At 42.6% G+C, this 57,671-nt stretch carries 50 protein-coding genes (2 of these 50 running past the window's edge); 18 read left to right on the plus strand and 32 right to left on the minus strand.

Annotated features, from left to right (window positions below):
• On the minus strand, positions 1 to 605 hold the 5' portion of the coding sequence (gene hldE, locus GTW09_RS08895) for a bifunctional D-glycero-beta-D-manno-heptose-7-phosphate kinase/D-glycero-beta-D-manno-heptose 1-phosphate adenylyltransferase HldE (RefSeq protein ID WP_163111591.1). The gene continues 826 nt to the left of window position 1, outside the view; only the first 605 of its 1,431 coding nucleotides appear in the window; the start codon lies at positions 603 to 605; its stop codon lies beyond the left edge, outside the window.
• Between the two features lie 33 nt (positions 606 to 638).
• On the opposite strand from hldE, the gene GTW09_RS08900 reads away from it, so the two are divergent.
• Entirely contained in the window at positions 639 to 1,112 is a 474-nt protein-coding gene (locus tag GTW09_RS08900; RefSeq protein WP_338024939.1) for a GIY-YIG nuclease family protein, read from the plus strand.
• Here GTW09_RS08900 and GTW09_RS08905 read toward each other — a convergent pair.
• Positions 1,087 to 1,992, minus strand: a complete 906-nt coding sequence (locus GTW09_RS08905) for a DUF350 domain-containing protein (RefSeq protein WP_163111592.1) — start codon at positions 1,990 to 1,992, stop codon at positions 1,087 to 1,089. The two genes, GTW09_RS08900 and GTW09_RS08905, sit on opposite strands and share 26 nt — an antisense overlap.
• Before the next feature lie 187 nt (positions 1,993 to 2,179).
• On the opposite strand from GTW09_RS08905, the gene glnE reads away from it, so the two are divergent.
• Positions 2,180 to 5,101 carry a bifunctional [glutamate--ammonia ligase]-adenylyl-L-tyrosine phosphorylase/[glutamate--ammonia-ligase] adenylyltransferase gene (glnE, locus tag GTW09_RS08910; protein WP_420809546.1) on the plus strand — a complete coding sequence of 974 codons (2,922 nt, stop codon included), beginning with the start codon at positions 2,180 to 2,182 and terminating at the stop codon, positions 5,099 to 5,101.
• A gap of 86 nt (positions 5,102 to 5,187) precedes the next feature.
• On the opposite strand, the gene GTW09_RS08915 is transcribed toward glnE, so the two are convergent.
• The 8 genes from GTW09_RS08915 to GTW09_RS08950 form a co-directional block, all read right to left on the minus strand.
• A complete protein-coding gene (locus tag GTW09_RS08915; RefSeq protein WP_163111594.1) occupies positions 5,188 to 5,994 on the minus strand; it encodes a PEP-CTERM sorting domain-containing protein in 807 nt (268 codons plus the stop codon).
• A gap of 237 nt (positions 5,995 to 6,231) precedes the next feature.
• The gene (locus tag GTW09_RS08920; RefSeq protein ID WP_163111595.1) at positions 6,232 to 6,846 is read right to left on the minus strand and encodes a TcpQ domain-containing protein; all 615 of its coding nucleotides are present in this window, start codon (positions 6,844 to 6,846) and stop codon (positions 6,232 to 6,234) included.
• Between the two features lie 56 nt (positions 6,847 to 6,902).
• On the minus strand, positions 6,903 to 7,832 hold the full coding sequence (lpxL, locus tag GTW09_RS08925; protein WP_163111596.1) for an LpxL/LpxP family Kdo(2)-lipid IV(A) lauroyl/palmitoleoyl acyltransferase: 930 nt from the start codon (positions 7,830 to 7,832) through the stop codon (positions 6,903 to 6,905).
• Between the two features lie 270 nt (positions 7,833 to 8,102).
• On the minus strand, positions 8,103 to 8,360 hold the full coding sequence (locus tag GTW09_RS08930) for a DUF3081 domain-containing protein (protein WP_100972718.1): 258 nt from the start codon (positions 8,358 to 8,360) through the stop codon (positions 8,103 to 8,105).
• Between the two features lie 81 nt (positions 8,361 to 8,441).
• Positions 8,442 to 8,993: an outer membrane beta-barrel protein gene (locus GTW09_RS08935; protein ID WP_163111597.1), complete on the minus strand. Its 552-nt coding sequence runs from the start codon at positions 8,991 to 8,993 to the stop codon at positions 8,442 to 8,444.
• 7 nt (positions 8,994 to 9,000) lie between these two features.
• Positions 9,001 to 10,182, minus strand: a complete 1,182-nt coding sequence (locus GTW09_RS08940) for a hypothetical protein (protein ID WP_163111598.1) — start codon at positions 10,180 to 10,182, stop codon at positions 9,001 to 9,003.
• A complete protein-coding gene (locus GTW09_RS08945) occupies positions 10,179 to 10,970 on the minus strand; it encodes an outer membrane lipoprotein-sorting protein (protein WP_163111599.1) in 792 nt (263 codons plus the stop codon). The genes GTW09_RS08940 and GTW09_RS08945 overlap by 4 nt, the downstream gene beginning before the upstream one ends.
• A gap of 3 nt (positions 10,971 to 10,973) precedes the next feature.
• Positions 10,974 to 13,295, minus strand: a complete 2,322-nt coding sequence (locus GTW09_RS08950) for an efflux RND transporter permease subunit (protein WP_163111600.1) — start codon at positions 13,293 to 13,295, stop codon at positions 10,974 to 10,976.
• A gap of 259 nt (positions 13,296 to 13,554) precedes the next feature.
• On the opposite strand from GTW09_RS08950, the gene GTW09_RS08955 reads away from it, so the two are divergent.
• Entirely contained in the window at positions 13,555 to 15,804 is a 2,250-nt protein-coding gene (locus tag GTW09_RS08955; RefSeq protein ID WP_163111601.1) for an acyl-CoA dehydrogenase, read from the plus strand.
• Positions 15,805 to 16,003: 199 nt separating this feature from the next.
• The gene (locus GTW09_RS08960) at positions 16,004 to 16,741 is read left to right on the plus strand and encodes a hypothetical protein (RefSeq protein ID WP_163111602.1); all 738 of its coding nucleotides are present in this window, start codon (positions 16,004 to 16,006) and stop codon (positions 16,739 to 16,741) included.
• 437 nt (positions 16,742 to 17,178) lie between these two features.
• Here the strand turns inward: GTW09_RS08960 and GTW09_RS08965 are convergent, their stop codons facing one another.
• Positions 17,179 to 19,689, minus strand: a complete 2,511-nt coding sequence (locus tag GTW09_RS08965; RefSeq protein WP_071980243.1) for a TonB-dependent receptor domain-containing protein — start codon at positions 19,687 to 19,689, stop codon at positions 17,179 to 17,181.
• Positions 19,690 to 20,233: 544 nt separating this feature from the next.
• Between GTW09_RS08965 and GTW09_RS08970 the strand changes: the two genes are divergently transcribed.
• Entirely contained in the window at positions 20,234 to 22,249 is a 2,016-nt protein-coding gene (locus GTW09_RS08970) for a putative bifunctional diguanylate cyclase/phosphodiesterase (protein WP_239059329.1), read from the plus strand.
• A 5-nt stretch (positions 22,250 to 22,254) separates the two neighbouring features.
• Entirely contained in the window at positions 22,255 to 22,836 is a 582-nt protein-coding gene (locus GTW09_RS08975; protein ID WP_163111603.1) for a thymidine kinase, read from the plus strand.
• 15 nt (positions 22,837 to 22,851) lie between these two features.
• On the opposite strand, the gene GTW09_RS08980 is transcribed toward GTW09_RS08975, so the two are convergent.
• The 9 genes from GTW09_RS08980 to GTW09_RS09020 form a co-directional block, all read right to left on the minus strand.
• Positions 22,852 to 23,886, minus strand: a complete 1,035-nt coding sequence (locus tag GTW09_RS08980) for a LacI family DNA-binding transcriptional regulator (RefSeq protein ID WP_071980245.1) — start codon at positions 23,884 to 23,886, stop codon at positions 22,852 to 22,854.
• Between the two features lie 193 nt (positions 23,887 to 24,079).
• Positions 24,080 to 24,709, minus strand: coding sequence for a uracil phosphoribosyltransferase (gene upp, locus GTW09_RS08985; protein ID WP_071980246.1), 630 nt, complete (start codon positions 24,707 to 24,709; stop codon positions 24,080 to 24,082).
• A gap of 147 nt (positions 24,710 to 24,856) precedes the next feature.
• Complete coding sequence (locus GTW09_RS08990; RefSeq protein ID WP_163111604.1) at positions 24,857 to 25,078, minus strand: helix-turn-helix domain-containing protein; 222 nt, start codon at positions 25,076 to 25,078, stop codon at positions 24,857 to 24,859.
• Positions 25,079 to 25,528: 450 nt separating this feature from the next.
• Entirely contained in the window at positions 25,529 to 26,017 is a 489-nt protein-coding gene (locus tag GTW09_RS08995; RefSeq protein WP_163111605.1) for a WbuC family cupin fold metalloprotein, read from the minus strand.
• Positions 26,018 to 26,097: 80 nt separating this feature from the next.
• Entirely contained in the window at positions 26,098 to 26,637 is a 540-nt protein-coding gene (locus tag GTW09_RS09000; RefSeq protein ID WP_163111606.1) for a DUF2780 domain-containing protein, read from the minus strand.
• 117 nt (positions 26,638 to 26,754) lie between these two features.
• A complete protein-coding gene (locus GTW09_RS09005) occupies positions 26,755 to 27,642 on the minus strand; it encodes a hypothetical protein (protein WP_163111607.1) in 888 nt (295 codons plus the stop codon).
• Between the two features lie 9 nt (positions 27,643 to 27,651).
• Complete coding sequence (locus GTW09_RS09010; protein WP_163111608.1) at positions 27,652 to 29,925, minus strand: galactose oxidase early set domain-containing protein; 2,274 nt, start codon at positions 29,923 to 29,925, stop codon at positions 27,652 to 27,654.
• Between the two features lie 149 nt (positions 29,926 to 30,074).
• Entirely contained in the window at positions 30,075 to 31,076 is a 1,002-nt protein-coding gene (gene ylqF / locus GTW09_RS09015; protein ID WP_163111609.1) for a ribosome biogenesis GTPase YlqF, read from the minus strand.
• Between the two features lie 81 nt (positions 31,077 to 31,157).
• On the minus strand, positions 31,158 to 32,003 hold the full coding sequence (locus GTW09_RS09020; RefSeq protein WP_163111610.1) for a TrmH family RNA methyltransferase: 846 nt from the start codon (positions 32,001 to 32,003) through the stop codon (positions 31,158 to 31,160).
• A gap of 181 nt (positions 32,004 to 32,184) precedes the next feature.
• Between GTW09_RS09020 and GTW09_RS09025 the strand changes: the two genes are divergently transcribed.
• The 3 genes from GTW09_RS09025 (at position 32,185) to GTW09_RS09035 (ending at position 33,632) form a co-directional block, all read left to right on the plus strand.
• Positions 32,185 to 32,583 (plus strand): hypothetical protein, encoded by a 399-nt coding sequence (locus GTW09_RS09025; protein ID WP_203565691.1) that lies wholly within the window; start codon positions 32,185 to 32,187, stop codon positions 32,581 to 32,583.
• Positions 32,584 to 32,689: 106 nt separating this feature from the next.
• Positions 32,690 to 32,884: a hypothetical protein gene (locus GTW09_RS09030; protein ID WP_163111611.1), complete on the plus strand. Its 195-nt coding sequence runs from the start codon at positions 32,690 to 32,692 to the stop codon at positions 32,882 to 32,884.
• A 91-nt stretch (positions 32,885 to 32,975) separates the two neighbouring features.
• A complete protein-coding gene (locus GTW09_RS09035; protein ID WP_163111612.1) occupies positions 32,976 to 33,632 on the plus strand; it encodes a crotonase/enoyl-CoA hydratase family protein in 657 nt (218 codons plus the stop codon).
• 60 nt (positions 33,633 to 33,692) lie between these two features.
• On the opposite strand, the gene GTW09_RS09040 is transcribed toward GTW09_RS09035, so the two are convergent.
• From GTW09_RS09040 to GTW09_RS09050, 3 genes are read right to left on the minus strand one after another with little or no spacing between them, the layout of a single operon-like run.
• A complete protein-coding gene (locus GTW09_RS09040; protein ID WP_163111613.1) occupies positions 33,693 to 36,788 on the minus strand; it encodes a ligand-binding sensor domain-containing diguanylate cyclase in 3,096 nt (1,031 codons plus the stop codon).
• Positions 36,789 to 36,791: 3 nt separating this feature from the next.
• The gene (gene rlmF, locus GTW09_RS09045) at positions 36,792 to 37,754 is read right to left on the minus strand and encodes a 23S rRNA (adenine(1618)-N(6))-methyltransferase RlmF (protein WP_163111614.1); all 963 of its coding nucleotides are present in this window, start codon (positions 37,752 to 37,754) and stop codon (positions 36,792 to 36,794) included.
• A gap of 51 nt (positions 37,755 to 37,805) precedes the next feature.
• Complete coding sequence (locus GTW09_RS09050; RefSeq protein WP_163111615.1) at positions 37,806 to 38,546, minus strand: substrate-binding periplasmic protein; 741 nt, start codon at positions 38,544 to 38,546, stop codon at positions 37,806 to 37,808.
• 187 nt (positions 38,547 to 38,733) lie between these two features.
• Between GTW09_RS09050 and GTW09_RS09055 the strand changes: the two genes are divergently transcribed.
• Positions 38,734 to 40,071 (plus strand): M24 family metallopeptidase, encoded by a 1,338-nt coding sequence (locus tag GTW09_RS09055; protein WP_163111616.1) that lies wholly within the window; start codon positions 38,734 to 38,736, stop codon positions 40,069 to 40,071.
• 118 nt (positions 40,072 to 40,189) lie between these two features.
• On the opposite strand, the gene GTW09_RS09060 is transcribed toward GTW09_RS09055, so the two are convergent.
• The 3 genes from GTW09_RS09060 to GTW09_RS09070 form a co-directional block, all read right to left on the minus strand.
• Positions 40,190 to 40,657, minus strand: a complete 468-nt coding sequence (locus tag GTW09_RS09060; RefSeq protein WP_071980257.1) for a DUF3718 domain-containing protein — start codon at positions 40,655 to 40,657, stop codon at positions 40,190 to 40,192.
• Between the two features lie 252 nt (positions 40,658 to 40,909).
• Entirely contained in the window at positions 40,910 to 42,022 is a 1,113-nt protein-coding gene (locus GTW09_RS09065) for a hypothetical protein (RefSeq protein WP_163111617.1), read from the minus strand.
• Positions 42,023 to 42,197: 175 nt separating this feature from the next.
• Positions 42,198 to 43,004: a PaaX family transcriptional regulator C-terminal domain-containing protein gene (locus tag GTW09_RS09070; protein WP_163111618.1), complete on the minus strand. Its 807-nt coding sequence runs from the start codon at positions 43,002 to 43,004 to the stop codon at positions 42,198 to 42,200.
• A 273-nt stretch (positions 43,005 to 43,277) separates the two neighbouring features.
• On the opposite strand from GTW09_RS09070, the gene GTW09_RS09075 reads away from it, so the two are divergent.
• Positions 43,278 to 44,942 carry an acyl-CoA dehydrogenase family protein gene (locus GTW09_RS09075; protein ID WP_163111652.1) on the plus strand — a complete coding sequence of 555 codons (1,665 nt, stop codon included), beginning with the start codon at positions 43,278 to 43,280 and terminating at the stop codon, positions 44,940 to 44,942.
• A 4-nt stretch (positions 44,943 to 44,946) separates the two neighbouring features.
• Here GTW09_RS09075 and GTW09_RS09080 read toward each other — a convergent pair whose 3' ends face one another.
• Positions 44,947 to 45,798, minus strand: a complete 852-nt coding sequence (locus tag GTW09_RS09080) for a hypothetical protein (protein ID WP_163111619.1) — start codon at positions 45,796 to 45,798, stop codon at positions 44,947 to 44,949.
• A 217-nt stretch (positions 45,799 to 46,015) separates the two neighbouring features.
• Between GTW09_RS09080 and GTW09_RS09085 the strand changes: the two genes are divergently transcribed.
• The 4 genes from GTW09_RS09085 to GTW09_RS09100 all read left to right on the plus strand — a co-directional run bounded on the left by GTW09_RS09085 (position 46,016) and on the right by GTW09_RS09100 (position 50,421).
• A complete protein-coding gene (locus GTW09_RS09085; RefSeq protein WP_163111620.1) occupies positions 46,016 to 46,576 on the plus strand; it encodes a DUF4136 domain-containing protein in 561 nt (186 codons plus the stop codon).
• 91 nt (positions 46,577 to 46,667) lie between these two features.
• Positions 46,668 to 48,653 (plus strand): class I adenylate cyclase, encoded by a 1,986-nt coding sequence (locus tag GTW09_RS09090; protein ID WP_163111621.1) that lies wholly within the window; start codon positions 46,668 to 46,670, stop codon positions 48,651 to 48,653.
• 228 nt (positions 48,654 to 48,881) lie between these two features.
• Positions 48,882 to 49,262, plus strand: a complete 381-nt coding sequence (locus GTW09_RS09095; protein ID WP_163111622.1) for a BlaI/MecI/CopY family transcriptional regulator — start codon at positions 48,882 to 48,884, stop codon at positions 49,260 to 49,262.
• On the plus strand, positions 49,255 to 50,421 hold the full coding sequence (locus GTW09_RS09100; RefSeq protein WP_163111623.1) for a M56 family metallopeptidase: 1,167 nt from the start codon (positions 49,255 to 49,257) through the stop codon (positions 50,419 to 50,421). The genes GTW09_RS09095 and GTW09_RS09100 overlap by 8 nt, the downstream gene beginning before the upstream one ends.
• 145 nt (positions 50,422 to 50,566) lie before the next feature.
• On the opposite strand, the gene gloA is transcribed toward GTW09_RS09100, so the two are convergent.
• From gloA to GTW09_RS09115, 3 genes are all read right to left on the minus strand, one after another.
• Positions 50,567 to 51,115, minus strand: coding sequence for a lactoylglutathione lyase (gene gloA, locus GTW09_RS09105; protein WP_071980264.1), 549 nt, complete (start codon positions 51,113 to 51,115; stop codon positions 50,567 to 50,569).
• Between the two features lie 126 nt (positions 51,116 to 51,241).
• Entirely contained in the window at positions 51,242 to 51,850 is a 609-nt protein-coding gene (locus tag GTW09_RS09110) for a YehS family protein (RefSeq protein WP_071980265.1), read from the minus strand.
• 181 nt (positions 51,851 to 52,031) lie between these two features.
• Positions 52,032 to 52,931 carry a dienelactone hydrolase family protein gene (locus tag GTW09_RS09115; RefSeq protein ID WP_163111624.1) on the minus strand — a complete coding sequence of 300 codons (900 nt, stop codon included), beginning with the start codon at positions 52,929 to 52,931 and terminating at the stop codon, positions 52,032 to 52,034.
• 408 nt (positions 52,932 to 53,339) lie between these two features.
• Here GTW09_RS09115 and GTW09_RS09120 point away from each other — a divergent pair, with 408 nt between their 5' ends.
• Positions 53,340 to 54,968 (plus strand): methyl-accepting chemotaxis protein, encoded by a 1,629-nt coding sequence (locus GTW09_RS09120; protein ID WP_163111625.1) that lies wholly within the window; start codon positions 53,340 to 53,342, stop codon positions 54,966 to 54,968.
• A gap of 129 nt (positions 54,969 to 55,097) precedes the next feature.
• On the opposite strand, the gene GTW09_RS09125 is transcribed toward GTW09_RS09120, so the two are convergent.
• Positions 55,098 to 55,823 carry an SDR family oxidoreductase gene (locus GTW09_RS09125; RefSeq protein WP_163111626.1) on the minus strand — a complete coding sequence of 242 codons (726 nt, stop codon included), beginning with the start codon at positions 55,821 to 55,823 and terminating at the stop codon, positions 55,098 to 55,100.
• A 358-nt stretch (positions 55,824 to 56,181) separates the two neighbouring features.
• Between GTW09_RS09125 and GTW09_RS09130 the strand changes: the two genes are divergently transcribed.
• Positions 56,182 to 56,799 (plus strand): LysE family translocator, encoded by a 618-nt coding sequence (locus GTW09_RS09130; RefSeq protein ID WP_163111627.1) that lies wholly within the window; start codon positions 56,182 to 56,184, stop codon positions 56,797 to 56,799.
• An 89-nt stretch (positions 56,800 to 56,888) separates the two neighbouring features.
• Complete coding sequence (locus GTW09_RS09135) at positions 56,889 to 57,428, plus strand: PepSY-associated TM helix domain-containing protein (protein WP_071980270.1); 540 nt, start codon at positions 56,889 to 56,891, stop codon at positions 57,426 to 57,428.
• On the opposite strand, the gene GTW09_RS09140 is transcribed toward GTW09_RS09135, so the two are convergent.
• Positions 57,411 to 57,671, minus strand: partial view of a TonB-dependent receptor plug domain-containing protein gene (locus tag GTW09_RS09140; RefSeq protein WP_163111628.1) — the 3' end only. 1,755 nt of this gene lie beyond the right edge of the window; only the last 261 of its 2,016 coding nucleotides appear in the window; its start codon lies beyond the right edge, outside the window — the gene reads right to left on this strand; the stop codon is at positions 57,411 to 57,413. The two genes, GTW09_RS09135 and GTW09_RS09140, sit on opposite strands and share 18 nt — an antisense overlap.

Below are 57,671 nucleotides of genomic sequence, written 5' to 3' on the forward strand. Positions count from 1 at the left end.
CCAACGATCCCCTGCAGTTCATCCATATTCGGTGTAATTAATGTTGCGCCTGAATATTTAGCAAAGTCGCTCCCTTTAGGGTCAACAACTACACGCTTTCCTTTAGCCAATGCTTTTTTAATCAGTGCTTGAGGATTACTTAAACACCCTTTTGCGTAATCGCTTAAAATAACGATATCGCAAACATCTAGAGCATCATCAAAAGCTTGTTCTAAATCAGATTTATCAGTATCCGAAAAACTTTTTTCAAAATCTAAACGCAGCAACTGTTGGTTTCTGCTCATCACTCGCAATTTAGTAATGGTGTCGAAGCCATCAACCGGGAAAAACTCACAGTCGATATCGTGAGTATGAAGTCGGTCTTTAAGTATATTGGCATTTTCGTCGTTACCACACATGCCTAATAGCGTCACTTTTGCACCCAGGGTAGCCACGTTTACCGCTACGTTCGCTGCGCCTCCGGGGCGATCCTCAGTTTTGTTAACGTTAACTACAGGTACGGGCGCTTCGGGAGATATTCGCCCTGTACCACCACTGTAGTATCTGTCTAACATAAGGTCGCCGACAATAAGCACACTAGCTTTACTAAAATCTGGTAATATCATGGCAAAACAACCCTTTCGATTTTGAAAAAAATTGTGGAAAAAGAAACAACAAGTATAACAGGCAAGTTCACCAATACCCACCAGCGAAGTAAAACCGTTGATTCAAGTCGGTCTGATAAGCCATGCAAAACTAACGTGAAAACCCACGAAGAGCCTGATGTAAATGAGGTGAATAAAGAAAGTAGATGGTACCTGTACTTAATAGAAAATAAGCTAGGGCAACTTTACACAGGTATTACTACAGATCCCGCTCGCAGAATTGCGCAGCATCGAGGTGAAAAACCTGGCGGCGCAAAGGCATTAAAGGGCAAAAGCCCGCTAGCCTTTAGGGCAATTTTTGAATTAAACAGTAAATCCGATGCCGCCAAATTGGAGTGCCGTATTAAAAAGCTAAGTAGAGTACAAAAGGATAAAATTATTCAAACAGGCTTGTTACCCCTTACTAGCACTGAAGAGCCAAGCCCCTCTTCTACTCTTCGCGCTATCCGCCAAGTACAGCATTTATAATCATTGCGTTACCAATACTTAGCGTAAAACCAAGCGCTGCCACACCAATGTTGTGCTGCTGGTCTACTTCCTGACGAAAGTTCATGCCATAGAGTATAATTTTTTTGTTTACCAACACTAAAAGATGAAGCGCAATTGTTAAGCCTACACTCACTATTAACCAGCCGGTGACATTACTTACATAGCCCGAAGGCTCGTAAACTAGTAAGTTTTTTGCCGCAGAGACTATCATGGCAGTGCCTAACAAATTACCTGCGTGCTCTACCGCTAAAGCGATTTGCCCACCTTCTAAAGCCCCCTGGAACGAATCATTTTGATTATCTCTGGCATACCTGTATTCAAGAATGCGGGTCATCACGAGTAACATGGTCAGCACCACCGCGAAGCCGGTGACAATGGCGATGATTGCATTCATATCGCTGCCATCTACCCACAGCATGATATTGCGAAGTACGATGGCACTTGCTACCAAACTTGCAGCGTCGACGAGGGCAACACTTACACTGCGTTCTGCAATCATTTCAGGGGTATCGACTTTATTAAGCACTAGTTTGTCGTGGGCAAAACGGCCAAATTTCACCAGCGCTATACCTATCAATCCGAAGGTAACCATGCCAATGGCGGCTTCTTGGTAACCCATACCGACATGCCGGCCCACTACTGAACTTAGTACAATACACAGTGACAGCATGCCCCCGGCAATACTGATGCCGAATGCAAAGTTATCTTTTACTCCTAGTTCATCAGTTACCGAGAAGCGGCGGAATGCGCCGGTTAACCATTTCATGATCATAAGTAAGGCAAGAGCAATGCCTACATCCATAGCAAGATAAATCAATAGCTCTCGAGTTAAGGGTACTAGTTTTACTAACGCTTCCACGCTATCTTTGCTCCTTGCACTTTATTTTTCTGCGTATTGCTGACTGGCAATCAAACCGTGTATGTTTGTAATTAAACATGGCGTTGCATGATTCAAATCCACGGTCTCAACGCGCGATAAAGTGAGTATTTATAAATTTTGACCTAAGGTTGATGCGAGTATTATGCCAAGAGACGAAGAAAATAGCATGACAAACGTTGAAAGAGCTGAAAAACACTGGCATCAATTGTTGTCACATAGTGGCACTTCTTCAATAGAAAACAGCAACGAAAATAAAGATTTAACTGCATTATTAGAAGGCAATAAGGACAATCTTCTCACCGCCCTCGCCCGCTCCGAGTTTCTTGCAGAGTTTCTTACACAACCGTCTCTGTCTTCTAAGATTCTTGAAAATGTAACTACTGCCCCACCAAGCAATGATGCAGAAGATTACTACACTCAGCGTATCTTAGAATGGTTGGATAATGTTAAAACAGAAGATGAGCTATTAGTTGCGCTGCGCCAATGTAGAAATGAAGAAATGGCGCGAATTACTTATGCCGATGTGCTGAACCTACAAACTATCTCGGTATCTTTGGCCCAAGTTTCTGCGCTAGCTGATTGCCTTATAACCGCTGCCTACAAGTGGTTATACCAAGATGCATGCAAACGCTATGGTAGCCCCATGGGAGAAAATGGCCCTCTGCAAATGTACATACTGGGTATGGGCAAGTTAGGAGGCAGGGAGCTAAACTTTTCCTCCGACATTGATTTGATATTTGCTTACCCAGAAAAAGGTGACACTCAAGGCGGTCGAAAGAGCATTGAAAACCAGCAGTTCTTTACCAAGCTCGCCCAAAAGCTTATTCAAGCACTCAATAAGGTAACCACTCACGGGCAAGTTTATCGCGTTGATATGCGTTTACGCCCCTTCGGAGACTCTGGCCCGCTAGTCATGCACTTTGCCGCCATGGAAGATTACTACCAAGACCAGGGGCGACACTGGGAACGGTTTGCCATGGTTAAAGCACGCATTATTAATGATGATGGTTCTAACGATACGCAAACGCTTAAAGACATACTCAAGCCTTTTACTTTTCGCCGTTATTTAGACTTCACCACGCTTGATGCGCTGCGCAACATGAAAAAATTAATAGCAACAGAAATCAGGCGCAGAAAGCTAAGCAACAATATTAAGCTGGGGGCCGGTGGAATTAGGGAGGTTGAGTTTTTTGCACAAAGCTTTCAACTCATACACGGCGGAAGAGAGCCTAAGCTACAAAGTAAGTCATTACTTACTACTCTAAATGCCCTCAGCGAGCTAGGTATTGTTGAAAGTAGCGTTACAGAGCAACTTAGTGAGAACTATTTATTTTTGCGCAAAATAGAACATACGCTGCAACAAAGCCGAGATAAACAAACTCAAACACTGCCCGATAGCGAATGGGAGCAACAAGCGCTCATTAACGTATTAGGTTTTAACCATTACGACGACTTTTTAGCCAAGCTAAACATAGCAATGGAACAAATTCACGGCCACTTTAACGAGCTTGTAGAAGAGTCTCATGAAACGCACAGTGAAGAAGATGAATTATTTAGTGCTTGCCTAGACGCATGGCAATTAGAGCTTCAAAGCGATGAATTTGTAGATGCATTTAGCGACCATCTTTCTCGTACAGAGGCAATGGGCATTTTCGATACCCTTGCTGAATTTAAAGATACTCAGCGAAATTATCGAATGGGTCAACGTGGAGAGGATACTCTGAGTAAGCTTCTCCCCGAGATATTGTATGTATTGGTTATTCAGCACCCAAACAACTCTGTTCAGGTGTTAAGTCGTTTATTAGGTGTTATAGAGGCTATAACTGGCCGTACAACTTACCTCGACTTGCTGCTAGAAAATCCAGATGTACTTAAACAGCTGGTTAAATTATGCGAGCGAAGCGGTTGGGTAGCACAAGAGATTAAGCGCTTTCCCCTTTTGCTTGATGAACTCCTCACGCCGTTATATCTGGGGCAACAAAATACCGATATAGTTACCAGCAAGCGAGAGTATGAGCAAGACCTCAGACAAACCATGCTGCGCATTGAACAAGACGATGTTGAGTTGCTCATGGACGCGTGGCGTCAGTTTAAACTTTGTCAGCAGTTAAGAATAGCGGCAAGCGATATTAGTGACTCTCTGCCTATTGCCAATGTGAGTGACAAACTTACCGTGCTGGCAGAAGTGATACTTGAAAACATTCTCAGTGCTGCATGGATGCAAATGAGCGAACGCTACGGCACGCCCTCTCACTTAGAGGGAACCGATAAAGGGTTTGGCGTAATTGGTTACGGTAAGCTAGGCGGTTATGAGTTAGGTTATGGCTCAGATTTAGATTTAGTGTTTTTGCACAACGCGCCAAGTGGCATTACTACTAACGGCAAAAAGCAAATTGAGGCCCAGCAGTTTTACATCAAGCTAGCCCAGCGCATTATGCACTTGCTTAACACAAAAACACTATTTGGTCAGTTGTACGAAACCGATTTAAGGCTCCGTCCTTCAGGCAATGCCGGCCTGCTATGCTGTCATGTAACAGGTTTTGAAAAGTATCAAAATGAAGAGGCCTGGACATGGGAGCATCAGGCGCTTGTGCGAGCAAGAGCCATTTGTGGAGACCGTTCCCTACTCAATCAGTTTAATGATGTGCGCAAGCGCATATTAACAAATCCAAGAGATAAAGCCGCTCTGGCAGACGATGTATGTAAAATGCGCACAAAGATGCGTGATCACTTACTGTCTAAAACTCAGCAAAAGGTAGATTTAAAACAATGTGTTGGTGGCATTACCGATATTGAGTTTATGACACAGTACTGGGTGCTAGCCTATTCTCACGACACGAAAGGCCTAACCCAATATACCGATAACCTTCGAATATTGGAAAGTGCAGTAGAAAACAGCATTATCGAACCAAGCACCGCAAAGGGGTTACAAAAAGCGTATTTGAAACTAAGAGAACAGTATCATCACCTAACGTTGGCTGATTCCAAATTTGCAGACCAAACAGAAGAATTGGATGAAATTCGAGAGCAGGTTAAAACACACTGGGAATTACTGTTTGGTAACGTTATGTCATTGCCAAGTGACTAATGCGCTGTCAAGCACTTCTTTATCACCGATAATGACCTCCTTAAGAAGGTCATTATGCTGTAATAATTTTTAATAATTAAGGTGTATCAACACTTTCGCTTTCTAGCCAACATAAGGCTTATTGCTGCAAAACCCAGCAATATAATGCTACCGGGGGCTGGAACATCGTTTACAACGTCAAGCGAAGTAGCATCGACAGCAATACCGCCATCAACATCGATGTTTGTAAACCAGCCATATCGGTTTCCGCCAGCTACAGTGCCGATAAGATCGGCTGGGTTACTGCGAGTTTCGGTAAAGAGCAGATTACCCATTGCATCTTTCAAATTTAAATCTACAGCTAAGACACCGGTGTCATCTCTAAATAAGTGTTCAAATATATACCAGCCAGAGTTAGTGACCTCGTAATTGTTTTGATTTTCAAGATCTTCTCTTGGCTCAGAATTTGAGTTATTGCTTCCACCTACCAGCAAACTTCCAGATGAAGTATCTTGCGTAACGTGAAATATAAAGTCACGTAGATGTGAGCCATCAGATCTACTTGATGCTACTGAGTAATCAAAGCCCGAGCCCGCAGACCAATTTGTGTCAAGATAAATTGCCGACTGAGCGAAGTAGGAGCCTGAAAATGTATCGCTGTAACTCCCGAATCTTGTAAAAGGTCCTGCATTCGTTTGAGAGAACTGGGCGTAAAAATTTCCTTTAAAAGCACTTATGCCACCTGTTCCCGAAACTTGGCGGTTGACATTACCATACCCAGAATTGTAAAACCATCCTGACGTATCTGTTTCAAACCCTTGTTGAAATATAGGTGTGGCCAATGCGCTTGGCAGCGCTGATATCACAGCGAAAGTGAATACTGCTAAGAGTTGTTTAAGTTTTATTCTTTTCATGTCGTCATCCTCAAGTAACTTTATATAGGCTATACACAATAGCCTTATACTTAAGTATAAGCATGAATCAAGCCTTATTTTATAAAACCATTAAAATCAGTAAGCTAAAAGAAATTTACATTATTTAAACTTAAATTTAAACTTATCTGTAAAATAACCTGACAACGAGAGCGTTAAAAACAACGATAGCAATAACAATTGCTCTTTCCGCAATAAATTCATAACTGGCATTAGCGATTAATCCACCAGCTCGCACTGATTTTTGAGGAAGTCGGTTTCTTCTGCCGTTACTACTAAAGAGCGTTGTTCGGCGCATAGATAGGCTTTAACTTCACCTTCAAAGCTACTGTCTATCGCGCTTGCTATCTTGGCTAGCGAACCCGCTATGGTGTTATCTAACTGAAACTGATGCTTGATAACAAAGTCTTGTTCCAAGTTCCAAATTAACTGCATGCCTTCATCTTGGGCATACTGAGAAATAGCCTCTCGAAGTGTATTGCCTTCGCTAAAAGAACGATATTTTTTTTCACCTGTCCAATCGGAATCTGCAGGTCTCGCCTTATTCGTCATTTTTTCAAGTGTGTTATCAAGATTTGGATCTACGCCTGCTATATCGAGAACAAAATCACTTTGCTCATCTTTCAGAGGATCTGTCGCTGACATTCTGAATTCGCTGTAAAACTCACTGAGCCCTTTGGAAACAGAGCGCTCTTCTTTGCGACTTTCAGGGACAGGCGAAGCCTCTTTAGTTTGCAAAAAGTAGATAAGAGCACCAGCAGCCACCACCAGCACCACCGCTAATGTAATTTGTTTAGCCCAAAACGATGTGCTTGAGTAACCTGTTTGCGCCATTAAACTTTATTCCTAATAAAAACTTTTAAACTTCAAAAAAAATTCCGCACATTTTGCTAATCATAAAGCGAGGGAGATGAATTCGATGGGCGAGTTTTAAACCGCTTGTGCATCCACAAATAACTTTCCGGCTGTTCTTTCACTGCGTTATCGATATGCTCATTAAGCAAGGTTAAAGCGTCATGGTCTTCCATCTCACCTAGGCCAAGCAACGGCGGAAAAATCTTAATTTTGTAGCCTTTTTTCGTGTACTGCGAAGTAATCAACATAGGGACACTTTCAGAGCGCCGAATAAACATTAACGTTGCCGTGGTAGTTGCTGTGTCTTTTACCCCACCAAAAGGAACAAAAATAGACTGTTTAGGGCCATAATCCTGGTCCGGCAAATATAAGCATAGTTCTTTGTCTTCCATCGCAGCTAACAGTGCTTTTGCATTGCGCTTATCAATCATATATTTGTTTGACTGATTGCGTCCATGATACTGAAGATAGTCTATAAGAGGGTTGTTATGTTTTCGGTAAAAAGCGACGCTAGGATAGGAATAGCCGATACCTCGACAAGCAAACTCAACGTTCATGTTATGAAGCGCCATACCAAACACACCTTTTCCGGCTGCCCTAGCCGCTTCTATGTGTTCAGCACCTTCAATTTCAAACGCACGCTGTATTCGCCAAGTAGGCCACCACCACCCCATTGCGGTCTCGAATAGCGCCATACCTGTTCGACGAATATTTTCACGATAAAGACTCTCCACTTCATCAACAGATAATGATGGATTCCACAGCTCAATATTTCGTTTAGCCACCTTGGCTCTTTTAGGCACGATTAACGCAATAAGCTTACCCGCTCCGGCACCCAATTTTCGGATGATTGGTAGCGGTAACCAAGTTATTAGATACAAAATACCTACAGCTAACCACACAGGCCAATAGCGAGGACCAAGAAAAGAGAGTTTAAATTCTGGAGCTTTAATTGCTGCAGCCAAGTTACTATCCGTATAATTCTGCATAAATGTGAAGGCTGGCATTGTACCAGAAGGATTTATTTTCAGCTATGCGAAGCACGCATTGAGAAAACATGGAAGTGGACAGAAGCCTGAAGAGGTTTTGCGTTTTGAGGTTTGTAGTTTGAGGTTTGGTTGTAGTTTAACACTTAGTGGGCCAGCCTATTTAGACAGCCCACCTGCTTACTCGCTAAATTTAAATACTCAATTAGATTGCTCTTTAAATTGCTAGCTTTTTAAATTTGCAGCGCTCTAATACGTTTTATCAATCTCTTTAAGCTTCTTCTCAAAAGCATCGTAGTGATCGCTCGAGTCGTAGTCGAAGTGGTACTTATTATGAAAGCCGAACTGCAGCTTTACGTTCACGTCTTCTATAAACAAGGTGTATCCGTCGTGGTCGGTAAACGCGGTTATGCCCATCAGCTTATACTCATCGCCTTCTTTTGCGCCGTGCTGGCGAATTTTATCGAACACTTGGAGTAAAAACTTGCTGTCTAATTCGTTTTTCATTTTCTAGTATCCTCTTAACCTTTTATAACCGCCTAAGATTAATACTCGTTTAGACTTGCTTTGGATTGCTCGAAAAATCAATCAATTGAAGTTATAGCGTAATCCTAATTTCAGCATGTTGGTAGAAAAGCTATCTTCACCGCCGAGGTATGTATATTCAAAACGTATCATGGCATTTTGTGACACATAATAGTCGAAACCCAAACCAACTAACCCAGCAGCTAGACCTTCGTCGTAACCACAGGTTGCTGGCACAGCATCTGTACCGCAAGAGAGAGTGGCAGAAACATCTACTCTCGCTACACCAAGTTTATAAAAAAGTTCGCCAGTAGTGCTGCTCGCTTTTCCAAGAACGGCTAGGTAAAGGGCTTCACTTTGCGCGTCAACACTGCCATTCTCGTTACTTTCAGAGTAATCGAATAAGTTCATGTAACCCGCTTCAGCATACCATTGGCGATGTATTTTATGACCATATGCTGCACTGTATGCGACTTCGCGATCGCTCCCGTCATTAAATTCAAAATCCGTATAACCTACCGTGATCACACCGTAGTTTTCAGGTGCAGCTTCTGCGTTCGAACAACCCAATGTTCCCATTAATAATGCACCCGCCATCCATAAATACTGCTTCATCTAAACCTCAAAAATAATACTCTAGTGAAAATTGTACGTGGTCGTCTCTACGTAAAAAATAATAAGGATCTTCAATATCGTCTGATGAGAAGAAATACCCGTTGAGTTTCCAACTCCAGTTTGACGTTAAGCGACTAGACGCCTCTATAAAGCCCGAATAGGTTCCTTGTTCTTCTAAATCTTGCACAAAACCAAACAGCATTTCGGTTTCGGCAATATCATTAACCATTACCCGAAGCCCAGCCATTAAATCATTCTGACCCACGGCAAAAAAGTTGTCCTCTCGCTCATCAAATTGATACTCGGCCAAAAAGCCCAATCCATATCGTGAACCAAACACGCCCTGCTTAGTATATTCAAATCCGGTGACTAATGCCGCAAAATTTTCAGTTTGACCAGAACGATAAATAGATTCAAGTTTAAATAGCCAAGCACCAGAAACCTTTAAAAGATCGACGCCAACTTGCTCAATTTGGGCGTAAAAAGGCAGAATCTCAGGTTCACCATCTGCGCTCAGAACAGTAACAAGTTCAGGCTCGCGTGTGGTACCCGAAAAGACTGAAAAACCTACTTCCCAATCATCTATGGAAGACTGCCACCTAATAGCGACATCCATATTTCGCTCTTCGTCATCAGATTCGTACAGCGCCTCACCTATTGCGATTGGAGGCCTTAGCCTGCCATTTTCTCCCTGAAACGTCCGCTCTCGAAAGTAGGGCATTGCGTAGATAGAAAACATACCGAAGTCGGAAAAATAGTTAAAATTCACCATAGGTTGGCCAAGCTTAGCTTCGCCATCTACCTGCTCTACCGTATCAGTTTGATTAATGATATCGACGAGGTGCAACGATTCTGTTTGCCCCCAAAACACTTTTCCTATTCCTACTCTTGTTTCCCAAGAGTCAGCGTAATGTGCCCATTGAAATTCTCTAATGTCGCCATGTGTTCTTTCATTATCGTGTTGGTCTATACGATAAAATGGTTTCACTACTAACGTGTCTGTACCGCCATTCCATTCACTATATAGCTCGGGCATCAGAAAAGCAGAGCTGTAGCTTCGCTCCTGATTTTCATAAAGTGCATCTTGCAAAAAATAGCGTTGCTCTAAGCCCACAACGCCTGAAATTTCTATATCGGCATAACTATTACTAGCCACAAATAGCGCACAACACACCCATCCTTTTTTCATCGCGCTCTTTTCAACCTGTTTTTATCAAAGTCACCGTCTGACAACTCTGTATTAAAATCTATTTTTTCCGTGATCAAATAGGTCGACTTTCTAGTTTGAACATTTCGCATTTCACTTCGCATAGGTCGCCAAAACTTATCTTCATAAAGCTGATAGTCTTTCAAATGCAAAACCTTAAGCAGTGTTTCTTTTTTGTCGTAAAATTCAATTTTTTGCACTCGGTAATGCGATTTATCTATCCACACTTTTTGTGATGTATACCCTGAATATTCATATTGCGGGACTTGCTTGATAACAAAGCACTCTTCGCCATTTACCTCTTCTTCGCCAATGTACTCATAAGAAAACTTCTCTACTTCGTAGGACGTCATATCTTCAAACGCAAACTCACTTCCTACGAATGGCCCGCTCTTATTTCTTGAAGAGATTCTTTTTACTCTCTTCAACGCGGGTAAGTAAATCCATTGTTCATCAGGCTCTAGTGCGTGAGAAAAACTCAAAAATGCGGTGCCTTTCACATCGCGGGGTGAGTCGAATACCGTGAGGGCTTTGTCGCCGTCACCGTCAATTTCAAGAGATTTTATGCTAAGAGCCCGCTTTGCTTCTTGTCCCTGGGCGTTACGAAGAAGCATTGTGACGCTGGCTTCTGAACTTTCCCATCCTAAATCACGTTTTTTTCTCTCCGTTGCAATTTCAATAGCTTTTGTACTATCGCTTGCTAATAACGTGCTAGGTGGGACTATTGTGAAAGTGATAAGTAATAACGCTTTTGTCCATGTAGCAATCATATTCTACCCTCTCTGAGTTTGCGCTAATTTTGCTCTACTTTTCCGATTATGCGCGTTGTTTCCCAACCAAGCCAGTAATGCAGGAAGAAAAATAAAATCAACCAGCAGTGCCGCAATAATAATAATTATTGTTAACATACCCATGTGGGCATTAAGCATAAAACTAGAGGAAGCAAGAACGGCAAAGCCCAATGTCAAAACTATAGTGGTGGTCGTTAACGCCATGCCAACGGAATCAAAAGCAAAAAGAATACTTTGCTCGTTACTTTGGTTTTGGATGCGTGCAGTTTGATATTTTGATAGAAAGTGGACGGTATCGTCTACAATTATGCCCATTGTCATACTTACCACTACGGAAAGTGCCATATTAATTTCACCTGACAACATTCCCCATATACCAAACCCCACTGCCGCTGGTAATAGATTAGTAAATAAGCTAACCACACCGAGCTTAACAGAACGCAAAGCAAATATGATAAGACCAGAGATGAGTACTAAAGCAAATATACTGCCCCACACCATATTAGACATATTTCGCTCGCCGATATGAGCAAACATGAGGGGCGGGCTCGCCGCCTCTATTCGATAATTACTATTTAAGGTATGAAAAAATGCTTTTGCTTCGGTTTCTAGCTTTGTTAGCTCGTTGCTGCCTAAATTTTGAGTAACAGCTACTATTCGCAACGCTGACTTATCAATATCTATTTGGTTTCCTAGATCTAACCCAAAAGGCAGTGACATTTCATATAAAAGCAAGTACTGCGACGTTAGCTCCGAGTCATTTGGAATTGTATAAAAACTCTCAATGTCGCCATTCATATTTTTATTCAAACGTTTCAGCGTATCTGTAAACGTCAATACGTGATTGACTTCATCCCGTTTTTCTAACCAATCTGAAAACGATTCAACATCGTCTAAAAACTCATGCTTTGTAATGCCATAGGGAATATCCGTAAATAGAACAAAGTCTATATTGGACATTCCACCAAATATATTATTGTTTACTTCTACCGCTTGCCTAAAAGAACTTCTCTCATCAAAATATTCTACTGCAATATCGTTCAAGCGGTTGTTAAGTGCAAACAGGCTTATAGTCAGAATGACTGCGCTGGACAAGAGAAGCGCTAATTTGTGATTTACAATTACAAACTGCCCCCATTTTGCGAACAATGCATTCTGAGAACGATTGTCGGGTATCTGAGGTCTTAGTGATAACATGGCCGGCAACGCAGTAAGCGAGAATAAGCATGCCAGCATAACACCAATGGCAGTCATGTTTCCTAAGTGAGCAAGCACGGGAACGGCAGAAAAGTTAAGCATAAGAAAGCCGATTGCAGTAGTGATACTTGTTATAAATATCGGCTTTTTATTCACTCTTACACTTTCAAGAATAGCGTCGTGAGGCGACCTCCCTTTTCGCTGGAAATACCTCATACCAACGATTACATGAATACAATCTGCAACGGCCAACGTGGTAATAACGGTGGGGACATTTACTGTGGCCGTGCTTAAAAACACACCGAACCAGCCGGTCACTCCCATGGTAATAGCGATAGACACACTCACCACGACCATCGTAAAAATTGCAGACCAAAGCGAGCGAACAATAATTGCTATGGAAACAAATATTAGAAGAAACATCGCTGGTATTAACTTCATAACATCGTGACTTGCAGCAATTGCAAACGCATCATTCATCATCACAATGCCAGTTAAGTAGATGTCATGACTAGGATACCGCGCCAGTAAGTCGGCTTTCAATGACTTAGCAGCACTTGCAATATCCAGTATATGCCTAGTTTGGTCGCCATCGGGCATTTGAATAATGGTGTTCACCACCAGTGCTCTTCCGTCTCTAGAAGCAAGGCGACCAATGAGTTCAGGAGTGCTCTCTACTACTTTTTGAACGTGTGCAGTTGCTTCCCCTGCTCTCATCTTCTCAAGTATGAGGTCTTCAACAATTAGGTCGCCGTCTAGATCGTAGGTATTTTGATAGTTTGATACAGACTCAACCCGGGTCGAAAAAGGCATCTGCCATGCAGCTTCCGTTAGTTCAGAAGCAAGGTTGAGCGTTTGAGTGTTATAGACATTCCCAGATTTGGGTACGATCATAAACGCTACATTCTCAGACTTATTAAAGGTATTCTGCATCTCTTCGAATGCTAGCCGCTGAGGGTCTTTTTCTTCAAAGAAGACTTTATAATCTCCTCTAAAATAAAGATTTTGCGCGCCAATTAACGCAACAACCATCACGATAGCGGTAATGAGCAAGGATACTTTTGGGTGCGTTAAATAGAGTGGCGACTGTTCTGAATTGTGAGCCATCACAACTCCTTGGCATTTGTTTTGATAAAAGTGTACTCCTTTAACCATCATTAAGACACTGTGTGTATCTCCCAAACGTCTGACTAGATTTAATCGATGTTACATTAACTGTCAGGTGACGAGCGTTTGAACATCTAACCTCTTGATTTACTTGAACGTTACAGGATTTTAACTTCTCAATCTACGAATTTTTTTGATCTTTTGTAAATTTGTTGTAGTATTACTTCATACAACTGGTCAGATGAGCGGATGAGTAAATATGAGTATTAGAACTAGCTTAAAAAAAGTGCTACCCCCAATTTCAGTGACAGAGCAAGAAGCGCTGGACGCGGGTGATGTATGGATTGAATCTTCAATTTATCAGGGTAAGCCCGACATGCAGGCACTTCGCGACATCCCTCAGGCAAAACTGAGTGCGGATGAGCAAGCCTTCTTAGACGGCCCAGTACAAGAGCTACTGGGCATGATTGACGATTTTGAGCTTGGAAACGAAAAGCATATCCCACAAGAAATAATAGATTTCTTGGGTAAGAATCGTTTCTTCTCAATGATAATCCCGAAGAAATTCGGCGGACTAGAGTTTAGCCCTTACGCAAACTCTACCATAGTGGCTACTATTGCAGCGAAAAGTGGCGCAATTGCAGTAACCGTAATGGTACCTAACTCGTTAGGTCCGGGCGAACTGCTTATGCATTACGGTACAACAGCACAGCAGGAGTACTGGTTGCCACGTCTGTCAGACGGTCGTGACATTCCGTGTTTCGCACTAACTAGCCCAGAGGCTGGTTCAGATGCGGGCGCTATTCCAGATGCAGCAATCGTCACCAAAGGTGAATACAACGGTGAAGAAGTTCTTGGCCTTCGCGTAAGCTGGGACAAGCGTTACATCACTCTAGCCCCTATCGCAACTGTGTTAGGCTTAGCATTTAAAGTATTCGATCCAGACCAACTTCTTGGCGATAAATTTGAACACGGTATTACCTGTGCATTGCTACCTAAGTCGCACCCTGGTGTTGAATTAGGTAATCGTCACGACCCAATGGGCGTTCGTTTCTACAACGGTACGACTCGTGGTCAAGACGTGTTTATACCAATGGATTTCGTTATTGGTGGTCAGAAAAACATTGGCCGCGGTTGGCAGATGTTGGTGAGCTGTTTAGGTGCAGGTCGCGGTATTTCACTACCAGCGATGGGCGTTGCGACTGCTCAATCAGCGTTTAAAGGCACCGTTGAGTATTCTTTTGTACGTGAACAGTTTGGTTTACCTATCGGTCGTTTTGAAGGTATTCAGGAGAAGATGGCTGACATTGCGGGTAAAACATTCCTGCTCGAGTCTATGCGTGTTCTTACCACTGAAGGTTTGGGCCTAGGTGTTAAACCTTCTGTTGTAACTGCTATTGCTAAATATCACATGACCGAGCTGGGTCGTGATGTATTAAACTCAGCAATGGATGTACAGGCGGGTAAAGCCATTCAGCGTGGTCCTCAAAACACGTTGGCAGGCGGCTATTCAGCGCTACCTATTGCCATTACGGTTGAGGGTGCAAACATCCTTACACGTAACCTAATGATTTTCGGTCAAGGTGCAATGCGTTGTCACCCACACCTTAAAGATATGGTTGACCTAATTCACAGCAACGAAAGTTCTGCTGATGCAGAATTTAACAAAGTACTTCGCAAAACTATCGGATTTAGCGTTAAAAATGCGTTCCGCAGTTTAGGTAAAGGTTACTTACCTTTCTTACGCGAGTCTGAATCAGCGTTGCCAGAAGTACGTCAGTATGAAAAGCGCGTGAACAGCATTGCCGCGAAACTAGCGCCATTAGCTGACTTGTCTCTTGCTGTGCTTGGCGGCGACCTTAAGAAAGCAGAGTTATTGTCTGCTCGCTTAGGCGACGTAATGAGCTACTTATACGGAGCAATGGCGGCAATTCGCTTCTACGAGCAACGTATTGAAGATAGAAAGCTGGCACTTCCGTACTTTGAGTACGCGATGCAGTGGTCTTTACAGCAGGCTGATCAGGCAATTGTTAACTTTATCAACAATTTCCCGAACACAGCGACTCGCGGCCTAATGCGTTTGTTAACTAACACTTACACAAACAGCGTTAAGGGTATTAGCGACGACCTAGTACGTGAATTGTCACTTGCTTCTATGCAAGACAACAGCGTGAAAGAACAGTTAACTCACCTAGTACGTGTTATTCCAGGTGACGGTAACGACATTAACGAGCAAGCGTTTAAAGCGAAACACGCCGTTGCTCACTTGCTTAGCAAAGTGCAAAAAGCGCTTCGCAAAGAGCCTGTGGTTCCGTTTATCTCTTTTGAGCATGCGCTTAATAAGCTTCAAGAAAAAGGTGTTATTAACGCTGAAGAAGCCGCAAAACTGCATGACTACAATGAGAAGCGTAAGCTAGCGGTACGTGTTGATGAATACACGTTTGACTTGGAGTTACTACCAGCGTCGCAAACATTGAAAGCAGTTGATGGCGGCAAAAACGCTGCATAAACATCATCATTGAATATTGCGTTGATTTAAGTTGTTAATTTAACGGATATTCAAACGCTAACAAACAAAGCCCTGACAATTTGTCAGGGCTTTTTTATTTACATGCTCAATTGCACAGTTGTTTTTAAAATAATGGAATATTATGTGATTGTTTTCTACGCTTACTTAACATTATGAAGCTTATAAGCATAGAAACTAAATGCCCGCACGTGCCTTTAAAACGACTTACGCTAAAAGCGCCATATCAGTGTGCCTGGCTCTTTTAGGCCCTGCCATCGCACTATTTCCCAACTCTGGATATGCCGACCACGATGAAGCCCATTTTGTTGTTGGCTATATAAACCACCCACAGGTTAATAAATTTTATAAGCCCCTTATAGAAAGGGCGTACAAACAAATAGGTATTAGTGTGACCTTTGAAAAAGTAGGCGGCATGAGAGGCTTAAAACTACTTAATGAGGGCATGACAGACGCGGATGTTATTCGCTATGACGTAGTGATTAAAGATAATAGCAACGTGATTGCTATTGCACCTCAGCTGTCAATTGGTGCATCGTTTTTACTGTGCGTACCTGATGTCCCCTGCAACAAAGACATAATTAATAAACCTGATACCGGTATTGCAGTAACTACTCGCTTTTTTTATAACATTGAAAAGCAGCCAAGCGATCTTGCGGCAAACTTCTATGAGTTCGATGACTTCTATCACGTGGTAGAATTAATAAAGTCAGAGCGCTTTAGCTATGCCATTGCACCGAGTGACTTTTCAGATTTACACGTATTTGATGAGCTTGGCTTTAATTATATTCCGCTGGTAAAACATAGCTTAATTCATGTGATTAACAAAAAGCATCTCAACCTTCAGCCAGCCTTATCGAAAGCTATCGAGCACCAGCTTGCCATTAGCAAAGTGAATAACGCCGAAAGCGCTAAGTGAATTAAGCTGCTTTTATAGAGCAATTTTTATCAGGCAAGAGGAAGCGACAGAATAGCTCTACTATCATTAATACCAGTCCGCATAAATAATTGCCCACTCAGATGGCGCTGGCAAGTTTCCTAGCAAAGCGTGGGAATGCAGTCATGGCTGTTTCCTTCCAAATTCCCAGAATGAAGCTAGGAAGCTTGCCAGGCCTTCCCGAAGGGCGAGTTTAAAATGTCCGTACTCTTTGTTGTGTCACCTTGATGTAGAACCCTATACCTGCGGTAACACGCCGCGATTACGAACATTTTAAGTCTCGCTGAGTGGGTAAGTATCTATGCGGAATGGTATAGAGCCCCAAAAACAAGAATGCCTGCATAAAGCAGGCATTCTTTTCGCTATTAATTTGAGTACGTTATTAACACTAGTGACTCAAGTTAATGTTATAGCTTCTCTTAGTCGAACATATACTTAAGAGATAGTACAGTTGTGCGACCATTCAGTGGACGAGCACGTACATAGCTGCCTACTGCTGCAGAACCTTCTTCAGATTCTGTGATGATGAACTCATCAGTTGCGTTGTTCACGTTAAGTGCTACTGAGAACTGGTCGTTAACCCAGTAAGTCGCGAACAAGTTAACTAGCGTGTAGCCTTCTTGCTTAAGGTCGTTGTTGTCTTGCACGTAGTATTCAGTTGAACCTTGTAGTGACGCACCTACAGACCAAGTGTCAGTTACGTACTCAGGTGTAATTGTCCAAATCCAGTCTGCTTGACGGCGTGGCGTATTACCGACGATTGCTGCATTGTTAACATCACTGCTAATTTCCGCATCTGTCCACGTTAAGTTACCAGCCATTACGAAGTTATCAGTGGCATTCCAACGACCTTCAAATTCAAGACCTGTTGCTTCGTACTCACGCATGAAGGTAAGACCGCTAGTTACTTCCGCTTGTGTATCTTCGGTAACCGTATCGAATAACGTAGCGTTAATCATTAGGTCTGAAGTACCGTACTTATAACCAACTTCAAGCTGTTTAGTCGTATCAAAACCAGATGTAGTGCTAGTAAGACTTCCGTCTTGGTTAAGCGTTCCGCCGATTTGTAACAAACGGTCTGCTATCGCACGGCCGCCCTTAGAGTAGCGAGCGAAGAACGTTTGACTATCGCTAAGAAGGTATGAACCACCCACCGAGTAAGACGTGTTGTTCGCATCGTAATCAACGATTTGTGATGCTGCGCCTGCGCGGTTAAGGTTAATTACACCACCGCGAATAAAGCCACTGTTAGTTGCCGATGCATCTTCGATTTGCTCAATAACACCGTTGCCGTTGATATCAAAATCTGTGTTACCACCACAGCAAGAGTTGATTAGCTCACCAGAAGCTTCCACTGTGTCGTAACGAACTGACGCATCGATAAGAATGTTGTCAGACAATTCAAAACCAACGTTCATGTACGGCGCAGTTGTCACATAGTTAAGGTCCCATTCCCATGAAAGGAAGCTAGGAGACAGTAAACCGTTAGAAACAAGGTCTACACCGTCACCATTAGTGATGTTTAGCATTTGTGAGTTAGAGCCATCCAAAGTCTGGATGAACGTCTGCCAGCTTGACCAGCTAGTCGCGATTTCTTGGTTTGAGTAGTAGTAACCAACAGTTAGGTCAACGCCGTTATCAAATTCTTTACGCAAGCTGAAATCGTTGATCATGTTGCCAAGATCGTTAATGCGGGTGTCGAACTGTAGGTTAGTAAACGCTTGACCAGAATATGCGTTACCCGCACCTGGGCCATTCGCTAGTGTGACTGTAGTAGTATCACAGTTAAGCGCGTTGCCGTCACCATCTAGGGCACCTGCACATAATGCATCAGCGAAGTTAGATACGTCACCAGGGCCAGTAGGGAAACCGTCTACGAATGGGGCAATAAAGCCACCAGAGATATCTGAAGTACGGAATTTATTTAACAGGAATAAGTTGTCAGCTACTTCTAAATCAACTTCGATGCCGAAAGAGCTTACTTTTGACTCGATGCCATCGCGCACATCGCGGTTCTCTGGGTTACCGAAGCTATCGAAAGTAGAGATGTTAGTGTTGTACGCAGAGTTAAGAGCCTGTGAACTTGCATCGTAGTTTGGAACAGGACCATACTCGCCATCGCCTTTCACCAATACTGGAGAAGGAAGGTAAGTCGAAACTTTATCATCAAGATTTTTGTAATAGAAACGGATATGACCGTTATCTAGCATCTTAGTGATGTTGAATTTGATTTGACCGCCCTGATCACCATTGTAACCAGTCTCACGAGGACCTTCGCCGCCACGTGCAAAACCCGCAATGTGATAGTACATGTCGTCGCTGATTTCACCACCGTAGCGGAAATCTAAACGGAACTCTTCATAATCGACACCAAATGAAGTTCCAATAGCGCCACCGCCTACTTCACCGGTGTTGCTGATCATGTTGATGACGCCACCTGGAGAGTTACTCGCAAATGTTGATGCAGAACCACCACGGATGGCTTCTACATTTGCCACAGACCAGTCGTAACGAATGAAGTTATCAGCGTTACCAAAGTTGATGTCACCGTATTCTAAAACTGGAAGGCCGTCTTCATGAATTTGTAAGAATTTTGAACCACCAGTCGCTAGAGGAATACCACGGATAGTGATGTTAGCGTTACCGCCACCGCCTGATGATTCAGCACGAATACCTGGTAATGCGCGGAAAACTTCAGCAGTAGAACGAGGCGCTAATTTAACAATATCATTCTCGTCGAAGGAGCTAACTGAAACGCTCGCCTCTTGCATAGTCGCGCCACCCGGTGCAGCAGTGACGACAATTTGTTCGTACTTCTCTTTTGCTTTTTTCTCAGCATCTGAAGGCGCTGCTTCTTGTGCGAAAGCGGTTGAAGAAAGTGCTGCGCAAACAGCGAGTGTCAATGTGTTGTATTTAAGTGTGTTTTTCATGTCTTCTCCGGCGGTGTGTTAGAGCCTTGAAATCCAAATAGCGTGTTAATTTGACACAGCGATTGCACCCGCTGCTTAATCGATTAAGAATGTATACCAAGTTTTTTGCCTTGTAAAGATTCTGTGAAGAAAATTTTCACAATTAGGTATAGCAATTCGTCTAACATACATTTCATTTACAGGTATATAAATGATTTTAAAGATAAACGTTTGCACCAAATAAAGTTAAAACGTTTAAGAAAAAATGAAGAATAGCCTTGTACAACGTGCAATTACGGTCATCCCTCCCCTTTACTGCTAAGATAATTGTAGTAAAGAATGACGGAAATAGTATGAGGTTGCCTTACTTTTGGTAATTTTTGTTAATTTAAATCAACTAATTCACTGATGAATTGTGTTAACAAATTACTTATCACTATTGCACGTTAGCCACAAAAAATAGTGTAAGGTTAGAAAACGATTTAGAAAGTCATTAACATATCTTAATCGAATCCCCCATAAGTTTATTAGTACTTAACACAAAGACAAGAAAAGGCGTTGTATTTTGCATCTTAACCACGGTGAAGCAACAAAAGAGAGTATTAAACGAGATGCTGTAAATATGCTCATGGAAAACTGTCTGATTGGGCTTTCCATGACGGCATTCTGCTTTTCAGGGCTTGTATTATTTTTTCTGCCAGCAGACCCTACCCTTCAAACAAAAAAGCTAACTTTGCTATTTGTGATGTGTTTTGTATTAGTCGCCCGATTTTTGGATGCTGTTTATTGGCGAAGGAATCTTAGAGGTCGAAACTACAACCCCTACCCTGCATTTTTGCGCTTTTCCTTGGGTCTATTTGCCACAGCACTCATCTGGGCTTCTTATACATTATTACTGTTTGACTCTATGGGAACGATTGAGCTTGCAGTAACTATGGTTGTTATCGCCAATATGGCTGCAGGTGGCAGTACTGTCCTTTCACCAAGTAAAGTGCTTGTAGCTATCTACGCAACAGCACTTATTATTCCAATCTCTTTGTGTGCTCTGGTATATCACGATGAGTTTTTTGTTTTGGGCGTATTCGGCATTGTTTTTTGGTTTGGCATGTTTGCCAGTGCATTTAGATATAACAACTTTTTTGTAGATACGGTGCACCTTAAAACAAAAAACACCGCGTTAATGGAACAAATGAGCATAGAGAGGCAAGAAACGGAAAAGGTTAATACGCTGCTTCGCCAAACCAATCAGCAGCTAGATGAGGTTAATGAAAGTTTAGAAATTAAAGTGAGTAAGCGCACAGAAGCACTTTTTCGTTTATCTAATCACGACCAACTCACGGGTTTACTCAATAGAAATGGATTTATTAAACAGATGTCTCCTCTGCTTGATAATGCTAAGGCACTGAACGGCACCTTCGCACTACTTTTTATTGACCTTGACGGCTTTAAGCAGGTGAACGATAGCTTGGGCCATAAAGTGGGGGATGTAATCCTTGCCGAGACTGCGCAGCGACTGAGCAAGTATTGCGAAAAAGATCATCTCGGGCGTTGGGGCGGTGACGAGTTTGTAGCGGTAATACCTTACGTCAATGTAGACACAGCAAAAACAATAGCGCAAGCCATGCGCAGTGGGATAAACGTGCCTGTAGTGGCAAACCAAAATCAAATAACCCTAGACGCTACCATTGGCATTGCCATGTTTCCCGAGCACGGCAGTAGCTCAATGGACTTAATTCAGCATGCCGACTTGACGATGTATGATCAAAAACGAAAACAGCGAGGTTCAATTGGAGTGTTTAATCAAACGCTCTTTAACCAGGTTAAACGAGAGCAGTATTTATGCGAGCACCTTCGCTATGCCATAGACAACGACGAGCTCTGTGTTCACTATCAGCCTATTATCGACGTAAAAACCAACACTCTTTCATCGGTAGAGGCGCTGTTGAGGTGGACTTGCGAGGGTGAAAATATTTCGCCTTGTGTGTTTATCCCTCTTGCCGAAAAATCAGGGATGATGCCAGAAATAGGTGCTTGGGTGCTTAATCGTGCGCTTATCGATTTATCCCATTGGTCTGGTGCCAGTGAAGTTTGCATATCTGTAAATGTTTCTATCGCGCAATTACTCAATGATGAGTTCATCCATATTCTTGATAGCGCATTAGCAACAACACAAGTTCCTCCAGAGCGTCTTACATTAGAAATTACAGAGAGTGTTTTTGCCAATGATGAAGAGTTAGTATCTGAAAGGCTGCAAGCACTGGTAACCAGAGGGGTAAAAATATCCATTGACGATTTTGGTACCGGGTTCTCTTCGCTATTTCGATTACAAAACATGCCCTTCAACTTTATTAAAATAGACAGATCTTTTGTACAGAATGGGTCTGAAGAGAGTGATACAATTATAAGAGCGACACTATTAATGGCGAAAGAATTTGGCTGCAAGACGATTGCTGAAGGAATTGAAACAAACGAGCAGCGAGAACACCTAGCAAAGCTTGGTACAGACTACCTACAAGGGTTCTACTTTGCTAAGCCTCTTGAGCTCGCAGAACTTAAATCTTGGTATAACGATAAAAATTAACGACAATGGCACAACTTTACTTTTACTACTCCGCGATGAACGCAGGAAAATCCACATCACTTTTACAATCTGCCTATAACTATCGCGAACGCGGTATGCACTCTATTATTTATACTGCTGCCATAGACGACAGATTTGGCGTTGGTAAAGTTACCTCTCGCATAGGTTTGCAGGCAGATGCAAAGCTCTACGGGACTGCAGACGACCTTTTTGAATCAATTAAAGCAGATGAACAAGCACGACCACTTGATTGTATCTTTATAGACGAAGCACAGTTTTTAACTAAAGAGCAAGTTCGTCAATTAGTTGAAGTAGTAGATGAATTAGACGTCCCTGTTTTGGCTTACGGACTGCGAACTGATTTTCTTGGTGAAACCTTCGAGGGAAGCCATTACCTTTTGGCATGGGCAGATAAACTTTTCGAGTTAAAAACAGTGTGCCACTGCGGTCGCAAAGCCAATTTTGTTGTCCGGCTCGACCAAGATGGCAACGCAGTGAAAGGCGGAGACCAAGTAAAAATTGGCGGCAACGACACATACGAATCGATGTGCCGTAAACACTTTAAAGCCTTAGTCTGGAACGATTAATTTCATTATTAAACGCTACCGCTTCCCCACTGTTTCGCCGATCTTTAGGTCGAAGGGCAGGATTTGTTTTCTTACTTCTCCTGCCAATAATGCCTTAGCAGCAGCCTCGCCCTTCGATACGCTAGATTGACATATGGTTGTAAGGTGGGGTCGCGCTCTATCCGCCTCTTCGATACCGTCGAACCCAGTTATTTTTAACTCATTAGGCACATCAATACCCATCGCGATCGCACTGTGTAGCAGCTCTAATGCAATAATATCACTCATACACAATACCGTAGATGGGCGAGGTGAGCTCATAAGTACTTCTTTTGCTGCCTGCCTAGCATAGTTTCTATCACTTTCCGGAAGATGCCATATCCACTCGTTTTGAATTGACACTCCTTTCTCTTCAGCAGCCCGCAAATAGCCATCAAGACGGCGGTGAGAAATAGAGCTGTCTGTATCAATAAGCGGGTTATCGTAAATTCGACATGTAGAGGGCGAGTCTATGAGGCGCAGTCCAAGGATTGCCACCACATCATCTTTTTCTATAGCAGCTTTGGCAACTTGGTAAGCGGCATCTTCGTTGTCTATGTTGATTGATGGCACATCGACGATGTCAAAATCAACGGTTATTGCAGGCTTTGGCTGTGCAGCAATTTCGCGAGCTAATTTGTAGTTTCGCGGAGCTCCATAACAAATGAAGCCATCGACAAAGTCAACCACGTCTAAAATGCTTTTTGAATCGCCGGCATAAAGAAGAAGGTGCTTACCTTGCTGTTGGAGCGTAGTAGAAACCCCTTTAATAAACGTACTCGCTACTGGGTCGCTTACCATATAGGCAATACTATCAGCAAGTACGAGAGCTACAATGTTTGAAGTTCCTTTACGCAGAATTTGCGCGGCTTTATTTGGCCCCGAGTACCCTATTCTTTCGCACTGCAAGAGAATATCTTCCCTTCTTGCTTTAGATAACTGGTCGGGGCGGTTAAAAGCGTTCGATATAGTTGCGGTTGATACGCCAAGTTGTTGTGCGACATCTTTAAGCGTTAACTTGGTCTTATTCATTTAGTAATAACTCACTGTGCAAATCTTAATCGATATCTGTTCCGACTCTTTAATCAAGCCGAACAATACAAATTTCCGCACAATAATAACATTACCTTAAACGTTTAACCTACAAAAAATTAACGCGATAACAACGAAAACTTAAAACAATAAACAAGCCTTAAATTAGGGCGTATTGAACCTTGCTACTGGTCTATCGTGTGCCAAAAATCTTATCGCCAGCATCGCCCAACCCCGGCAAAATATAACCATTTTCATCAAGACGCTCATCAATTGCAGCAGTGAAAATATCGACATCGGGGTGCTTATCAACTACCGAACGAATACCTTCTGGTGCAGCAACAAGAAAAAGCCCCATAATATTTTTGCACCCTTTTTCCTTTAACAGATCTATCGTTGCTATTAACGTTCCTCCCGTCGCTAACATCGGATCGACAATTAAAGCCGTGCGCTCATCAATGTTTTTGACCACCTTGTCGAAGTAGGCCACTGGCTGAAGCGTTTCTTCATCTCGATAAAGTCCAACTACGCTTATTTTAGCGTTGGGAATAAGCTCTAGTACCCCCTCTAACATCCCTAAACCTGCGCGCAATATTGGCACTACGGTAATTTTTTTACCCTTGATTTGCTTAACTTCAACATTATCGCCAGACCAGCTTTCTATAAAGGCTCGTTCTGTAGGCAATGTTCTTGTGGCTTCGTAAGTTAATAAGTTGCCTACCTCAGAGGCTAATTCACGAAAATCTTTACTGCTGATTGTTGCGTTGCGCATTAACCCAAGTTTGTGGGCAATAAGCGGGTGAGTTATTTCATGAACGGCCATAGAAGCTCCTAATTGGGTTGTTTAATTGCCACTATACTAAATGTTATAAATCGCTCTGTCTCGATTTATGCGAAACGCCGATGCTCGTATTGCTCAACTGTATTAGCTCAACCTTACGAAAGATTTTCAAACCAGCGACCGTCTCTCTCATGAAACATTAACGGTTAGCCCATCGGGCAACGTTACTTTAATCGTTAAGCTTCCACCTACAGCAGCTAAATAAGCAGCAGCACGCTGTAAAGAAACATCTTGAATTCTCTTCGACTCTAATTTGCTTACGCCAGATGCTGTTACCGAAAGCGCCATCGCGACGACTTCTTGCTTAACGCGATGCTGCTTTCTAATATCGCCCAGTGTTAGTTCTTTCATGTTCTTATTCCAAAATTATGGGCACAAAAAAGCCCGGATAGTTGTTACCTTCCGGGCTTTTTCAAAACGTTTTTACCTATGCCCAGAAGCGAATACTTGCCCCTGAACAACTCGCGTCAGGTGCGATTAGTTCATAAAATTATAAAAATTGTATTGTGAAACGTTTTGCATAATTCTTCTCTTAATGGGTTTAACGTGCAATTTTTGCAGCGTCATTTTTCGTGGTCTTTTTATCTAGCAATTCTAGTATTTGTTAACTTCGGTCGCCCCTAATGAGAGCCATTTGCAACAGCAGTCTTTAACAAAAGTATTCGCTAACAGATGTAGTCGTCAACAATGACAGAAATTGGCGAAACAACTAATGCTATGCTTGACCATATCATTTTAAATGACAATAACAATTACTTTCCGAAAAGGAAAGTAGTGAGGCAACGTCGAACTATTATGAAATTATTCAGACAGGATAGATGTACCTGTAGGCGTATGTTTAAGCTTTGCCAAAAACTCGGGTACTTCCATGCTTCCCTCTTCGGGAGCCCAAGGAGCGAACCCCTTATCTTCATTCACATCGTAAGGCCCCTGTTTCACTTCCATAAAAACAACGGGCTCAAAGCATACTGTGGCATGCCAAATGTTCGGGGGTATTTCAAGGCCAACGCACTGTCTATTGGGTTCTAAGGTTACACGGTCGGTGACAACGCCTTGGTCATCAAAAAACAACAGATCCAACGCGCCCTCAAGCACCATAAAGAATTCCCACTTATGCGCCTGAACATGTCTATGTGGCCTTACGTAAGAGTCTGGCATCATAGCAATAAACAAACGTTGCACAACGTCATTGTAAGACTGATGAATGTTGAGATTTGCCCTTCTTCGCTCGCTATTAGACGCTCTACCTTTTAGCTCGCTGAACATCTCTCTATCAAAAAATTGAATCATTTTCACCCTACTTCCTAGCACACCCGTGATGACGAATAAAAAAACGAGCCTAACGCTCGTTCTCTCATACTACTATCTCATTATGCTTTGAACGATGACAAGCCATCCATTAACACAGTTTTCAATTCTTGCCCTTCTTCAGTATCAAGATATGCTTTGAGGCTTTCAACAATCTGCGTGACTTGCTGAGTATCAAGGCCCAATGAATCAAATTGCTTTTTCAATTCATTCATATTAGACAATGATTCGCTGTAGCCTGCTGCTTTGTCCAGTAAGCCACCTAACGACCCCTTACTTGTCATCTCGCTCACATCAGGAGCGGCGGCAAGCAAACTATCTAAATTAGGCAAGTTAGCTTGTAACGTTTGAATTTGCTCCGCTGAAATATTTTTCTCAGCATAGCTAAACAAGGCTGCCAAACTGCCTTTTACCTGCTCTTGGCTCATTCCAGTCGCTTTTTCTACAGATGCCATCATTTCTTCGATACTTACAGAAGGAACCTCTGTTTCATCAGCGGCCATCCCGAAAAAGCTTTTTATGGAGTCTAGCCATCCTTCAGCGTGAGCTTGGGGGGCGAATAAAAATGCCGAGGCTAAAGCAAGCGCGTATACACGTTTCATTTTATCTTCCTTATAGTAAATATTGGCAGAGAATAAAACAAATTGCATAAACGCACTATTAGCTTTACGGATGAATTACGTTTATTTTTTTATACGCTTCATCATCTTTCAACGTCTCTACAGCCTAGCGACTTCAAGCCAGCCACCCTCAATATTTTTTATCACCTTATCGGAGTGACAAAACACAGGAATAGCCCAGCTCTCACTATCTTTAGCAGACTGTATTCTGCTGTCTGGCCAAGTATAAGCAGCGTAAGAAGAAAGCAAAACCCACCCTTCTGCGCTTTCATACGGTTGCCTTCCTAAAGCCTTCCAGCCTGAGCTTGAGGTATTAGCTTCCACACCTTTTGGACTGAAACGCAACATGGGTTCGTCTTGTTCGTCAAGCACAACCATATGATGGTCGCCGCTATAACTCACCCGAATTGCGCTATCAACGCCAGGTATAATCATAGCCTTTAGATTCGCGATAGGTGTAGCAGAGCTATCTAAAGTAACCAGAGTTCGTTTTTTCGGTGGACTGAGTGATTTAAAATACCCACTTATATTTTGAGGTTGACCGTCTATCGCGATCCCAATATTCCAAGTTGTTGAATGCTCATCAGATTTTACTAATCGCTCATCATACCAACCGTAGTAGGTATTTTCGCTTACTTGGGTCCATTTTGACTCTATTTTTCCATCTTTTACCCAATCAGGAAGCGGTCTAGGACCTGCAGTTTGAGCCTTGAACCACATGGGATGATCCCAGTTGGCAAAGACACCCTTGGGAGTAATACGGATAAATGGGCTGTTGTCATCAGCCAATACCTCTAATACTCCCTCCCCTGAAAAAGAGACTAGGATCTCGTTGCCTAACGGCGAACTTTGTATTTGAGACGTGACGTTAGAGGTCTCCGATATCGCAAGTATAGGCTGCCACTCTCCATCAACCTTACTACTCCCATGAGCAAATGTATTTTGTGCAAATACTAGAAGCAGGAAGTGTATAAATAAATGTTTCATTTTTGCCTCCTACTGGCAAAGTGCAGACAGTGCACCGGTTACTGTAATTGCCTTAGATTCAGATGGAACCAAATTTCCCTCATCGTCTCGTGCGTTAACAAAAAGCATATAGTCTCCGGGTGGAACCACCGCTTGTTGTGTCGGCATTTGAAGAACAATTCTTCCGCTTCTATGACGCACTATTGGAAGCTCAACACTTCGTTGGTCTCCGTCAATTAAGTGAGTAATGTTAGTGCGGCGAACAAGTACAGCCGACTCAATTCGCGTGTTCATTTTCGTAGCGCTTGCATCGCTATTCTTTAAACCCACTCTGAAGCGTTCACCCACGTGCACAGATTTAGCTCCTGTTCTAATAGAAGGACGCTCACCGAACATGTAAGGAGGCTTATAGATTTCAAATGAGGGATCTCTACCATCATTGGGAGAGAAGCCTGGCAAAGTTACACTGTAGGCGTATGCAGTATTAATAGGTGCATGCCCACCAATAAGCACACTACCATCTGGTAATAACGCTGCGGAGTTATGGTACGTTCTCGGTCTATTTTGTTTTGCTACTTTTCTGAACGTTTCAGTTTCAGGGTCGAATAATTCTGCCTCTAAGATAGGGAAGCCGGTACCCGGAAGAACAACCTCGTCGCGGTCTGCTCCGGATACCACTAGAACTTCGCCAGTAGGCAGTAAAACGCCAGTACCATACCAACGTCCTTGGGCAAGGCCTCCTGTAGAGCGAGAATCATAAAGCATTCTTTCTCCCTCTATTGTCACCGAGTCTATGCGCGCTAAGTTAGTCCCTAAGTACAAGCCCGGACTGGTTGCTGCCACACCGGTTAATACTCCACCTGCGGTTAAAAACTCAGCTTTGTTGTAGTTACCATTTTCATCGGGCTTTAGGGGCATCATCATTGAAAATGTCGACCCTCTAAAACCAGCGCCTAATACGGATTGCACATCTGCTAACTTGTACGGATCATCAATGATGGGGGCTAGAGCATCAAAAGGGTTTGCAATAAACTCCTCAGTTAGACCCGATAGCAGTCCCTTAAGAGATTCATCAGCCTCGCTATTAGTAATGTTGAGTAGACTGGTAAGGTCGCTTACACCAGCTTCACTAAGATGCAACGGAAGCCCCGCAAACCCTAAATCTGCCCATGTCTGCGAGCGAGGATCATAGGCCGCTACTATATTCCAAAGTGCTTGGTCGTATCCTTGACCGAAGGGATTAAATGCTTGCCCGCCGCCGTTATAAAAAACGTGACCGTTTGGCAGTAAATGTAAACGTGGATAGAGAGGTAAAGAACGCTCAGCTAAGGCGCCATTTTCTGTCCACTCGCCGCAAGAGGTGTCGTAGGTTTCTGTAACAGTTACGTTTCTTCCCGATGTTTCAGGGCGAGTGAGATAGACAGGCTTAACGAGTTTTGTCACACCGCTAGCAACTAACACGTTGCCATTGGCTAATGAGATCGCACTGGGATACCAACGACCAAAGTTCATATCTCCCGTCTTGCGCCAGCTATTGTCATCCGGATTAAAAATACGGCTGTTTTTAAGACCCTCTAACTCAGATAATCCAAAATTAATTGGCTGCCCTAAAAGCTCGGTATTTACCCCTGGCTCGTGATAGTAGTCTGTGCCACCTACCGCCATCAACTCACCATTAGGTAGGCCAACCAAATCAGCGCAAAAAAGTGCTCCATCATTATTTGTTCTGTCATCGTCAGTTCCCAAATCAATATCAATAGGGTCACCGAGAAAGCCTGATATATCGCCGATTAGCGTTTCGGAGTCGTTTCCGTCCGGATTAGCACCTGCATCAACTGGCGACGGAGCTATCCAGCTGGCATTGCCATTTTTCATGGTAAGCACACGAGTTTGGTCGTTTACTATCGCTGAGCCTATTTCTAGCAGCGCGTTGTACTCAACATTCTCAGTTCCCTCTAATGCGTTAAAATATAAAATACGTCCATCATTAAGCAGCGCCAGGCTTCCCGCAGCAGGTTTGCACTTTAAAACTCCATCTTCATTTTCTTCGCATTTACCGTTGTCCGGATAATTGTTAAGTGGATTCGTAATATTAGTATTATCTTGATCCGGAAACTCTCCTGTAACCAGAGGCTCTTCAAAAGGGTTAGTAAAAAGACCTTTGTCTTTACAAACTTGCTCATTAACACATTCAGGCGAAACTATGGGCACATTACCTTTGTTGCGGGCGGCTAGTGCATAGTGAGAGGCAATGCTTAAAGAAATTAATGTTAAAGCGGGTACGAGTGATGGACGTGTTTTCATATTTGGCATCCTGTTATTTTAGGTAGATATGCCGTTTTTCAACAACGACAAAACCGCGCCGTTGTTAACAGCATGTTAACTAAACGACTTAGGTTTTAAATTGGATGCAATATTTTTATGTATTTTAAAAAAGAGGTTTCATAACGCCATTATTTGGATTTCCGCATTCGTCGGCTTTGTTCTTGCCTTTTTTCTTCGCGCTTTTCCTTTCGATCTTTTTTGTCTGGAGTGAGCGAGCCAGTTTTAAATTTTTGCTTCCGCTTCGCTTTTGCTTCTGCTTTCTTTGCGGCCGCTTCTTCAATCTCAACTTTTTCTTCAACCAGCATTTCCGGCGTTTCAAGAGTAACGCGCCCTAGCTTTCCTGACTGCAGTTCTTTTAACAAAATTTCACAAATCTTATGCAGGTTAACCCGCCCACCAGCCATTATGGCACCTCGGCTTTTTGCGGCAGCTTCAAGGAACTCTATTTCAGTGTCGGGAAGGTCATCAAGCTTGAATCGCTCTTTGAGAACATCAGGATAGGCCTTTATTAAATAGTCAGCAGCAAAAAAACCGACGTCGTCATACTCCATAGCTGTATTTTTTACAGCACCAGAAGAGGCTAAACGATATATAGAATTAGGATTTTCTAATTTAGGCCAAAGTACTCCCGGCGTGTCGAACAAAATAATACCACTGCCCAAATTAATGCGTTGCTGACTTTTTGTCACCGCAGGCTCGTTGCCAGTTTTAGCTATGATCCTGTCGGCTAATATATTAATAAGGGTCGACTTACCGACATTCGGAATGCCGGTAATCATAGCCTTAATCACTTTTGCCTGACCATCTTTGTGAGAACAAATGCTGCGAATAAGCTGCATCAGTTGTTTACTGTTGCCCGGATTATCACTTGATGTGGTGATAGTTTTAACACCGCGCTCTTTCTCTAAGCTTTCTTGCCATCGAGCGGTAATTTCAGGGTCTGCCAGGTCGTATTTATTCAGTATTTTAATACAGGGCTTATCACCGCGAATTTTGGCAATTTCAGGGTTTTCACTCGAAAATGGAATTCGCGCATCGAGAACTTCGATGAGTATGTCTACCTGGCTTAGCGACTCTTTTATTTCTTTGAGTGCCTTGTGCATATGACCTGGAAACCATTGAAGAGCCATGCGTAAATCCTATATTTTGGTGATACTTAAACAAAAAGTGCGTGAACAACAATTGCTGAATTAAAGTGGAAGCGAACTAAATTATTGAGATAATTCGTAAGTACAAATATTAACAGCGCTGGCTAAATTCAGGGAGTCTATTTTACCGCTGCCAGTGATTGTAAATGCCGTTGCGTTTAATCGAGCGATTTCTTCAGTGGGGACGCCCCTTGCCTCATTACCAAAAAGGTAACACTGGAAGTTGCCAAAATGGTGCGATTTTATCTCATCGCCATGCATATCTAGGTAAGCGAACTGAGAAAAGCGCGATGCCAAATCTTCTAACGCCACGTTGAGCTCCATGTCGACGTGGAAAATAGCGCCCATACTCGCTCGTACTACCTTGGAGTTAAACGGGTCTACACTGTTGGGACTCAACAAAAGTTTAAAGTTACCAAACCATGCCAGCGTGCGAAGTATTGTACCAAGGTTGCCCGGATCTTGTACTTCATAAAGATAAATGTATCGCTGTTGGTTTAATTGACTATTTGCGCTTTCGTCGCTAACGCTATTAATATCTTTGTTTGAAGATGCTGTTTTGAGAGGAACTCTGGCAATAATTCCCTGAGGCGATTTAGTATCGCTTAACTGTTGCATTTGTATCGATGTTAAGCGCTCGACCTTGACAGCAGGCACACGCTCATTTGGAGAAATCTTCGATTGCTCGCTTTCCAACGCGGCCTCTTGAGACAGGGCGTGTTCTAACCAAACTTCATATTCGTTAGTTACATAAATACTCAATGTCTCATTGGATATGGTATTAAAGTTAACATCCTGCCTAATGGCCTTCAGCAACTCTAAAACTAAATGCTCTCCTTCCACCAGATAAAATCCGAACTGAGTTCGATACTTTTTCTGATGCAGCTTCTTCACATCACTTAGTTTCATTGTCGCTAGCCCTTTTCAATTGATGCGCGCAAGTTTAAGTTATGTGAATGAAAACTCAAGTCGATAATAACGCCAATACAAGATTAAGCATGGATATACCCATTACTCTTACACAAATGTAACGCCTTAATTCACTATTTTTTTGTATTCTTACGATATCTCTTTAAACAAATGTACAACAATGACGAATTCACCTTCCGCCAATGCTTATTCTTTTAAAACCACTGCAGCACCTAGCAACTGTACAAAAATCACAGAAGAAAAAATGAGAGAGGAAGCGGTAACAATTTATCTGCACTACACAAAAGTTGTGTTACCAGAACTCGCTCAATCTGAGGGTGAAAGCAGAGCTTGGCCAATCGAAAACGACCATTGCTTTCAGCGTGTTGTATTAGACACTGTTTGTCAAAAAGCCTGGTATGAAGTTATTCCTTCGCCAGCGTATAAAAACCTTTCTTTGACGCAGGCACTCGCAGCAAAAACCTTGTGCGAGAGAATTGCAGGTAACTTAGAGTGCGTAAACACGCTGAACAACAAATCGAAAGCATGGCGAAAAAAGCAGGCAAGCTTCGCTTTTTAGCTCTTGCTCTTAAACTTTGCTTTTTTATTTGGGCCCCAACTGAATAACTACCGCCATTAAGCCCCAACATATACGCCATAAACTAACGAATTTTGGGAGGACTTTCATGCCACAGCGAACTTACCCGAAAGATGCAAGTAAAATACATTCAGCTTCAGATTTAGAAGACGTGGTGGTAGATAAACGAGCACACTGGCGCGCAAACAATGCAAAAGCAAGACGCAGACAGCGGCGCTATAAGAAAAAGGTTGTAACACATCTCGTTCACGAGCTTTATGAAAATGAAGAATTTGATCAGTGAACCAAACCAACGTATGCTTTCCTATACGTCTGGTAATACCAGTACACATAGCCTGTTTTAAGCGGCTCGTATTATGTAAAGGACACTCATTATGGCTTTCGATTTTAAAATAGAAAACGACATTGCATTAATTACGTTTGATGATGGTAAAGTGAATGCGGTCGGTTTTAACCTTATCGAGCAGTTTAATAAGGCGCTAGATGAAGCAGAACAACACGCAAACGCGGTAGTTTTTCATGGTGGCGAAGGCAAGTTTTGCGGCGGTTTTGACCTTTCGGTTATGAAAAGCGGCGATGAAGAAAAGCAGAACAAATTGGTTCAAGCCGGTGCTGATCTCATAGTTCGTCTATATGGATATCCCCTACCTGTAATTGTTGCAGCAGAGGGACACAGTATCGCATTAGGCGCCATTATGTTGATGGCTGCCGACTTGCGCATTGGCAAAGATGGCGGCACTAAATATGGCCTGAACGAAACAGCAATAGGTATGGTACTCCCACCATTTGGTATGGAATTGGCCAAAGCGAGACTTTCGCTCACATCACAAACCGAAGCGTTACTTTTCTCTCGTATTTTTGAAGGCAAAGAAGCTGTTAAGGCCGGATTTCTAGACGCTGCAGTGCCTCAGGACCAAGTGTTAAGAACTGCCATGGGCTATGCAGAAAAATTAAAAATGCTTCCGCGAGCCGCTTTTGCAGAATCAAAAATACAACTGAGAAAAGCGACAATAGAAAAAATGAAGGGCTGAAAAAAGAACACTTGTTAGACCGTCATAAACGCTAGCTCAAGCTGGTTTATTTGAATAGGATCATTTCAGCTTGAGCCTTTCTATCGTAATTATCCCTTGTTTTTCCGCCTTTTCGAGCCCTTCTTTAGACCAATTTAACCAATCGCTTAACTGAGGCGTAGTGTGCACTAGTGCTGTACCATTTCGTCCAGTATCTTTAACTCGATATAACGCTAAATCGATAAGAAGCATAGAATGCTCCCACTGATGGAAATCGGTTTGTGAGTGCAGCCAAGGCAACCATATTGCTCCCATCGACATCGTAACAGGCAAAGGCAAGCCAAGCTTTTCGTGCAGACTAGTGAGCGCTTGATGCAACCTTGTACTAAGCGCTGTAAAGCTCTGTTTATTTGTGGATGGCACGATTAAGAGAAACTCTTCTCCACCCCAGCGCAGTAAGCAATCCTGCTCCCTACTTACATTTTCGATGGCGTCTGCCACATAACTTAATACACTATCGCCTTTATCATGACCGAATTCGTCATTGATACGTTTAAAGTTATCGAGGTCGATAAGAAATAGAGCGCATATCTCATCACTTTCGTTAGCTTGGCTTTGACGTGCATTAATTGCATCAAAAAGTTTGGGTAAATACTCTTTTATAGCTCTTCTATTACTTAAACCTGTTAACGGGTCTGTATTAGCTGCCTGTTTCAAATCAGCGTTTTTTTGTTCTAGCTCTTTGTTCACCCTCTCATAAGCAAGAGTGCGCTCTTCCACCATTTTTTCTAATATCTCGTTTCTTTTTATCAGCGCTCTTGTTCGAATAGAAAATAGCAGCCAACCAAGCAATACAATAGACAAAGCCATTACACTGCGTGCCCACCATGTTTCCCACCAATAAGGGACAACGCTGATAGGTATGGCGGTAGTTGGTCTCCATTGCTCATTACCTAATTTCGCTGACACCTCAAATACTAATTCGCCAGATGGAATATTCGTAAAATATGCGAGCTCACGCTGGCCGGCATGAATCCAACTTCCCTCTCCTTTTGAAAGCCGGTATCGATATTGGGGGACTTCTTCAGAGATAAACACTGGCTTGGTATAGGCGATTTCCAAATTTCTCTCACTCTGTAAATTGACACCAGAATAGTTTGAGGTTAATCGTGCTCCATTTTGATATACGCCAGTAATGACAACAGGCGAGATAAGAGGCTGTCGTTCTACAAGATCAATCGTCAAAACGCCCGCAAGAGTGGGATAGTAAATTTTATCTTCATAAACTACACCTCTATAATTACCCGCTCCATTGCAACATCTAACGTCTTTTCGTGACTTAAATGTGCCGTCGTCTCTAAGCACAATGTTTGGTCGAACTTCATTGTTGTAGAGATCAGGTAAATTGACCGAAAAGATGCCGCTGGCCCCAGACACCCAAAGCTCGTTTGCTGAAATATTAAGATTGAATAAATTTTGAAAGGGTAGTCCATTCCTTGTTGTATATTGTGTCCACTTTCCTTTTTTGTCTTTGTAGAAGAGCCCGTCACCATAGGTAGCAACAAAGAGATCACCATTGAGAGATTCAGTGATATTTGATACGAATGCGCTTTTTACCGTTGCCATAAACTGCTGTTTCCAAATTATTTCATTGAAAACATCAATATCGTTAGCACTGAATAACCCTGACTCTGTGCCAACCCATAACTGACCTGATTTTGTTCGGTAGATACTGCGTATCGACTGTCCACTAAAAAAAGGATCTTGGATAAATTTCCCATCATGCTGGTTAAATAAGCCATTATTTGTTCCAAGCCACAATCTACCGTTAGCTTCAAAAATGGTGTTGATTTGATAGCCTTCAAAACCACTGACCTCGGTAGTTTGTGAAGTTGTCATGCTGTACCTGTAAAGTCCATTGCGAGTGCCAACCCAAATAATATTGTCGTCAACAAACAAGCTGTAGGCATCGTTACCATCGAGCGAATTCTGTGAAACAATCATATTCCATTGGTCTTGCTCAGACAGTGTATACACGCCCATATTGGATGCCGCGTAGACCGTGTCTTTTACATTAAATGACCACACTCTTGCATCGGAGAATGGAAGGTCGGCCGCTGGACGAGAAATGGCTGAGGGCCAAAGAAGTACTAACCCATTTGCTTTGGTGCCTAGAAGTGTCAGGTCTCCATATTGATAGACAGTGATAATGTCATTGATTAAGTTGGGAGACACTGCCCCATTCATAGGCATTTGGGTTATTTCATCGCGTGGTCCTAACTCATAAAGAAGGTTATTTTCACCCACCAAAATAGGCAACCCGGCTGACCTCAGTAAAAGTGCCCTAATTTTTTGCGGTGAGACTGCCAAATTTTCGCTAAGAGCACACGCATTGCTATTATATCGATAGGAATGGAACTCATTATTTTTGAGAAGATATAAACGCTGGTTTTTTGCGTGCAGATGAGTGTATTGGCTATCAGCGTCTAGGCGGATCCTACATGTTTTTTTAGTGGATAAGTCGTGTGAGACGAGGACATTGTCCGCGCCTAGAACCCACACCATACTGCCATCTACACTTCCGTCACTAATTTTTTCTGGAGCAAATTTAAACTCTTGCGGGACACTTAACTCGTTATTGTTTGCGGACCAAAAAGACGAACCAAAAAACCATAGTTCTCCGTTTGAGGACTGCTCAATGCGCATTACCCTATCTTGACCTTTTTCGAAGGATATTCGCTTAAACACACCCTTACTATAATTAACTATACCGTTTGCGGTAGCAATCCAGACCTGCCCGGCCTCATCCACAAAAATATCGTCTATCCAGTTGGAAGGAAGTTCAGGTTCGTTTATCGTATTGATGATTTCAAATTTTCTGCCGTCAAAACGCGCAATACCATTTTCAGTCCCTATCCAGAATAGGCCTCTATGATCTCTAGCGATAGCGTGAACCGAAATTTGCGGAAGTCCTTCAGCTACTACTCGCTGCCCTTTTTCTATTACTTGCGCGTTTGAAACCTGCCAGTGTTCGATTCGGTAGTTTGTGGCTGAGGAGTCAGTGGCTTCATATGAGTGAGCGAGAGATAGAATATCAATTAAAACAAAAGCAACAAGCCAATACATGGCGGCGTATGTTGCACTTCGTGTACATTTTTTAAGTCTGTGTATACACATCAGCTATTGAAAACTCCAAGCAATAAAACGACTCAGCTTATTCCCCTGGCCCATATTGACAACTTTGTGCACTAATACGCAATCATTTTCAGTGGAGTAATATGCAAGGCTTTTCTTAATAGGTGCTAAATGTTCAGATTTAGACACTAAGCAGGTAAACCAACCCACATTGTCTTTAATCTCAATACTTTCTTTTATCATACGTTGTATAAACGCCAGCTCGCCTCCCTCACACCAGAGTTCGTTGGCTTGCCCTGCAAAATTCAAACTAGTACCAGCGTTACTTTCACGGGAGCTTGCAGAGGAGCCTTTTCCCGAGCGCTTTAACTTGTTTGCTGCTAAGTTTTTGCTCTTGCGGGTACTGCCGGCAAGTGCATCACGCTTAGATTTATGAAAAGGAGGGTTACACATCGTAAACGCGAAGCGCTCGTTGTTTTCTATAATATTCTTAAATATGTGCTCGGGCTTTATCTGTTGTTTTATGCTGATCAGTGGGCGTAGAACTTTGTTGCTTTTGACTATTTTCAACGCATTGTCACAAGAGTTTTTATCGATATCACTTCCCACAAAAGACCAGCCGTAAACTTGCGAGCCAATGATAGGATAGATGGCGTTTGCGCCCACTCCCACATCGAGCCCCTTGATATGGGCTCCTTTTACGGCTTCCGCTTTTTCATTACTGCGTACGTCAACGGCTGATTCAGCCAATAAATCGGCGATGCCATGTATATAATCGGCGCGCCCCGGTATTGGCGGGCATAAGTAGCCTTTTGGTAACTGCCAACGTTCTACATTGTAATAGTGTGCCAAAAGAGCGCCATTTAGCGCGACAACGGCATCAGGGTTTGCAAAGTCTATGCTTTTTTTGCCACTTTTGGCGTTTATGATGTGGGGCCTGAGCGCCGGGTATGACTCACAAAGTGCCGCCATAGGATAGCCGTCTTTGTGATAATTGCGAGGGTGCATTTTATAAACCTATAGCTGTGTAAACCTGTGGCGCTTAACAATCGCACACTTTTACTGTTGTTGCGGTATATGAAGTGCGTATTTTGCGTACAACGTTGACAATTTGCCACTATCCTTTAGCGTCTTCAACTGACTATCAAAGTGCCGCTTTAACCGCTTACCACGCTCGTTCATAACAAAAGACCAATACAGCTTATAATTGCCAATCTTGCTGGTTGTAAAAGACGAATCGGCATCTTTAGTTTCGCTTGACGTACTTTCGCTTGAGAGCAATGGAGAAACGATACTGTGTATGTCTACATAGTAGTCAATTTTTCCTTTTTTCAGCAAAGAGACTGCCTGCTCTGGGTCATTCACTGGGATCCCTTTTGCGTTGCGGGGTAACGCAACATAAAAGATATCTGATTCATAGCCGGCTCTGTATGCACCTACTTTATTGGCTAAGGCGTCTTTAGTGAGATACTCACCTTTTCTCGATACGAGATAAACGTCCTCGGTTAATAAAGGCCATTCTGATTGATAAAACGCAGTGTTTTGGGGAAGTGCGCCTGTCATATCTATGTTTCCCGTTGCGAGATTTTTTAACGTTCTCTTCCAAGGAAAGTACTCTACTGACATTGTGTACTGAGGTTCTTTGAAAATTTCGGACAAGAGTTCGTGATAAAACCCGGTTCCGTCACGCTCGGTAAAATTGGCCCACACATCTGTGCCCCACTTAATAGACTGGGGCGATGGCTGTGCAAAGATACTTGTCGACAACATTAATAAGACAATCGAAATTATCTGTTTCATCTATAACCACTTTTCATAAATGGATAAAGCCCCTAAATCAGATGGGCAAGAATAACGCAAAACAATAATCAAAATTAAGTTACGAGTTTTTCGCTGCGGCGGATTGAAAAATGTCGCATACTGGTTAAACAATGATCACATTGCGATAATAAACAATTAACAGATCGTACCACAAAAAAGGAAATTTATGAGAGCGTTATTAGTCTGTTCTATGATGTTTTTATACGTATATTCCTCTGCGAACGCAGAGGGCGAAATTTTAAGTATGAAAGCCCGTAGCGACATTATTGACCAAACGTTATCCCAGCGTTTTGAAACCGTATTGCCCCATATTATGCGAAGAGAAAACATTGATATGTGGGTTATTATGTCCCGAGAATATAACGAAGATCCTGTACTCAAAACCATGCTGCCTTCTACTTGGATATCGGCAAGACGTCATACTATGCTCGTTATTTACGACAAAGGTGAAGGCAAACCACTTGAGCGACTCGCAGTGGCGCGATATGCGGTAGCAGATAGTTTTGAGAAAGCATGGGATAAAGAAAAACAGCCAAATCAATTCAAAGCACTCGCCGATATTATTGAAAAAAGAAATCCTAAGAAAATTGCCATAAATGTATCGGAAGACTTTGCCCTTGCCGACGGCATGTCATCTTCTGAGAAAAGTAAATTCATGGCTTCGCTACCCGATGAATTCGAAAGCCGAGTAGTTTCCGGTGAGAGACTAGCTATTGGTTGGTTAGAAACGCGAAGTGATATGGAAATGGAGTATTATCCAATTTTAACTCAAATTGGACACAACCTTATTGCAACTGCGTTTTCAAACGAGGTAGTTACACCAGGCGTCACCACCACAGACGACGTGATTTGGTGGCTTCGCGACCAAACTACCGCGTTAGGATTAACAAACTGGTTTCACCCCACAGTGTCTATTCAAAGAGCAGATACTGAAGAGTTTGATCAGATTAAGGCATTTAGTAAACGCCCTGAAAAAAATATTATTCAGCCTGGCGACCTTATTCATGTAGATTTTGGCATTACCTACCTGCGGTTAAATACCGACCAGCAGCAACATGCCTACATCTTAATGCCTGGAGAGACCGACGCACCGAGTTATCTTAAAAAAGCCTTAGCCAATGCGAATAGACTTCAAGATATCTTGACAGGCAATTTTAGCGAAGGACTCTCGGGCAATGAAATTCTAATGCGTTCACGTAACCAAGCTATTAGTGAGGGTATTAAGCCGGCAATTTATACTCACCCTCTTGGTTTTCATGGTCACGCAGCAGGCCCCACTATTGGCATGTGGGATGCTCAGGAAGGCGTTCCTGTAAAAGGGGACTATCCCATGTATGAAAATACGGTTTATTCCATTGAATTAAATGCAGCAACAATGGTTAAAGAGTGGAATAAAGAGGTAAGAATAATGTTGGAAGAAGATGCTTTTTTTGACGGAAAGTCTGTGTCTTATCTAGATGGAAGGCAAACAAAGTTTCATTTGATTTCATCCCCTTCAAACTAAACTTTAGCACTTTCGATGTATAAAGCACTTCCGATGTATTAGAACACTGCATGGGAATGTAATTTCGAGAAGCAAGAGGAGCCTTTTGCATCATTGCAAAAGGCTCCTCAAATAATTTTTATTCTTCAGTCATGCGAACTTCAACATTCTTAGATTTGTAAGCTCGTACAAAGTCTGCGATATCTTTATGATTACAAATCACGGTCTCACCGCTTAAACCATATTTTTCTAATGCTTCGTCTTTACCGATGGATAAAGCTTCTAAACAGGCTTGCGACGCTGCATTTTTGTTTTTAGCTACAAGTGCAACTTTCTTAGCATCTGTAGAAGCAACGTTATTTCTGTACATGAAAGCAAATGTTCTAAGCGATTCACCATTACATCTTACAGAAGCACTAAACTCGTCAGCATCAAAACCATTAGCTCGCACCAAACGCATTGCTTTTTGATAGCCCTGATTGGCTGCGGTTAAACACGCTTGTGTTTCAATATTTTCAGTTACAGGTTGCAACTGGATATTTTTTGCAAAAGATGGAGCAACCGTAACGGAAGCGATAAGAGCAATAGCAAATGTAGACAGTTTCATAATAAACCCTATGTTGTAACTTAATTAGATTTCGCTGGAGCAATGTGCATATTATGACCAACAAAATCATAAAATAAAGCAAATTGTGTAATTAAATTACAAATAACGGTAATAAAAGCTACAAATAACGCAATTAATGAAATTAATTTACATTTAAAGATCAGCGTTTTCGAATTGTTTACAAAGCAAACAGCCCAGCAGAAAAACTCACTGGGCTTTTATTGGTAAAAAGAAGAGGTAACCATTGATATGTCAACTTATCAGGTCGTGCATCCAATTTAATGATGGCAATGGATTTTGCGGCTGATAGAAAAGCCGGTTTAGCCGACCAAGTAAATTGACAGAATGATGAGGCTCTTTCAGTTTTCTGCGATGCTCACTCTCTGTTTGCAAAAATTCCCAGGGCTGTAGGTTAAGGTGGTCAATTTCTTCCTGAGTGACACCAAGACCGTGAAGCGTAGACAATATTCGCTCTGTTTTGCTCTCTGCAATTAGAATAAGATCGTTGCTAAACATATCAGCGAGTGGTTCATTGACAGCCTCGAGGGTATGCTGAATAGCATGCCACACAGCGTCGTGACAAAACCGCCAGCCGCGAGGTGCATAATACCCTTCTATTTCCCACTCAAGTTCGGCATTACTTACCGCGATTGAGCTATCAGCCTCTGGAGAAAACGATAAGTCTGGCCTTGCCCCAATATTGTATGCGTCTACACTCATAGCAATACAAATAATTAGATCTCCACACTCTTTTTTATTCGAGTAAAGCGCCTCAAAAGCTGCTCTTTTTACGCCCATCCAGCCATGAACCTTTGAAGGTTGTTCAACAAAATGACGGACATCTTCAGGTAAATCCTCGCCATAACGTTCAATCAGCAAAGGAAGTGGATTTTGATTGGGGGCTTCGTCTGGCATCCATACTTCATACTCTTGACGATTATCGGCTTTACCACGGCTTTTTATGCCGTACGATAGGTTTACTGGACGGCAGATACTGCGATCTTCATCAACCTTATGAAAATACTCTGAACGCATTCGTTTTATAAAAGGTGCATCTAATCCCGCAAGCGCAGCAGTGGGGTAGCGGTAGCCAATTTCGCTGTTTTCTACCATTTTTAACGATGGAATTTGCGCCTCTAGCTTGGCTTTAACTCCTTTCAAAATATTGACAGTTGGCAACACAATACTTCGTTCTGGCTCTATAGTAAGCCTATTCCCATCTGCCGTAACAAACTTGGGCACTTTGTGAAACTCATAGTTTTCAACGCCTAATGAGGCCAATGCATTATCTCGATACTGCGACAATTCTGAGAAAAGCGCTGTGTGGTTTCGAATATGCTTAAATAATGGGCGAGATGGAGACATACCTTTTCCTTGTACTTATACGCAATTACCATGTTGTCATGATAATGCACATGGTTAAATGCGTTGCATAAAACTGTGTGTAATATTAGCCCCGCATTCAGATAACATATGCAGCTCTTGGCAGCATGACTGAGGCTATTAAAATTATGAGTTTTTAGAAAATCCCCCCTCCTGTTTACTGATCCAACGATAGAAAGCGATGCCAAATTTGAGCGCCAACATCATCGTAGTGTTTTACTAATTCAGAAAACTCTCTGCGCAAAGCTTCATCTGTTAGTGGCGAGGGTAAAAGAGGGTCAAAAACCAACTGGTGCAGGGCGTAATCTCCCACGTGAAATGATTCAAATGTCGCCTCTTCTAACGTTAGGTTTGGTAACCGCAATAGTGACGCTTCTAAATCAGATATGCCCTGCTTATACTGTTTTTCAAGTTCTTCAGTGTTCCACAGCTTACGAATTTTAGATTGCAGTTTTAGATCAAACTCACTAGCGCAATACACCACGGCCTGTTTGCTTAAACCTAACGTACAGAGTTTTTCTCTAACCACTGCCGCACCACCAGCTATATTCGCAGGCCTCAAGTACATATCAGTGAATACTTTTCTCAAGCCAACAATTTTTAAGGCGCGTTCGTTTTCTCGAGTTTGCTTTTTGTCGCTTTTCGACAGCATATTGGTTTGCACTGCAATCCAGCTTTCGTTCCAAGAAGGTAGTAGAGAAGATTCAGCATCTCGCCAACTATTTATCTCACGAGCAAACTTTTCTCCACCTTTGCCCAGTTGATAATATCCTCTATCAAGCAATGACAACATTTTTGTGCTTTGAAGCCGATTTAATGTCACTCTTATATTGTTTTCAGAAATTCCAAACAACTGGCCTACACGCACGGCACTGGCTGCCGTCATTTGCACGTTGTCTCGCGAGCCCAACAATTTTAGTAGTAACTTTCGCGCCACCGGCTTTTTTGCGCCTGTTTGTTTCAAAACACCTACCCTACCTTTACGTGTTATTTTTTTACCACTGCGGCTTTGATTGCCACGCGGTTTCAGCACCTTACCTATAGAATCTGTCTCTCATAAGGCAGCAATAGTTACTTTTATAACCCGTAAATCTGAAAATTACACAAACATTACTTGCTTTGACTTAATTTACCTTTATGTGTAATTTCTAATATAGGTAATAAAAATACAAGTAGTCAGCGAGTGTGGGTAAGACTTTACCGGCTAATGACATCATTCACAGAGGCGAGCAAGAAAATGACATCACCAAATAAATTTCAAACTCATGAGGTAGAAAACCAACCTCTGCCCCTGCCGCCCTACAACCTCTGGCTTGCAGACGAACTACTTCAGTGCTTTTTTTCTCAGCATTGCGATAAGCCGCTACCTTCTGTGTTGGAAAGTTTTGGGCATCTCGCTGGCCATAATCAATTTGAGCACGGTGAAGACGCTAATAAAAATAAGCCCGTTTTACACGCGTTTGACCGGTATGGACGTCGAATAGACGAGGTGAAATTTCACCCAAGCTACCATGCCTTAATGTCTTCGGCTATGGCTAATAAGGTGCACTCATACTCCTGGCAGAACTTAGATACACCGGGCAGCCACGTTGTTCGGGCGGCGCTTTTATATATTCACAGTCAAACCGATGCGGGTACCACCTGCCCATTAACCATGACCCATGCCGCAGTACCCGCCATACAACAAGGGAAAAACTTGCCCTCGTATTGGTTAACCAAGTTAGTAAACGGACAGTATGACCCCCGACAGCTTCCTGCTTTCAAAAAGGAAGGAATAACCGTGGGTATGGGGATGACTGAAAAACAGGGTGGTTCCGACGTAAGACGCAACACCACGCGGGCAGAAAAACGAGAAGATGGCAGTTATGCCATTACTGGACACAAGTTTTTCTATTCTGCACCAATGTGCGACGCACACCTTATTCTTGCGCAAGCAGAAGGAGGGCTAAGCTGTTTTCTTCTCCCTAGAATGTTAGAGAATGGCGCTTTAAACCACGTTCGTATTCAAAGACTTAAAGATAAACTTGGAGATTGGAGCAACGCTTCATCAGAAGTAGAGTTTCAAGAAGCAACCGCTTTCCTACTTGGCGAAGAGGGGCGCGGCGTTCCTGTCATCATTGATATGGTATCGCTCACGCGTCTAGATTGTATGATTGGCTCTTCAGCCCTAATGCGACAAGCCCTCGTGCAGGCTCTGCATCATGTGGGCGAGAGAGAAGCATTCGGTAAACTGCTGATTAACCAACCTCTGATGCAAAATGTAGTAGCAGATTTAGTGATTGAAAGCGCGGCGGCAACTGCACTTACCATGCGCGTTGCTAAAGCCGTAGACGCAAGCAGTAATAATGCTCACGAAGCTGCACTTGCCCGCATTACTACCGCTATTGGAAAGTATTGGGTGTGTAAACGCACGGCCACCTTCGTTAATGAGGCACAAGAGTGCCTTGGTGGAATTGGTTACGTAGAAGAGAATGCAATGCCCCGCCTTTATCGTCAGGCGCCATTGAATTCGATATGGGAAGGTAGCGGTAATGTGCAATGTCTGGATGTATTGCGCGCATTGTCAAAAGAGCCGGCAACCAAAAAGGCGCTGTTTGCAGAATTAAAAACAGCGGCAGGCAAAAATCCTCATTTCGATGTATTCGTCGAAGACTTGATAAAAGAATTTAGCAACACTGATTCTTTAGAAATACGAAGCCGACTCTTAACAGAGAAAACAGCCTTGGCCCTGCAAGCCTGTGTATTGCTAAACAATGAGCTTGTCGATATAAAAATCTTGGCGGAAAGCTTTTGCGAAAGTCGCTTAGCAGATCAACATGGGTTGGCGTTCGGCACCTTGCCTGCCACCACACCGTTCAAGGAAATCATTCAAATTGGCTCACTGAGAGCGCAAAGGATCTAGAAAGTTAATTCTGCCAGAATTCTTGTGACGCCCTGTAGACAGGAGAATTAACGACTTCATCTAATGCTGCGTTTATGCGATCTATTGCCTCTTTTCCCCACGCGTTATTGGTACACCCGACTGCGCCTGGAATCTTCTCTTCGCCCAACTCTGAGGTGTAATAAAATTGCAACTTGCTATCACCCTCCGTTAAGGTGAAATACTTCAGAATTGACGGATACTCCAAAGTAAAATCTACACGGCCGTATTCCAGTTGACGAAGAACACGAGTAGTAGCTTCTGTACCAGCAATAGGTGCATAACGAGGTGTTTGTTTCAGGCTATCGACCAAAACTTGAAGCGCATCTGGATATTTTCTCGAGATAGGTTGTGCAAACGTGAGCTTATTGCTCTTAACCAGTGCTTTCAGAGATACGCGCCCATTTTCATCTAAAAATGGCTCAATCGTCTTTGGGAGCGCGATGATACCCAATGGAGGATACAAGGTAGTCGCATTGGAAAAGCGCCATGTTGTATTGTGCTCTCGCTGAATAACGCACGGAAAACAAAGGTTTTCATTTTCCTCGGTATGTAAGTTAACCCGAGACTGAGGCATTACCACTGTCTCGTGTTTAACATCAGACATGATGGGCTTTAATTGCTTAACGAGCGCATCGCAAATTCCCTGAGCCCTATACTTTCCCTCGAAAATAAAAAAAGGCGGTGCAGGGTTTATAGCCCATGTGATGGATAGCCGTTCCTCTTCAGTTATGCCCTTTTCTTGGTTCTCTCTTACCCTGTTTTTTGCATCAAAACCAGTCTCAGCTTCAACAGTAAGAGCGCCGCCAACAGAGAAACCAACCGCGTTTACATTCATGCTGCTTATTAAAAATAGATTTAAAATGAAAATGACAAAAGGGAATTTAGACATGGTTCAAAAAGAGCAAATAAGATGTCTTAATGTTCTAATAAACGCCATTTAACTGCAATTGTTATTTTGTCTAATATTTATACGGCTGAGAGTAAAACATTATCGTTTACATTGCCGCTATCTTGCGTGATCATGAGCACATTATCATTGGGAGTGTGTATTTATGGATAGACGATGGCAACAAATTCAGCGCATCTTTTGCTTTTTCATTCTTTGTCTGGGTTTGAGCGGGTGTGCAGCAAGTGGCCCTACTGTCTCTTTAGATAAATCACAAGACTTTAAAGAATTTGATAGCTTTTTCGTAAAGTCACCGCTTAACAGTGTTAACCCAACACTTGAAAACAGTATTGCACAAGACATTACCTCGGCATTGTCAGAAAAAGGGCTTTCCTCTACTACTGAAAATTTAGCTGACGTAGTAGTAAGCTTTTTCCCTTACACAGAAACTAAAGAAGGTGGAGCTCAATTAAATATTGGGCTTGGTACTGGAACATTTGGTCGCTCTGGAGCCATTATGCTGGGCGGTGTATTGAGTGTTCCCGTTGGAGAGCAGTTCACCGACTATCAAAATCTTCAAATTGAGGTGATTAATAAAAGCACCGTTATATACAGTGCATCGGGAAGCATCGAAATTGAATCTAACGATGTTATTGCCGTTCAACAAGCGTTGAATCAGTTGGTGTTATCGCTACTCGATAGCTACCCTAGCATAAAAGACAAATAACAGGCAGGCGGGTTCTAATAGCGCTATGCTTTAAACTTACGCTACGCTTGAGAAGAAAAACTTGCTACAAAATTTAGGCACTAAATAAGATATGAATGAGCCCAAGTCGCTCTCGTTGCAGAAAAACCTTACAATAAGGCTACTGCGTGTATTACGGTATAACAAAGCACGAATAGAGCGTGCACTTAGCCTACTGCCAGAAGAGCACAGGCCACTTTTTCATGTCCTTCCATTTTTAATCCACGTCAATCACCCAGAATTACCTGGGTATATTGAATCTGCATCTGAAGCAGACAGCGTTCCTTTTGGTATTAACAATTACTCCTTTAGAAAAGACATTGAGCGGGCACTCAATCGTTGCTTTCCCTCTTTGCACGCGCTTTTTTCCGATATAAAGTCTGTGTGGCCGCGCCAACGCTGTATCGACTCATTAGTACTGATGGGAAGCACTGGCACTATTGCGCAAACCGACGATTCAGATTTTGACTACTGGGTATGCATTGATGGCAAACAATTTTCTTCACAATCAATGGATTTACTCTCGCAAAAACTCCAGGCAATAGAGCAATGGGCTGACAACAAATTCGGCATAGAAGTACACTTTTTCTTGTCTGATATCGAGAAAGTAAAAAGCAATGATTTCGGGGTTGCCGACGGTGAAAGTGCTGGGTCAGCACAAGCATTATTTTTAAAAGCAGAATTTTACAGCACTAATATTGTTGTAGCTGGTAAAGCACCGTTTTGGTGGCTAACCCCAGAAAAGGCAACAAGTAAACAGTACGAAGGTATTTTAAACAGTCTTGAGAAAGGTGGCTCTCCGGATCTCGACTGGTTTATGGATTTGGGTCACCTAGAACGGCTAGACGCCAGAGAATTGTTTGGCGCTGCTATTTGGCAGTTGGGCAAGGCTATGGATTCGCCGTTTAAGTCACTACTTAAAATGGCAAAGCTAGAGGTGTACCTTGCAAACATAGAAAATGACCAGCCTTTATGTAACTTGCTCAAAAAACATGTGCACTTGGGGACCGATGCTCCTGGCAAAGTCCCAGATATAGATCCTTATGCATTAATGTTCAACGAACTTATTGCACACTATACAGATAAGGGACAGCCAGAAGATATTCTAATTTTGCAGCAGTGCCTTTATTTAAAATGCGGCTGTAAGCTGAGCCAGTCGTTGTATGAAGGGGAAAAGCCGGACTTTAAGCGAAGAATTATAGCTGCTTATGCCAGAAGTTGGGGTTGGAGTCGTAAAAGCTTAGCGCATTTAGACAACATTCAAAACTGGAACTTTAACGAGCGCGTTCAGTTAAGTCGCCGCATACATCGCTTTTTACTCAAGTGTTACCGCCGAATATCCACCCAGCTAGACGGTCAAACCCAAATTATGGACGAAAAAGACATGACCGTTCTAGGGCGCCGGCTAAGCACATTCTATGGCAAGAAAAAGGATAAGGTTGAGTTTTTACGCAGAGCATTCGATGAAAGCTTATACTGCCCCACCGTCACCATATCGGTGAAATCACTTAAAAATGGAGATGAAGTGTGGACCGCTTACGCAGGCGATAAATTAAGTAAGTCGGGCATTATCGACGAGTCGCAAAAAATATCCCAAGCGTCCAATGCTATTGCGCTGTTAGTGTGGTGTGTCTCAAGCCGCATAATGGACACCAACACCAAGGTTCTCCTCGATTACAACTACTGCGAAATAAGCGAGCTTGACCTCAACGATATATTAAAACAGCTATGCACACTCTTTCCTCCAGTACGAGTGTCGGCTTTACCTCGGCATAATTTACTGGCTGCTGAGCGCATTGAAACCTGTATGGCTCTGGTGAATTTCCCTACCTTGCGCCAAAAGCCCACGGTGGAAGACGTATACGTACTTTATAATACATCGTGGGGAGAAACATTTTTAAAGCATGGTACCGATGTTCTAGACACCTTGTGGTACGAACTTTCAGAGGTATCCCCCAAGCCTAAATGCTATGTCATGGTGCCCAGAGGTAATCAGCAGTCTCGTATTCTAGGTGAGTTTTTAGAGTCAACTGAATTAAGTTTTACTGTTGTTCACTGAAAAATAACGATCTTCTCTTTCTCCACTTATCTATCTTCTTTTTTAGAAAAATTGTGCAAAAAACTTGCAAATATCGATTACAGGTGTAATCTTAACTCAAAGACTACAATTGTAATCCAATTTTTGTCCCGCTATCTTCGAAGTACATATAAGTAAGGCAAAAAGAGAATTCACTGACAAAAACAGACGCAAAATAGTAACCAGTTAAGGAAAGGAAAAGAAAACCTGATGTCGAAACCAGATATTTCTAACGCAGAACTCGATGTATTGAACGCACTTTGGAACAAGAGTCCAGCGACTTCCAGCGAGGTGGTTGAAATGTTGAGTACACACAAAGACTGGCATGAAAAAACGATAAAAACACTGTTGGGAAGGTTGGTAAAAAAAGGAGTGTTAGGCTACGAAAAACAGCAGCGCCAATACCTTTATTATCCGCTTATTGCTAAACAAGACTATGCCGCCAAAGAAACCGAAAGCTTTGTAGGTAAGCTGTTTAAGGGAAAAATCACCCCTCTTGTAACTGGGTTTGCCAGTCAAAATAGTTTATCAAAAGACGATGTAGATGAATTAAAAGCTTTCATTGCAAAATGGGAAGAGAACAATGACTGATTGGCTTCTTGCACAACAAGGTGTGCTTAGCATCTCACTTGCCTTTTTGCTCATTGCAGAGCGATACACGCACAAACTCGGCACCTTTTTTACCTACAGACTGTGGCTATTAGTGCCGCTTGCGCTCTTAATGAATAATCTGCCGAATGCTTTGACGTCAGTGGGCAACTCTTCATTGTCAAAATTTGTTGTGAACGTGAAACCCGAGGCCACTATTCAGCATGTTGATATAGTTTTGTATATATGGGCACTCGGTGCGGGCTTCATCGCTCTATATGCTGCTGTTCAATATTCAGCACTTCATGCTTCGCTGGTAAAAAGTGACACCAAATATCCCAGTATCTTTTATTCTACTAAGATAAACACCCCCATGCTTTTTGGCTTTCTAGTACCCAAAATTGTGCTACCTCAAAGCTTTCAGCAAATATTCTCTCATGCTCAGCAAAACATGATTTTAAAGCACGAATTAACCCACAAAAAGCACGGCGATCATCTATGGAATGGTCTTGCGCTTATTGCTGTTACTGTGTTTTGGTTTAACCCACTCACTTGGTTAGCACTTAGGGCATTCCGCGTTAACCAAGAGCTAGCATGCGACACAAAAGTATTATCAAACAAGACCAGTGAAGAGACACTTATTTACGCAAAGGCACTGGTAGTCAGTGCCGAGCAAAACCCACAGACAGTCAGTCTGTACCCTACCTTTGGAGAGAAAACTACTATGCAAAAACGATTAATGCTGATGAAAAATAAAGCAAACCCAAATAAATTAGTAACCCTAACTTCAACGCTGCTTGCCGCTTTGCTCATGGTAAATACTGCAATGGCCAATATGCCGCCACCGCCAAAAAATGAAAAAAACAATAGTGAAATCAATGCTGCCCCACCAGTTAAACGCGTGTCGCCAATTTATCCAGAGCAAGCAGTAAAAGAAAATCAGGAGGGTTTTGTTGTTCTACAGTTTGATATTACAGAGCAAGGCACCACTGACAATGTCACCATTGTGAAGTCGTCACCCGATGGTATGTTTGATGAAAGTGCGCGTACTGCATTGAAGCAATGGGAATACAAGCCTCGAATTAAAGGCGGAAAAGCGATGAGACAAACTGGGCTTTTAGTGCAGCTAGACTATAAATTAGGACCAGACCAAGCACAGTAAACAAGGATGATATTTCAGTAGAATACTAAAAGGAGCGGAAGCTCCTTTTAGTGTTTTCAGTTAAAAAGTGCGATGTAATCACACTTTATATACTCGCGCCTACTTGCGCCGAGTTGCTCGAACTTTATTCGCCAAGCTCGACCGTTCAGGCTTTTAGATGAGGGGCGCAAGTTTCTGCCACTTTTTTGGCATCGAATATTTCTATCCAATAACCGTCAGGGTCTTTTATAAAGGCTATTCCTTTCATACTCCCATCATTGAGTTTCTTCTGAAAAGGTACTCCTAGCGTCTCAAATCGTTCGCAGGCAGCTTCAGCATCGGGAACATGAAACCCAATATGTCCAAACCCCTTAGGCTCACTGTTACCGTTGTGATAGGACACAGTTTCTGGGGTATCGTCCCAATTATGGGTAAGCTCTAACATAGCAGGGCGGCCAAAGGTTTGCTTTGTTCGCGTTTCAGCATCTTGGCTTACATCGGAAAAGTCATCACCGGCGGCTAGAAAATAAAGGGTAAATTTCATATCTTCAAAGTCGAGCCGTTTTATTAACGTCATACCCATAATACGGGTGTAGAAATCTAAGGTACGCTTTGGGTCAGCAATACGCAGCATGGTTTGATTGAATACGAAACCCCGTGTGGCATCGCTTTTTTCTTCGCAAAGACCTTCTGCACTATCAAAATGTCTACTCATGAACTATTTCCTTATTAAAGTAAGATGATTATAGATATGATAGCGAGCAGCCAGAGATCAACTGTTGTTCAACAACATTTCCCTGCCACCTGGCGCCCCTCAATTACATGCGATTCAAAACAAAGGCTATCCTTTACCCCACACTGAATCAGATGGTTTGTTTACCACCTTGTACTTATTGCTTGTCTTGGTAGCCGTTTTTTGCGGTTTTTTAACCGCCTTGCTCTTTGAAGCAAATGCGTTTTGACTAGACGAACGGGGCTTTATATTTTGGCGATACTTGATAACCATACCTTGAAGCAAGTTACGCACTACCTGATCGCCTGCTGCTTTATAGTTACGATGGTCCGGTTTTCTAAATAGGGCTGACAGTTCACTCTTGCCTATTCTGAAGTCGGCTAACAGCAAAACGTTGATCATATCTTCGTCTTTGTAGCTCATTGCTATACGAATTTTTCTCAAGATTTCGTTATTACTCAAGCGCTCTTTCGGGCCCAATATTTTTGGAGCTTGTCCCTCTTGCTTCCCACGATTTTTGATGATCAAACCATCTAAAAACAACGCAAGAATTTTATCTCTACAAGGCAAATAACCTTCTTCGTCTTCTTTCTTCATAATGCTATGCAGATAACCTATGTCCATATCGTAATCCACCAGCTTAAAAATACTGATAGCGGCGGTATCGTTTATCGCAAGCGCATAGCGAATACGGCGTAAAACATCGTTGTGGAACATGGATGGAAACCTTAAATAGAGATGGAAGTGCTAGTGAATGAGTAAATACTGGGCCTGTTTGCCACTGTAATAGTTTAACGTAATTACGAATTTACCGCTATCTCGGTCTTCCATCATCCATTTAACAGAGCTAAAACCATCAAACCTGCTTAGCGCCATTGCAAGGCGCTAAGCTTTTAGATTATTTAAGGTGGGTATTGAAGAAATCGACTGTTCTTTGCCAAGCAAGCTCAGCATCTTTCGGACTATAGCGACTTGTCGAATCGTTATGAAAACCGTGCTGAGCTTTACTGTATACATGGGCTGTATACTGGGCATTATTGGCTTTAAGCACTTTTTCGTATTCGGGCCAGGTCGCATTGACTCGTTTATCGTTTTCACCAAAGTGTAACAATAGCGGCCCCTTTACCTTACCTTGTAATTCTGATGATGCAGGCGTGCCGTAAAATGGCACTGCAGCGTCTATTTTACTCGGCAGTGTGGCTGCCAGTAAATTACTGATGTAACCACCAAAACAGAAGCCCACAACTCCTAGCTTATCGGTTGTCATTTTATGCGCATTCAGCCATTGTGCCGCAGCAATGAAGTCTTGCTCAATTTTATCTCTATCGAGACTTCGCTGCATGGCTCTACCTTCATCATCATTTCCAGGATAGCCACCTAATGGAAAAAGCGCATCTGGTGCAAAGGCAATAAAGCCTTGCATTGCTAAACGTCTTGCCACGTCTTTTATGTAGGGATTTAGCCCCCTGTTTTCATGAACAACTAGCACCGCTGGCATGGGCTTGTCGTTAGCTGGCGTGGTAGGAACCACGAAATACCCACCGCCTGTGCCATGGCCTTGGGCAGATGGAAACTCTTCATAGGTAGCTTTAATTGCCGGGTTGTTAAAAGATACTTGCTCAGCTTTGGCATAGTTTGGAATAAGCGCGCTGCCTATAACACCCGCTGACAAGCCGGCTATAGACAATGACGCGATACGCGTTAAAAAAGTGCGCCTGTCTATATCGCCATGCGCATATTCGTCGTACCAGTCAAATGCTTCTTGTGGAATGGTTAGTGTTTCTTCATTTGTTTTCATTATCTTTACCTATTGAGCTTTTTTCTATTGAGCTTTTACCTACCAAGATTGTACCTACAAAGCTTTATTGGCTTAGAAAAAAGGCAGTAACTCATTATTAATAATCTGTCGTTCAAGTTTTGCGTATTGGTCTTTTCTCTGCAGTGAAAGGCAAATACACATGACTCAAGGTGCTTGATTGGACAAAATTTATCCAGCATTACTTTGTTGAAAACCGACCAACGGCAGGACTTTTCGGTCTAGTATCATTTGTATGAATAGACGCCTTTAAGCCAAGGTATTTAAAGCATGTGGGCATGCTGTCTATCTAACAAATTTGTAATTTCCCTGTGCAATATTTCAACTAAAGTATTAGCTATATAACACCTCAAAATAACCTTATAACTTAAAGGGTTATAGGAGTCACTTATGATTAAGCTAAGCCTAAAAGCGCAACTCCGATTGGCATTTGTTTTGGTTTTACTCATCGTTATTATTATTTCGTCATCGGCGCTAATGAGTGCCAGCAAAACTGCTTCTTCGTTTTCTGCATACCAAAATCAAACAGCTAACGCGACAATCGTTTCTCAGCTTCAAGAGGGGTTGTTAATGGCTAGAGTCCAGGCAATAAAGTATTTTTCAGACCAATCAAATAGCTATGTCAAAAATTTCAATGAGTGGGCAAAACTCGTTGATAAATACCTCAATGTTGCGAATAGAGAGTTCGTCGACGCACAGAACAAACAAAATGTACGACTTCTCGAATCCAAGTTTTCTGAATACAAAGATGCCTTCGCTAATTTAACGAAGCTTTACGAAAATGGTGTCGAGCTTTCTCGATCTATGCTTTCAACCCGCAATTCCCTAATAGACGATAGATTGAACAAACTCGGGCCGGAAATGGCGTCGCTGCTAGAAGCAACAAACACACGGATAACCAGTATTCAGAATGAGCTGGGACAGGACGTTGATAGCGTTGTTAGTATATCGAATACAATCATCTTTGTGCTTGTTGTCTTTGCTTGTATCACATGTATTGTTATTGCGTATTTTTTGCCAGAAAAAATATTAAGGCCTGTCGGCGGCGAGCCTAAAGATATAAAACACATTGCCGATCAGTGCGCAGACGGCAATTTAACTTCCATTTCCACAAGTGTCGACGATAAAGAGGGGATCTACAGAGCACTAGCAAAAATGGCAGCGGAGCTAAAAAACGTGATTGGGGATATTCGGTTGGCGTCAACGAACGTTAACGCTCTCTCTGGCGGTTTGTCTGATATGTCGAAAACTACCTCATCAAGCGCACAGCAGCAAATGGATACACTTAATCAAATTGCGGTTGCCATGGAGCAGATGACTACCACCATTATTCATGTTACCGAAAATGCGCAGCATGCTGCAGATTCCGCTGGTCACGCTAATTCTAGTGTTGTATCAGGCAGGCATGCCATAGAGCAAAGCGCCCAAAGTCTCAAACTTCTTGTCGAAAAAATTGAGCTTGTCTCTTCCTCTATCGATAGTTTAACAACAGAGGCAGATAGTATGAGTGGTGTTTTAAAAACAATTAATGATATTGCCGAACAAACCAATTTACTTGCTTTAAACGCAGCCATTGAGGCCGCCCGAGCGGGTGAACAGGGCAGAGGGTTCGCGGTAGTGGCTGATGAGGTGAGAACGTTGGCCACTCGTACCCAGCAAAGCACTCACGACATTCAAAACAAGCTCATTAGCCTGAAGCGCGAATCTGGCAGTGCTGTGCGTTTAATGGCGGAAACCTCGCAAGAAGCTCAATCCACACAAACTGCATCACAACGGGCTCAGCATGAATTCGAAGCCATAGATAATGCGGTTAATCAAATTAACTCAATGAATCAACAAATTGCCTCATCGGCTGAAGAACAAGCGACGGTGGCTAAAGAAATAAATGAATTGATAGTAGGCGTAAACTCACTTGCCGAGGAGACATCAACAACCGCTACAAAAACCGATGAAAAAGTGTCGGAACTTACCGCAACTGCACAGACGCTAGAAAAGCGATGTGCATACTTCAGCGTTTAAATAAAAACGGCTTTCTGATCAGTGATTTGGTTTTTCAATCTAGGTTTTATTGCCATCTGCATTGCCATCAAGTTCGGACTTTTCAGGCAACGCAGACGGCTATAATGGCTCATTAATGGCAACTAGAAATTACGAGGTTGGCATTACGTAAACCTCCCTTACGCAAGCCTTATCACTGCTCGATAAGGCATACATTACGGCATCGGCAATGTCTTCTGGGGCAAGTTTGTCTTCTTTGGGTTCATCGAAAAACGGTGTATTCACCATTCCCGGGCAAATGGTGGTGCATTTACCACCCCACTCGCGCATTTCCTCGGCGAGGTTTAAGCCGAAACCATAAGCAAACCATTTACTTGCACCGTAAACCGAACCTTTAAGTGCAATTCTTCCTGCAACAGACCCCGTTAACAAAAAGTGTCCTTTGCTCTCTCTAAGAAACGGAAGCCCTGCTTTGGCGGTATATAAAAGCCCGTTTACGTTTGCTCCTAACATGGTAGACCAATCGCTAACATTTCCCTGCTCAATACCTGGTTGGTTTGCTCCTGTACCCGCATTAGCGAAAACCGCATCGATGTGGCTAAAATGCGTGTTAATTTTTTCAAAAGCGTTTTCCAGCGCTTCGTATTCACTGACATCCGCAGCTACAGAGAAAGCATTTTCGCTACCCAACTCGTCAACTAGCTTATTCAGCTTATCTTCGCTTCGAGCAATAAGTGCAACACGATGGCCTTCATTTACAAGCGCTGTTGCCGTTGCCTTACCAATACCGCTAGAGGCCCCGGTAATAACAACGACTTTAGATTCACCGTTATCGTTTTGACCTGCTTTACTGCTTGCGGTGTGATCACGACTCATATTAATAATCTCCTAATATATGTGGCAAAATACGTAGAGAACGCCCTTTTCGTGTAAAGGCGTAGGTTCTAGCAAAACAGGTGCAAAAAACAAACCAGATAAACACTCGAAGAAAAACACTTTACCATCTGATAAAAATAATAATTTTATAAAAAAAGAAAGAACAACCAGTGTATTTACTGGCTTAATTTTCAAAAAAGCAGGTAGGATTTACACAGCGATTACGCTTATCTACAACCCATGTGTCGCTTACAGGGGCTGTTGGTCTCAGGTGGCTATATTTTTCATTGCTACCGAGTACTTTTTCTGGCATTTTTCCGCTCGTTTTTTCTCATCGTTTTACCTTTGGACGTAACTTATGAGTTGGGCCACTCTTTCACTGTTTATACCGACATTTTTCTTTGTATCTATTACACCAGGTATGTGTATGACGCTGGCTCTAACACTAGGAATGAGCATTGGTGTAAAACGCGCTCTATGGATGATGTTAGGTGAGCTTGCTGGAGTAGGTTTAGTTGCTACACTCTCTTCCATTGGCGTTGCAGCGCTATTGCTTAACTATCCAAATATATTCACGGCGCTCAAATATATCGGTGGAGCATATTTGTTTTATATTGGTGTTCAAATGTGGCGTTCACGAGGAAAAATGGCACTAAAGCACAGTGGTGAAAACCAACAGGCTTCTCGTATTGCTTTAATATCTCAAGGCTTTATTACCGCAATTGCAAACCCCAAGGGATGGGCCTTTTTTATTGCCTTATTGCCTCCCTTTATCGAGCCCACACGCTCGCTAACAAGTCAGTTGGTTAGCTTAATTGCCATTATTTTAGTACTTGAATTTACCTGTTTGCTAATTTATGCATCTGGGGGGCGCACTTTACGCTCGATGTTGATGAAAAGTGATAACGTACAGATTATGAACCGAATTGCAGGTACGCTAATGGTAGGCGTGGGGATGTGGTTGGTGGCAACCTAGTGTCTTCATTTTAGATCTAAATTCGCTGTATTTTTTACTACTTACACCTTATGCAGTATAGTTAAACTCCGTATTAAATATGTGAACTAATGCCCAATAAACTACGCAAAATCAGTCGCCAACTTCATCTTTGGATAACGCTCAGTGTCTTTATACCTGTCGTCATTGTGATAGGCAGCGGCCTTTTGTTACAAGTAAAAAAAGAAGTTGATTGGGTCCAACCTCCAACTCAAAAAGTTACCGCAAACACATCAACCGCAATAATCAGCGCCGAGCAAATTTTGCAGTCGGTTACTGCCGCTCCACAAGCGCAGTTGTCGCAATGGGAAGATATCGACAGACTAGACATTAGACCAAATAAAGGCGTGATAAAGGTACGGGGTAATAATCACTGGGAAGTTCAACTGAACGCCTACACGGGTGAGGTACTACAAACGGCTTATCGACGTGCCGATACCATAGAGTCTATTCACGACGGAAGTTGGTTTTTCGAAGGCGCCAAGCTCTACCTTTTTCTACCCGCCGCCATTTTATTGTTGATTATTTGGCTTACGGGAATGGTAATGCTAGTGACTACGCTTAAAAGCAAATACCGCAAAAGACAGGCTCGTTTACAGCAAAACACTTAAGTAGAAATTCAAGTTTCTTCCACGCGCAAACGCTGCTCTATTATCTGCGCTTACATAAAATAACTGATTTGTGAGATTGTTCGCACTTACTTTCGCAGTCACATTTTCATTCACTTCCCAAGAAACGCCCACATCCAAGCTGAGTGTGCTTCTAAGCGACCGCTCACCGTCTGCAGCGCTTATTTTACTTGCGCGATACAGCAGGCTTGAAAAAGCACGAACTCGGCCAAGGTCGTAAGCTAT

The sequence above is a fragment of the Alteromonas hispanica genome (genome assembly GCF_010500915.1).
GTDB lineage: Bacteria > Pseudomonadota > Gammaproteobacteria > Enterobacterales > Alteromonadaceae > Alteromonas > Alteromonas hispanica.

Coding starts and splice junctions, on each gene's coding strand:
- GTW09_RS08995 (WP_163111605.1), bottom strand. CDS start 26,017: ATGATTCAATTTTTTGATAGAGAGATGTTCAGCGAGCTAAAAGGTAGA.
- GTW09_RS08915 (WP_163111594.1), bottom strand. CDS start 5,994: ATGAAAAGAATAAAACTTAAACAACTCTTAGCAGTATTCACTTTCGCT.
- GTW09_RS09005 (WP_163111607.1), bottom strand. CDS start 27,642: ATGAAACATTTATTTATACACTTCCTGCTTCTAGTATTTGCACAAAAT.
- glnE (WP_420809546.1), top strand. CDS start 2,180: ATGACAAACGTTGAAAGAGCTGAAAAACACTGGCATCAATTGTTGTCA.
- GTW09_RS09110 (WP_071980265.1), bottom strand. CDS start 51,850: ATGTTCCACAACGATGTTTTACGCCGTATTCGCTATGCGCTTGCGATA.
- GTW09_RS09085 (WP_163111620.1), top strand. CDS start 46,016: ATGGATAGACGATGGCAACAAATTCAGCGCATCTTTTGCTTTTTCATT.
- GTW09_RS09055 (WP_163111616.1), top strand. CDS start 38,734: ATGAGAGCGTTATTAGTCTGTTCTATGATGTTTTTATACGTATATTCC.
- GTW09_RS09095 (WP_163111622.1), top strand. CDS start 48,882: ATGTCGAAACCAGATATTTCTAACGCAGAACTCGATGTATTGAACGCA.
- GTW09_RS09050 (WP_163111615.1), bottom strand. CDS start 38,546: ATGAAACAGATAATTTCGATTGTCTTATTAATGTTGTCGACAAGTATC.
- GTW09_RS08930 (WP_100972718.1), bottom strand. CDS start 8,360: ATGAAAAACGAATTAGACAGCAAGTTTTTACTCCAAGTGTTCGATAAA.
- GTW09_RS08975 (WP_163111603.1), top strand. CDS start 22,255: ATGGCACAACTTTACTTTTACTACTCCGCGATGAACGCAGGAAAATCC.
- gloA (WP_071980264.1), bottom strand. CDS start 51,115: ATGAGTAGACATTTTGATAGTGCAGAAGGTCTTTGCGAAGAAAAAAGC.
- GTW09_RS08945 (WP_163111599.1), bottom strand. CDS start 10,970: ATGATTGCTACATGGACAAAAGCGTTATTACTTATCACTTTCACAATA.
- GTW09_RS09060 (WP_071980257.1), bottom strand. CDS start 40,657: ATGAAACTGTCTACATTTGCTATTGCTCTTATCGCTTCCGTTACGGTT.
- GTW09_RS08955 (WP_163111601.1), top strand. CDS start 13,555: ATGAGTATTAGAACTAGCTTAAAAAAAGTGCTACCCCCAATTTCAGTG.
- GTW09_RS09065 (WP_163111617.1), bottom strand. CDS start 42,022: ATGTCTCCATCTCGCCCATTATTTAAGCATATTCGAAACCACACAGCG.
- GTW09_RS08980 (WP_071980245.1), bottom strand. CDS start 23,886: ATGAATAAGACCAAGTTAACGCTTAAAGATGTCGCACAACAACTTGGC.
- GTW09_RS09025 (WP_203565691.1), top strand. CDS start 32,185: ATGACGAATTCACCTTCCGCCAATGCTTATTCTTTTAAAACCACTGCA.
- ylqF (WP_163111609.1), bottom strand. CDS start 31,076: ATGGCTCTTCAATGGTTTCCAGGTCATATGCACAAGGCACTCAAAGAA.
- GTW09_RS08935 (WP_163111597.1), bottom strand. CDS start 8,993: ATGAAGCAGTATTTATGGATGGCGGGTGCATTATTAATGGGAACATTG.
- GTW09_RS09000 (WP_163111606.1), bottom strand. CDS start 26,637: ATGAAACGTGTATACGCGCTTGCTTTAGCCTCGGCATTTTTATTCGCC.
- GTW09_RS08965 (WP_071980243.1), bottom strand. CDS start 19,689: ATGAAAAACACACTTAAATACAACACATTGACACTCGCTGTTTGCGCA.
- GTW09_RS09040 (WP_163111613.1), bottom strand. CDS start 36,788: ATGTGTATACACAGACTTAAAAAATGTACACGAAGTGCAACATACGCC.
- GTW09_RS08920 (WP_163111595.1), bottom strand. CDS start 6,846: ATGGCGCAAACAGGTTACTCAAGCACATCGTTTTGGGCTAAACAAATT.
- rlmF (WP_163111614.1), bottom strand. CDS start 37,754: ATGCACCCTCGCAATTATCACAAAGACGGCTATCCTATGGCGGCACTT.
- GTW09_RS09030 (WP_163111611.1), top strand. CDS start 32,690: ATGCCACAGCGAACTTACCCGAAAGATGCAAGTAAAATACATTCAGCT.
- GTW09_RS08950 (WP_163111600.1), bottom strand. CDS start 13,295: ATGGCTCACAATTCAGAACAGTCGCCACTCTATTTAACGCACCCAAAA.
- GTW09_RS09010 (WP_163111608.1), bottom strand. CDS start 29,925: ATGAAAACACGTCCATCACTCGTACCCGCTTTAACATTAATTTCTTTA.
- GTW09_RS09125 (WP_163111626.1), bottom strand. CDS start 55,823: ATGAGTCGTGATCACACCGCAAGCAGTAAAGCAGGTCAAAACGATAAC.
- GTW09_RS09020 (WP_163111610.1), bottom strand. CDS start 32,003: ATGAAACTAAGTGATGTGAAGAAGCTGCATCAGAAAAAGTATCGAACT.
- GTW09_RS08990 (WP_163111604.1), bottom strand. CDS start 25,078: ATGAAAGAACTAACACTGGGCGATATTAGAAAGCAGCATCGCGTTAAG.
- GTW09_RS09090 (WP_163111621.1), top strand. CDS start 46,668: ATGAATGAGCCCAAGTCGCTCTCGTTGCAGAAAAACCTTACAATAAGG.
- GTW09_RS08960 (WP_163111602.1), top strand. CDS start 16,004: ATGCCCGCACGTGCCTTTAAAACGACTTACGCTAAAAGCGCCATATCA.
- GTW09_RS09130 (WP_163111627.1), top strand. CDS start 56,182: ATGAGTTGGGCCACTCTTTCACTGTTTATACCGACATTTTTCTTTGTA.
- GTW09_RS09075 (WP_163111652.1), top strand. CDS start 43,278: ATGACATCACCAAATAAATTTCAAACTCATGAGGTAGAAAACCAACCT.
- GTW09_RS08940 (WP_163111598.1), bottom strand. CDS start 10,182: ATGAAAAAAGGATGGGTGTGTTGTGCGCTATTTGTGGCTAGTAATAGT.
- GTW09_RS09100 (WP_163111623.1), top strand. CDS start 49,255: ATGACTGATTGGCTTCTTGCACAACAAGGTGTGCTTAGCATCTCACTT.
- GTW09_RS09080 (WP_163111619.1), bottom strand. CDS start 45,798: ATGAATGTAAACGCGGTTGGTTTCTCTGTTGGCGGCGCTCTTACTGTT.
- GTW09_RS09135 (WP_071980270.1), top strand. CDS start 56,889: ATGCCCAATAAACTACGCAAAATCAGTCGCCAACTTCATCTTTGGATA.
- upp (WP_071980246.1), bottom strand. CDS start 24,709: ATGGCCGTTCATGAAATAACTCACCCGCTTATTGCCCACAAACTTGGG.
- GTW09_RS09120 (WP_163111625.1), top strand. CDS start 53,340: ATGATTAAGCTAAGCCTAAAAGCGCAACTCCGATTGGCATTTGTTTTG.
- GTW09_RS09035 (WP_163111612.1), top strand. CDS start 32,976: ATGGCTTTCGATTTTAAAATAGAAAACGACATTGCATTAATTACGTTT.
- GTW09_RS09115 (WP_163111624.1), bottom strand. CDS start 52,931: ATGAAAACAAATGAAGAAACACTAACCATTCCACAAGAAGCATTTGAC.